This is a genomic window from Bradyrhizobium sp. Tv2a-2 (assembly GCF_000472425.1).
Taxonomy (GTDB): domain Bacteria; phylum Pseudomonadota; class Alphaproteobacteria; order Rhizobiales; family Xanthobacteraceae; genus Bradyrhizobium.
Genome location: NZ_AXAI01000033.1, coordinates 1 through 54,101, shown reverse-complemented (window position 1 = coordinate 54,101; position 54,101 = coordinate 1). Strand labels below are relative to the sequence as shown.

The following is a 54,101-nucleotide window of genomic DNA, read 5'->3' as shown; positions in this document are numbered from 1 at the left end:
GATCGATTGCCGAAGGTCGAATACGACAGCCACGAGATCGTGCGCCGTGTCTCCACGACCAAAGCCTATGTCAGCTTCAAGGGACGTCTTTGGAAAGTCCCGCAGGCTTTCCGCGGTGAGCGCCTTGCCATTCGCCCATTGGCAAACGGTGCGCAATACGGGGTCTTCTTTGCCGCACACCAAGTCGCTATCATCGACTTGGCGAGCGGAAAAAGTGTCGGCTATGTCCCCGAACACCCGTCGGTCATGTCCCCGGGCTGAACACCTGACCAAACGATCCAGTATTCCAGAGACGCCGGAGTCGTCGCTGGTGAGCCTCCGGAATACTCGACGCACCGCATATGCGGCGCATCGAGGCCGAGGTGACGATCACCTCAACGGCATCCATCGAAACAGGTGTGCGACGCTCTGGCGGCGAAGCGCGATCAACCGCAATGGGACGTGTCGCCCGAAGCCGCCGACCTCTGCTGGAGATGAACCAGCGCCCTTCGGCCCATATAGGTCAGCTCGCCCAGCGACGTCTTTCCGGCACGCGCGGCCAGGATCAGCTGCTCGGCGATGAACCTGCGGCTCTCATGGTCACCGCCGCTCGGCAGGACGGCGCAGACCTCGTCAAGCACAACGTCCATGTTGGCCTGGGTACGTTCGTCGAAGTCGCTCATGGCTTGTCCTCGAATGCCGCAAAGCTTACGCCCGGCGGCGTGATGCGTACAGAACTGATGCAGACTTGAAGTCCGAGCACGGTCCAGAAGTGAATACGGCTTCCGTCAGACCGCGATCGGCGACTTAGATGCACCGCGATTTGGCGGGGTATCAAAAGTGCCCCGGCTCCCAGACGTTTCATTCCAAAAATGTCCTGCGGTATCGGGAGCGGCGTGACCGCTCGCGGCCCGCGGCGACTTGCTGATTTCCGATAGCTCGAAATAAAGCAGCATGGCTTACATTCATCATCTCATGTTGAGCGCGCGGCCTTTTGGTGCGGCTTTTATAACCACCAGTGCTTATCGACGACATCACATGTCCGCCATTGCGACGCCTGATGTCTCGGATCAGCCGTCACTGCCGCAGAACCCGTAAGGCTACGGACCCCGATAAACCTAGGTATAGGTCCCGCATACCTTTCCATATCGGCCGCTTACCTCGGTACAATTGAGACATTAACCACGTGCACCTAACCTTTTGCGCAATTGAGCAAAGCTGATTGCAGGCAACAGACGTTCGCACGCCGCGCGATGGGATTTTGAAAGATCTGGCCCTGCTTCGATATCCAGCCCGAGAGGTGATTGCCTCAATGACGGTCTCTCCGAACATCGCGCTGTTCATCGACGGCGCCAATCTCTACGCCACGACCAAGACACTCGGCTTCGATGTCGATTACAAGCGCCTGCTGAAGGAATTCCAGACCCGCGGCAACCTGCTACGCGCGTTCTACTACACCGCGATCATCGAGGATCAGGAATATTCCTCGATCCGCCCCTTGGTCGACTGGCTCGACTACAATGGCTACACCGTCGTCACCAAGGCGACCAAGGAGTTCATTGACGCCAACGGCCGCCGCAAGGTGAAGGGCTCCATGGATGTCGAACTCGCGGTCGATGCCTTGGAGCTCGCCGAGCACATCGACCAGATGGTGCTGTTCTCCGGCGACGGCGATTTCCGCCCGGTGGTGGAAGCCGTCCAGCGCCGTGGCGTGCGCGTTACCGTCGTATCGACGATTTCCAGCCAGCCGCCGATGGTCGCCGACGAGCTGCGGCGCCAGGCGGATGTCTTCATCGATCTCGTGGAGTTGCGGCCCAAGGTCGCCCGCGAGCTGCCCGAGCGCATGGCCGCGCGCGAATCGCGCACGCAGGCGCCGCTGTAACCAGGCTGGCGGTGCTTCAGCTCTGCCATTCGGCAAGGTGAAGAAAGCGTACGGCTAGAGTGTTTTCGAGCGAAGTGGGGACCGGTTCGCGTGAAGAAAACGCGTCAAAACAAGAATCTAGAGCTCCGGTTCTGATTCAATCAGAACCGGAAATGCTCTAGCCGCGCGTGCGCAGCGCGGTGTCGAGGCACTCGATCAGGTGTGGTGCCGCGAAAGGCTTGGCGAGGAAGCCGACGGCGCCGGCCTTCATGGCGCGGGCGCGAACGCCCTCGTCTGGAAACGCCGTAATGAAAATGAACGGTGCCCGGTAGCCGCGCGCGCGCACGCTCGCAAGCAGATCGAGGCCGCTCATCGTCGCCATCTGCACGTCGGCGATCACGCAATTCGTCTCATCGAGATGGCTTGAGGCCAGGAACTCCTCGGCCGAGGCAAAGGTGTGAACGACATAGCCGCGCGACAGCAAAAAGTTATTGGTCGCGACGCGGACCGACGCGTCGTCGTCAATGACCGAGATGACCGAAGGCGCAGGCAAAACGACCCTCCTGGGGCGGGAAGGCGCCCTCACAAGCATGGTCGCCCAGGCAAAAAGTGGGCTCACGCGCCGTGATTGTAAAATCATACTTAGGTTTGTACGCCGGACGGGCGTTGCGGGCGGATGCCGAGCGCCTCGGTCATCCTGATCAGCTCGGCGAGCGACTTCGCGTGCATCTTCTTCATGATATGCCCGCGGTAGATCTTGACGGTGATTTCGGCAAGCCCGAGCTCGGCCGCGATCTGCTTGTTCATCAATCCAGATGCCACGAACGCCAGCACCTCGCGCTCCCGCGGACTCAGCGTCTCGAACAGGGCCTGCAGGCCTGACACGGTCTTCTCGACCTCGCGCCGTTTGCGGTCCCGCTCGATCGCGGTCCGCACGGCGTCGAGCAGGTCCTGGTCGCGGAACGGCTTGGTGAGAAAATCGACGGCCCCGCCCTTCATCGCGCGCACCGTCATCGGAATGTCGCCATGCCCGGTAATGAAGATGATGGGGATGTGAACGTTGGCCTTCGCAAGCTCGGCCTGCAGGTCGAGCCCGCTCAGTCCGGGCAGGCGGATGTCGAGCACCAGGCAGCTTGCGACCTCCGGAAGCCGCGTCTTCATCAGATCCGGCGCCGAGCCGAACGCCTCGACCTTGAGGCCGACCGACTCGAACAGATTAATGAGCGCCCGGCGCACGGAGATGTCGTCGTCGATGACAAAGACCATCGGCTCCGCGGCCGGCTGATCGCCTGCGTTGTTGGCCGGCTCCTTGTGGGCCGACGTATCACCGCCTGGTTTGGGCCGATCGTTCACGCCGCATCCTCTTGATGCAGCGGCAGCACGAATTGAAACGTCGCGCCGCCCTCCTCGTTGCGGACCACCGACAGGCGTCCCGCGTGCGCCTCCACGATCGAGCGGCAAATTGCAAGCCCCATGCCCAGGCCGCTGGACTTGGTGGTGAAGAACGGCGTGAAGATGCGCTCAGCATCGGCTTCGCAAATCCCGGTGCCGGTATCGGCTACCCTCAGATACACCCGGCCCAGATCATCCTGGCCGGAGCGGATCGCGAGCCGGCGCGGCCGCTCCTTGACGGATTGCATCGCTTCGATCCCATTCATGACGAGATTGATGATCACCTGCTGCAGCTGGACCCGGTCACCGTAGATGCTGGGCAGGCGAGGTGCCAGCTCCATCCGCAATGAAACCTCGTTTTTCGCAAGCTCGCGCTGCACCAGCGCCATCGCCTCCCGCACGAGCGCGTTGATGTCGAGCAACGCCTTCTCGGTATCGGTCTTGCTCGCCAGCGCCCGGACCCGCCGGATCACCTCGCTTGCGCGATTTGCGTCGTCGACGATCCATTCCACCGAGCGGCGCGCAGCGGCAAGATTGGGCGGGCTGCGGCCGAGCCAGCCCAGGCACGCCTCCGCATTGGCGATCACCGCCGCAAGCGGCTGATTGATCTCGTGCGCGATGGAGGCGGTCAGTTCGCCGAGCGTCGTGACCCGCGTCACATGCGCAAGCTCGGCCTGCGCCTTGCGCAGCGCCTGCTCGGCCTGGTCGGCGCGGATGACCGCGGTAAGGTCGGTCGAGACACCGCGATAGCCGAGGAACTTTCCGGTAGCATCGAAGAACGGTTTGCCGCTGGTCCGCACATAGATGGGCGCGCCCACGCTGCTCTGCGTTCGGTACACCAGATCGCGGAACGGAAGATGAGCGTCGAGGGTTGCGCGATGCTCGCGCCATTTCTCGGCTTCCGCATCGGTCGCGAGCTCCCAGCGCATCCGGCCGAGCACGCTGGCTGCCAGAACACCGGAGTTCCGCGTGTGTTCCGAGAGCTGCGTGACCCGATGGTCGGGGCCGGTTTCCCACAGCCAGTCGGAGGCCGTCTCGGCATAGTCGCGGAATCGCTGCTCGCTCTCACGCAGCGCAACCAGCGTCTGCTCGAGCTTCTCCCGGGCGACATATTGCTCGGTGACGTCCATATGCGTGCCGATGAGCTCGCAGACCTCGCCATCGGAATCCAGCACGGGATGCGTCAGCGAATGCACGCGCTTGACCGAGCCGTCCGGAAGAGCAATGCGGAAATCGAATTCGATCTCGCCGTCCTTCTGCTTCACGGCGCGGCGGATCACCTCGGTTTGCAGCTCGAGGTCCTCCGGCGGAATGCGATCCTGGATCGCTTGCGCCGGCACGTTTTCGTCCGGATCGAAACCGAACAGGCGGAAGAATTCGGCCGAGCGGTAGATGAAGTCGCGGCGGCGCACATCCCATGCCCAGCTCGAGGTATGGCTCAGGCGCTGCGCTTCGGCGAGATAGGCTTCGCTTCGGCGCAGCTTCTGCTCCGCTTCCTTGGCGACCGTGATATCGGTCACGGCGCCGACGAATTCGAGATGACCGGCTCCGTTGATTGCGGCGCGCGCCAGCGCGTGGACGTGCTTCACCTTCCCGTCCGGCAACAGCAGCCGGTATTCGTGCTCGAAATCGCTATGCTCCCGCGTGGCGCGCACGATCACAGCCCGCACGTCGGCGCGATCCTCGGGGTGCGTGCGCTCGACGACGAGCTTCGTGCTCGGCGGCGTCGCCGGATCGTAGGCGAATATCCGGAACGTCTCCCTCGACCAGTAGATTTCGCCGGTAGCGATATTCCAGCCGAAGCTGCCCGTCCGGCTCAGTTCCTGCGCCTGGGCAAGAAGGACCTCGCTCCGCTGCAGGGCACCCTCTGTCGCCTTGCGCTCGGTGATGTCTTCGCAGGCGATCAGCACGACCAGACGGCCGTCCGAGCGCCGCATGGCCTTGGCGTTCTCACGCACCCACAATAACGAGCCATCGGGCCTGATCTTCTGGATTTCCCATGTGTGAGATTGTCCGAGACTTTCCAGGCAGACGGCGAGGCACTTGCGAACGAGGTCGTGCTCGCCCGGCAGAAACACCCTGAGCACCGACTGACCGACGAGATCCTGGACCGTGTAGCCGAGTTGCGTGGCGCCGAAGGTGTTGACGTTCAGCACCAGGCCTTCGGCGTCGACCATGAAATACATGACCGGATTGTGCTCGAAAACCGCCCGCCATTGCTGATCGCTCTCCTGCAGGGCGATGTAACGGCGCTTGAAATCGGCTTCTGCCGCACGCGCGATCTCCCTTTCCCGGCGGACATGTCCGATCAGGCGCGCCGCAACCAGTGCCGTTAGGAAGAAGGCGGCCAGCACGAAGAGGTGGTGCGGGTTATCGACCGCGACGTGAAACACCGGCGGTGCAAAGAAATAGTCGAGGCCCGCCACCGCGAGCAGGGACAGCAGCACCGTCGCAACGAAGCTGCCCATCAGCGAAAGCAGGAGTAGCACGATAAGGCAGGCGAACGCGGCGGTAGCGAGGTCAGCATGCAAGCGGGCGAGAGTCAGGATCACCAGGGCCAGCGCAAGGCCGCCGAGAACGAGTTGCGCGGCCAAACCTCTGACGCCCATGGTCTGGTTTTGCTGCATGCTCAGACCGTTCCGGCCCACCCGCTCCAGATTAGAGCACTTGCGCAAAAAATCGGCAATTCGTTCAAAAGTGGTTGGAGACTGATCGGGATCCAACCAGCGCGTCGGCATGTCCGATGTTTTGCGTAGGTGCTTACCGCCGGTACCCGAGGGAATACAGAGCAGGTGCACAAACCTTGGTATAGGACTGCAAACCCTTTCGATATCTCCCGCTTACCTCCGTACAATTGAACCGACCTACGCAGCGCCGTAGCCTCATACGCGATCGGGAAGCGGCGTTGCAGGGTGGTTGCGCTTAGATCCTGCAGCAGCGTCCCGGGACGAAGGTCCGCCGGCCCATTCCGCCCGCGGCTTTGGGAGGCGGCACATGAGAGTAAAGCTCTGCGCCCGGTGCCCGTATACGCCGCGCGACCTGGCGCATCACTACGACCCCGAAGCCGCGCTCTATGCATGCGCGACGTGCGACGACGAGCAATATCCATGGGCGATCAGGTGGAAACGGACATGCTTGACAGAGATCGACAGCTCCAGCGCAGCCGCGCCAAGCGTTGCGCCATTTGCGACGGAAAATTCGGCCTTGTCCGCTATTATTGCTCGCGGACCCCGCTCTGTTCCAGAAAATGCGTCGACCACTTCAAGGCGCGGCGCGACAACGACACCAGATGGCTGTGGCGCGTTCGCGTCGCCTGACAACATCGGCGAACGCGATGCCGATCAATTCTCCCTGCCGCGGGCCTTCATCGATCGGGAGACGGTTTGCTGAACCAGCGGCGCAAACATTTGCTGCAGGATTGCCTGCTGGTGCTGATCGTGCTGCTCGTCGGGCTCATCTGCCTGCTTGCCATTCCCGCACCGGCGCAGGAGGCTTTCCTGCCCGCTGACGAGCCAGGCCACGCCGAACGGCACCATCCGCCGCAGGACCAGGCGCTGCACGAGAAATTCTATTCGACCTGGCGCATGCCCGACAATCCGGCTGTGAGCTGCTGCAACAATGCGGATTGCTACCCGACCGACATCGAATATGTCGACGGCCGGCTCTATGCGAAGCGCCGCGAGGACGGCAAGTTCATCCTCGTGCCGCCGCAGAAGGTGGAGCGGAACAGGGACAATCCCGACGGCAGAAACCATCTCTGCGCGCCGCCGCCCAGCCTCACCTCGCCATCCGATACGGTCTATTGCTTCGCCCTGGGAGGCGCGACATGAACTTCGTGCTGGTCAATGGCAGGACACCATTCCGCGAAAGTTTCTGTGGGCTTTGCTGCGAGCGAATAGGCCATGACGGCTATGTGCGGGACATTCGGACCCGATTCTGCTACTGCAATACCAATTGTTACCGATTTCACAGCGGCAGCGCCTCCCTTGTGATATTTGAGGAGTGCGCGAAAGCATCATGAACGGTGCTTCCGCCCATTGAAAGTGACTGGCTTCCGCCATGAAGTTCATATTGGTGAACCACAGGAGCCCGCTCCAGATCTCGGCCTGCACCGAATGTGCCCGACCGCTCGGCACGGGTTATCTGCGCGAAGTATCGTCGCAGCGGCAATATTGCGGCCATGATTGCTACTTGCGCTACCAGACCAATAGTCTGTTCATGCCCTGGTTGAGCGCTGAACACGGCGACCGCTTGCAAGCGGCGACCTGGTCGACGACGCCCTACGTCGCCTCCTGCGAGCTGATGACGACGTTCGCCGCCGCCACCTGCTGGTATGCGATCTCACTTTCCAAGGCGGCACTGCGCGTCAGCGAATTGATGGCGACGGAAAGCTTTGGGCCGTTCTCGGGCCGCGACTGACGACTTGCGCGCAGCGACCGCCCCGAACGCACGGGTCGCAGCGGCTGGGATCGATTGGCTACCCTTTTTACCCACCCACCGTCCCGTCGCAAAGTGTTAGGCTCGAGGCGTCGATGAGCCTTTCCCTCAGAGGGATACATGAGACGGCGCGATTTCATCACAGCACTTGGTACTGCACCTACGTGGCCACTCGCGGCCCGGGCGCAGCAACCGGCGAAGATGAAGCGGATCGCTTTCGTTCACTCGGCAGGCGACATCAACCGAATAAGCGTGAGGGGTCCGCCCTTTTACCGAGCTTTTTTCGAGGAGCTAAATCGCCTTGGCTACATCGAGGGCCACAACCTCGGGGTGGACCGGTACTCAGGTGAAGGGCGAACCGAACACTATGCCGAACTTGCCCGCGATGTCGTCAACACGCATCCCGACCTAATTTTAACGGTGGGCGCTCGTCTATCGTTGGATTTCAAAATGGCGACGACAACGATCCCGCTTGTGACGATGATCATCGATCCGATCGCCCTCGGACTTGTGGCAAGCATCGCACGGCCAGGCGGCAATATCACAGGCATTGCTATCGCTGGGGGATTGGAAATCATCGGAAAGCGTATCGGGCTGCTGGTCGAGGCGATGCCAAAACTGGCCAACGTCAGTTACCTAGGATCGCATCCGTTCTGGGAAGATCCACGAGGCGCGACAGTGCGCGAGGCAGCCAAACGGGCAGGCATTTCGTTGTCGCCGACTATGCTGAGCACTTTTGAAAAGGCAGAGTACCAACGCGTCTTTAGATCAATGGAACAAGATCGAGCGGACGCGTTCATGGTGTCTGATGAACCCGAGAACGCCATCAATCGTGAGATGATTGTCGAATTGGCCGCGAAACACCGAATTCCTGCAATGTATCCGTTCCGCGATTATGTTGAAGCCGGCGGACTGATGGCTTATTCGAGCGACCTAGCGGACACTTCTCGCCGCCTTGCCAACCTCGTCGATAAAATCCTTACAGGTGCCAATCCGGGGGATATTCCTTTCTATCAGCAGACCAAATTCGAGCTGGTCATCAATCTCAAGGTTGCGAAAGCGCTTGGCTTCGAGATGCCAGCGATGCTGCTCGCCCGTGCCGACGAGGTGATCGAGTGATGTCGCTTATTGGCCATCGCTGGCTGATGGGTCCCCGCTCGGAGATCAGCGTTCCGATCTCCGGAAATTTGCGCGCCAACAATGGTGCTGCGCTGCTTGCGGCGGGCGCCTTCATCGATTTTCTGGCCAACGAATTTGCGCCCGAGCCGCCCTGGGATCGCGGCCTCATTCAGGGCGCGCAATCAGGCCTTAGCCTTGCGCGACGTCAGCGTCTTCGTTTTCGCAGACGCTCTTGCGGCCTTGCCACCGGACCGCGGATCGGGCGCAGTTTTCGCAATCGTGGTCCGCGGCTTCGCGGCAGCGCTGAGGAGACCGGCGCTGTCTTCCTTCAGCGCATGTTCGACGCAACCTCGGATGTGCGAGACCATGATCGATTGCGCGCGCTTCCAGTCGCGGACAAGCGCGCTCTCCAGCAGAGCCTGATGCTCGCGCGACGCGATCTCGCCGCGAAACACCACGGCGATCATCTGATAGCGAAGGTAGCGATCATAGGCCGCGGCATGCGCGGCGAGAAGCACGTCCGACCCGCACGCCGAGATCAGGGAGTGGTGAAAGTCCCAGTCGCACTGCTTCCACAATTCCTGGTCCTGGCGATGCCCCTCCAGCATGCGTTTTTCCATGACCCCCAGCTTGTGGTGCGCGGAAACCACGCGGCCTTCCCAATCGAGATCACCCGCGATGAAAGACTGCTCCAGCGCATGATTCTCGAGCAGGAGGCGGAGCTCAGCAACCTGGCGGAAGTCCTCGGCCGATACCGGCGCCACCTCGAAGCCGCGCTGCCCCTCGGCCACGATCAACCCTTCTGCGCACATCCGGTTCAACAGCTCGCGCAGCGTCGGAATCGAAGTGCCATAGCTTTCGCTGACGCGCTCCAGCCTGAGCTTCTGGCCTGGAGCCAGAGCGCCGAATATGATGTCGGAGCGAATCCGGCGATATGCTGATTCTCCGATGGTCTCCGTGGTCTGGGCTTTCGTCAGCACGTTGGGCCTCTCATCAGGGCGAAATCTAGCATGTTTGAGACTACCCGCATCGCTCAATCCGACGGCATGGAAAAGTTGTCCAGCACGCCGGCGGCATCCATGGCCGCTCGCCAGGCGAAGACGATGGCCGGTCCGATCATCGTCCCCGGTCCCGGGTAGGTCCCCTTGAAGATCGAGGCGGCATCCGTGCCCACTGCGTAGAGGCCCTTGAGCACGCCATCGCCCGGCCGCAGAACGCGTCCGCGCGCGTCAGTCCGCAGGCCGGCGCTGCTTGCGAGATCCGTGGGCCAGACCGCGACTGCGCAATAGGGGCCGGGCCCCAATCGGCGCAGGCACGGATTGGGCCGGTTTGCGGGATCGCCGTTGAAGCGGTTGAGCTCGCTCGTTCCACGGCCGAACTCTTCATCGATTCCGGTTTCGGCGTAACGGTTATACCGCTCGATCGTATGCGTCAGCGCCTCGCCGTCCACGCCGATCTTCGCAGCCAGCTCAGCGATGCTGCGGCCCTCGTGGAGATAGCCGGCTTCGACGAAGCGGCTGAGGTCGCGCGTCCCTGGATGAACCAGGCCAATTCCATAGTCCCGGATGAATCTTCGGTCGCAGATGAGATAGGCCAGTACGCTGGCCGGCGAACGGTTCGATCGAAGCATGGCCTGCACGAAATCATGATAGGAATCGGCCTCGTTGACGAAACGCCGACCGCTTGCATCCACCGCCAGCAGTCCCGGCTTGGCGCGATCGAGCATGATGTGTGGAAATACCGAGAGATGACCGTCGCTCTGCGTCATGATCGAGCTCGGCATCCAGAGCGCCGGGCTCTCCAGCTCGCACTCGATCTCTGCGGATGCGCGTTCGCCGGCGAGGATGCCGTCGCCGGTGTTCGATTCGGGGCTAAGCGAATAACGGCGGGCGTTGTCCGGAAGAAGCCGCTCACGCAGCTCATTGCTCCAGCCTATCCCGCCGGTCGCCAGCACGACGCCCTTTCTTGCGCGCAACGCGAGTTCGCCGGTCGGCGTGGTCAGGACGGCTCCAACAATTTCGTCTCCCACCGTAACCAGGTCCTTCAGGGCGGTCCGATAGCGAATATCGACGGCGCGTTGTCGCAAGTCATGGAGCAGTCGTCCGACCAAGGCATTGCCCATGATCAGGCGGGTCCCGCGCGCATAGCTGAGCCGGTCCCGCGCTTGCCTGGCCAGCAGGCCGAATGCATGCCTGAAGTTGCCCCACGACCGGAACGGCGCGAGCAGTGCGGGAATATCAGTCTTGCCGACCATCATGCCGCCGAGCACCATGAATTCGCGCCGTGGCGGCCGCACACGGTCGAAGTCGGGACCAAGCAGCCTGCCGTCGAACGGAACTGCGGCAAGCGCGCGACCGCCTTTCGCAGCGCCCGGGAGATTCCGGTAGTCCGGATGGACAGGCGGCGGCGCGAACACCACGCTGGTCCTTTGTTCGAGATAGTCGAGAACGGCCGGCCCCGAGGCAAGATAGGCCGATAGCCGATCATCGAATGCGGGCTCGCGCAGCACGCCGGCGAGGTAGCTTTTCGCCGCTTCGATCGTATCAGCAACGCCTGCCGCTTCGCTTTGACGGCTGCCGGGAATCCAGACCGAGCCCGCCGACGTTGCCGTTGTTCCACCGACCGTGTCGGATTTCTCACACAGGATGACCCGCAATCCTTCAAGTGCGGCGACGAGCGCGGCCGTCATGCCGGCAGCACCGGCGCCGACGACAAGCAGGTCCGTCTCGCTGTCCCAGCGTCGATCGTCGGGTGCAGGCATCCGGTCTCGCTTCGCTGCGGTCTACAAAAACCCGATGGAAATCCAGGGCACGAACGCTACCAGCAGCAATCCGATGAGAAGCGCAACGAGGTAGCCGACGATCGGCTTCAATCCTTCGTCCGGATGCACCCTGCTGATCGCGCAGGCCCCCTCCCGGATTGGAATTGTTGATTGATGGTGTGCGATCAGGCCTTGCCGGCCTTCGCCAGATCGGCGAGCGCATCGATGGCGAGCACATAGCCTGTGGCGCCGAGCCCCGCGATTACGCCGGTGACGCCGTGTGACATCAGCGACTTCTGATACATGGGCTCGCGCTTGTGGATGTTGGTGATGTGGACCTCGACCTTCGGCCCATCGAACATCTTCAGCGCGTCAAGCAGCGGGATCGAATGAAACGAGAGTCCGGCGGGATTGATGGCGACGCCGATCTTGGTCCCGCGCGCCTCGTGCAGCCAGTCAATCAGGGTCGCCTCGGAGTTTGATTGGCGGAAGTCGATCTCAAGGCCGTGCTTCTTCCCCTGCTCCACACATCGCTTCCTGATGTCTTCGAGCGTGTCGCGCCCGTAGATCTCGGGCTCGCGCACGCCGAGCAGGTTCAGGTTGGGTCCATTGAGGACCAGGATCGTTCCCGCCATCCAAATCTCCTCCCGCCCTGCCAACGGGCCTGGGCTTTGTATGACGGATGTCTAAACATCATATAAATGCAAAATCAACAGATGATTGTTGGTCGAATTGCACGCTCTCGGGAGGAGGCTGACTGCGGGCGCCACAGGCAGTAAGAATCGGCTTCTGCCTCCCGCTTCTGGAAGTCCATTCATGAGTGAAGACCAGCACACCATCCACGGCGACGGCGTGACGGCGACCGTGCTCGCCCATGGCGCCGAATTGTGCTCCCTGAAGACCGCCGCAGGTCTGGAGTTTGTGTGGGGAGCGGGGCCCGCGTGGAAGCGCCATGCGCCGCTGTTGTTTCCGATCGTGGGCAAGCTGAAGAACGATACGCTGCACCATCGCGGCAAGTCCTATCCGATGACGCAGCATGGCTTTGCCAGAGACAGCAGATTCGAATGGCTCGACCGCGGGCGCTCCACGTGCCGGCTCGTCCTCACCGACAATGCGGAAAGCCGCACGCGCTATCCTTTCGCATTTCGTCTGACCGTGACCTACACGCTTGATGGCGCCGACCTCGACGTGTCCTTTGACATCGCCAATCCCGGCCGCGAGTTGCTGCCCGCATCGATCGGCGGGCACCCGGCCTTCAATTGGCCCTTGCTGCCGGGCGTGAGCAAAGAGAGCTATCGTCTCAGTTTCTCGCGGAACGAGCCGGCGCCGATCCGGCGGCTGAAAGACGGTTTGCTGCGCCCTCAGCCGGAGCCAAGCCCGATCCGAGGCGGCGAGCTTGCGCTGTCGGAAACGCTGTTCGACGACGACGCGATCATTCTCGACAAGCCCGCGAGCACATCCGTGCGTTACGCTGCTACCGAGGGGCCGTCGCTCGAAATTTCCTGGAACGCATTCCGGGAACTCGGTATCTGGTCGAAACCCGGTGGCGCACCGTTTCTTTGCATCGAGCCGTGGCGCGGGTTTGCCAGCCCGCAAGGATTCGACGGCGAGTTTGCCGGCAAGCCCGGCCTCATGCACATCAAGCCGGGCGAGACCGAGCGGTTGAGTTATCGGATCAGCGTTCGCTGATCACGCCATCGCCGGCACGCGGTCGAGCGCGAATTCGGACTGAACATGTCCGACGAGGATGCGTGGTCCAACGAGAGCTCCCGCTCAAGCAGTCAATGCACAAGTTGGCTTGGCTGCTTCACGATGAGCGTGGGGCTGGCGGCGCCAATTTCCCGGCGAGCGAAATTGTCTCGTTTGCGCATCCAACCTCAATTCAATAGTTTGCGCGCGGTCGCAAAACCAAGAAAAAGAGGAAACCTGTCTTGTCAACTCAACGCAAATTCCTGATCGGCTCGCTTCTCGGCGTCGCGCTCGCTTCAATTGCCAATGGACCGGCCGAAGCCGCGGAGAACACCATCAAGCTCGGCAACACCGCTCCCTACAGTGGTCCGGCTTCGGCATATGGCACGGTCGCCAAAGCGGAAGCAGCGTACTTCCAAATGATCAACGACCAGGGCGGCATCAACGGTCGCAAGATCGATTTCCAGAGTCTGGACGATGCGTATTCGCCACCGAAGACGGTCGAGCAGACCCGCAGGCTCGTCGAACAGGATGAAGTGCTGGCGCTGTTCAGCTCGGTCGGCACGGCCCCCAACATCGCAGTTCAAAAATATCTCAACATCAAGCACGTCCCGCAGCTTTTCGTGTCGTCAGGGGCGACACGGTGGAATGATCCAAAGCAGTTTCCTTGGACCGTCGGCTTCAATCCGACCTACGAGCTCGAGGGGCGCCTTTACGCGCAATTCGTACTAAAGACCAAGCCGAATGCGAAGATCGCGGTGATCACGCCGAACGAGGATGCGGGCAAGGATTACTTGAAGGGATTCAAGGCCGGCCTCGGCGAGCATATCGACCAGCTCGTCTCCGAGACCACCTATCTCACCTCCGATCCGACGATCGATTCCCAGATGGTGACGATGCGCGAGTCGGGCGCCGACGTCTTCTTTGCCGAGGCCACGCCCAAATTCGCTGCGCAGGCCCTGAGAAAAGCTGGCAGCATGGGCTGGAAGCCGTTGATCATCCTGCCGTCGGTTTCGAACTCGGTCTCCGCTGTGCTCGAGCCTGCCGGCTTGGAAAACTCGGCCGGCGTGGTGACCGGGCTTTACCTGAAGGATCCGAACGATGCCCGCTGGGCCAACGATCCCGCGTTGAAGGACTGGCAGGCATGGATGACGAAGTATCAACCGAACGCCAACCCCGGCGATCTGTTCAATGTACAGGGCTATACGGTGGCGCAGCTGATGGTCGAAGTGTTGAAAAATTGCAAAGACGATCTCGGTCGGGAGAACATCCTCAAACAGGCGACGAACCTGAACGGGCTGGAATTGCCAATGCTGCTTCCGGGCATCAAGGCCTATACCGAGCCTGGCAACGTTACGCCGATCCGGCAAATCCAGATGGCGAGATTTGACGGAAAATCGTGGGCTCTATTCGGCGACGTGCTCGGCGAAAAATAACCGACATCGCACCAGACAAATCTTTGAGATGCCGGCATGGGTATCTGGTTTCCCGCTTGGGCCCGGACCGATCATGCAAAATGACCGGGGCCGCCGGTCATTTTGCCCGGACAAGGGCGTGCACGAAGTCCGTATAGAGCTTGCCGAACTCCCCAGAAAGGTCGCACAGCGCCACATTCGCCACGTCTCGGATCAGATCGACGCGAACTCGAGCCTCCAAGTCCACTTAACTGAAAAGCCAGCCGGACCATTTCTCACTTCCCCGCATCGTCTCCCCCAGTCAAATCGTCATCCTAGAGAATCACAATACGAGATGCTTCGCTACCTACCTCTTCAACACCCTGCTAACGGGCAGGTCCCAGTTTTCGGAGAGCCAAATTTTTCTGTAAAGAGGCGGGCAGTGACGCCACATCGCCACGAAGCAGTCTATGAGACTGATCGCTCAGTTGACTTGCATTAGACTCGCTCACTACGGAGAGACGCTGTCGTGATGGAAGGCGTAAGACGGCGGTAACCCACATTGTTTGCTGACGCGTGTCTAGCAGCCGCAAATTGCTATGTCCTATATCCTTCAGTATCCCAGCAAGTTGTTGTGGATCTCGGATTGTTATGGCTCCGCTCAGGAGAGTATCACGCTGGTAACTCGATAAATCGGCCCAGTTTCGCACGGCGGTTCCTATGGCGGTGCTTCGAAGCCTCTCGTCCGGTATATTTACAGTAGCCCGTATCAAATCATCGCCTTCCCCTTCTTCGATGAACGGAAAGTCTCGACCAAGCCGTATATGCGACACCGCAAATGTCGGGTTGGTTGGATCAAGTCTTCCCTCGCTTTTAAGCCTACCCATCGTTCTGTTTGCTGATTGGGCGTGCGCCAGCGTCGCGCTGAGAGTTGCGTCATTTTGCACGATCTCACGATGACGCTGGCTCGTCTCACTGAAGCGCCGCATGTCTTGGGGCCGCATGTCCCTCATAGTCTGTTGTAAAAGCTCTGTAGGCAAATCGCTGATACCCCGATGCGGCGGCGTCGCCTCAGGTCCGAGCTGTCCGAATGTGGAGGCAAATGCTCGCTCGTCAGTCGATGAGCCAACATGCGTTTCGGTCCTCTGGGAAGCCTCGGTGGCGAGATCTGCCGGCCGAAGAGGTGGAATATTTGACATGTTGGCCTCTCATTGCGATGGGACGCATGATCGTGCCGCGATCGAACGCTCCACAAGCCGAAAATGGTTTCATTTGTAAAATAAGATCCACTTGTGTGTATCTGTGAACGCATGATCCTGCGTCCGTTTGACGGTGCGCTTATGGCAACGTCCAAAGAACTCCCTTTCATCGTAAAGCGCCTTATCGTCCGGCGGCTTGCGGAGTTTGACACGCCGTCGCAGGTGGTGAAAGCAGGAAGGAAGAGTTCAGCCTCGAGGTGACCCACCAGCGGGCCCACTTCGATAACGCGACGTCGAAGAATGGCGTTGCGATGAGCGACGAATTCAAGGCGCTGTTCGCCAAGACCCGAGAGAAGTTCCTGAAGGATCTCGACGCCACCCCGATCGCGAACAAGGCGGTACGGTTGCGCCGGCTCGATCGCATGGCGACGCGAACTCCAGCCTCCATCCTGATCCTAGAGAATCACGATACGAAATGCTTCGCCACCGACTTCCTCAACACTCCTGCTAGACTGTTGCATCGCAGCGGCGGCATGGAAGGCGGTGGCTATCGCCGATAGGCCCTCGGCCGGAATCGCTTGGTCCACGGCTTGCGCTCTCGCAAAAATGCGGCAGCGCGTAAGCTCTTGCCGCGGACGCTGCGATCGGTTTTCCTCGCGCGATGGCGTTAGAAGGAGTCGAGGCGTGACCGGACCAAACGGTGCACCAGCATCATCCGACAGATCCTGGCCGGTGTTCAGCTCGCTGCGCGGCTACCAGTTCGGCCATCTGCCCGGCGACCTGATCGCCGGCCTCACGCTGGCAGCGATCGCGATCCCGGAGCAGATGGCGACGTCCCGGCTCGGGGGCTTCCCGCCGCAGCTCGGCTTTCTCGCCTTCGTTGCGGGATCGCTCGGCTTTGCGCTGCTCGGCGGCAACCGCTTCCTGTCCTGCGGCGCCGACTCCACCATTACACCGATCTTTGCCGGCGGACTGGCGCTGCTTGCCGCCGCCGGCTCGCCCGAGTACCAGCCGCTGGCGATCGCGCTTTCGTTTCTGGTCGGCCTGCTCCTGATTCTGAGCGGCCTGTTCCGCCTCGGCGGCATTGCCAATCTGTTGTCGACCCCGGTGATGGTCGGCTTTCTCGCCGGCATCGCCGTACACATCCTGGTCTCGCAAATGCCCGTGGTGCTTGGCGTGGCCACGCCTGCCGGGCCGATGCTGCAGAGGATGTGGGAGCTTGGCCGGCATGCGGGTGAGGCCAACGCATACACGGTTGCAATCGGGCTTGGCGTACTGGCGGTGGTCGCGGGCTTGGAAAAGGTGAGCGCCAGGCTTCCGGGCGCGCTGATCGGGCTGGTCGGAGCAACCCTTGCGGTGATCGCAGCCAATCTGGAAGGCAAGGGCGTCAGCGTGGTCGGCAGCGTGCCGGCGACCTTGCCTTCGCCGACAGTGCCAAATATCGGCGCCGAACAATGGGCGAAGCTCATCCCGGTGAGCCTGCTGATCGCCATTGTGGTGATGGTGCAGACCGCCGCCGTCACCCGCTCGTTCCCGTCCGAGCCGGGAAAGCCTGCCGACGTCGACCGTGATTTCCTGGGCGTCGGCGCCGGGAGCCTGGTTGCCGGCCTGTTCGGCGCCTTTCCCGTCGATGCCAGCCCGCCGCGCACCGGCATCGTCGTGGAGACCGGCGGCAAAACGCAGGCGGCAGGTCTTGCCGCCGCAGCCATCGTGATGGCGCTGTCGGCGTTCGGCGGAACACTGCTCAAGCACGTGCCCGACGCTGCACTCGCCGGCGTCCTGCTGTTCGTGGCCTTGCGCATCATCCGCTTCCACCAGATCGCGATGGTGTTTCGGCAATCGCTGCCGGAATTTTCCCTGATCCTCGCGACCGCGGCAGCAATCATCGTGCTGCCGATCGAGGAAGGCGTCGCGATCGGCATCGTGCTGTCGCTCCTGCACGGCATCTGGAGCACGACGCGCGCCCGCCTTGTGATGTTCGAACGCGTGCCGGGAACCACGATCTGGTGGCCGGCGCATCCGCACATCTCCGGCGAGCGGGATCCCGGCGTGCTCGTGGTCGGTCTGCAGGCGCCGCTCTTCTTCCTCAATGCCTCGAGTTTCCGCGCCGACCTGTTGCAGATGCTGCAGAAGAAAAAGCCGCAACTGCTCGTGATCGAGGCCGCCTCAACGCCTGAAATCGACTTCACCGCCGCGCAGCTCCTGCTCGAGCTGTTCACGCAATGCCGCGACCAGGGCATCAATGTCGCGGTGGCCCGCCTGGAATCGCTGCGTGCTCAGGCCGCCTTCGAGCGCTTCGGACTCTACGGTGTCCTGGCGCGGGACCACGTCTTCCACAGCGTCGACGAAGCCGTGCGCGCACTTTCGGGCCCATCGACGCGCTATTCGTGATGCTCCGGTCTGCGGGATATCAGGACGTTCGCCGAGGTCCGATGGCCTCGAACTGTGCCCTCTGCTCGTCGCTCAACGTTGTGTAAAAGCCGTCAAGCGCCGGGCGCACGAGCTTCACAGCCTGCAGCATGGTGTCGAGGCGCGCGGTAGCCGCCGCAAGCCTTGCCGGCGGCGTAAGCGGATCATTCGGCTGGCATGCGGTCTTCAGCATGTCGGCAGCCTTGGCGCTCGCGTCCTGCAGGCCCCCGAGTGCACCCCGCTGGGCGTCGGAGGGACGTACCCTCGCCTCGATCTCGCCCTCGGGCCATTGGAACGCGGCCGGCTGCGTGCTGCCACAGTCCTGCGTCAGCGACGCCCGCGACGCGCGCGCCTTGCGCTGCTCCTCCGCCAGCGCATTGAACCGCTCCTTCTGCTCGTCATTGAGCATGCCGTAGAACTTATCGAGCGGCGGGCGCACCATGCCGACCGCCGAGATCATCGCCTCGACGCGCTGCTGCATGGCGGCAAGCCGGCCCGGCGCCGTGGACGCGACCTGCGTCGGGCATGAGGCACGGATCGCCTGCGCTGCCTGGACCGAGGCGTTGGCGAGTTCATCGAGGGCCGCGCGCTGCGCGTCGTCGGGCTCGATAGCCTGCTGGATCTGCTCGATCGGAAGGCTCGCGATCTCGCGGCTGTCGTCGCCGCAGAACTGCGCGACCGAAGGCACCCGCTCATAACGCCTGCCACGCGACGGCTGCGCCATGTAGCCGGCGAGATCGCCATAGCCGTACGGCGCGAAGATGCCTGCATAGATGTCGGGATAGCCGTAATCCCAGAAGCCGATCCCGTCACCCCAGATCGTGTAGTCATAGATGTCGAAATAGGCGAAAGGCCAGAACAGCGGGCCGATCCAGCCATAGAACCCGTTGCCATGCTGCCACCAGCCATTGCCGAAGGAACCACCATGCCATCCCGCAAGCGCCGCTGCCGCTACGATCTGGCCGCGCGCGAGGGGACTGCTGAGGAAGCGCCCGCCGCGCAAGGCGCCGGCATGGGCAAACGACGTCATCGCGCCGCGGACATGTCCGGGCCGGATCGCGGCGTTGTGCATTTGACTGAAATGCGCGCCGCCATGACCGGCGAAGGACCGGCCGCCATGTGCGAATCCGTGCGCAAATCCGTGAGAGGCTGCGAAATGCGCGCCGCCGTGATGGCCGCCACCGAAATGAGCGCCGCCGAAATGGCCCCCGCCAAAATGTCCGCCCCCAAAATGGCCTCCACCAAAATGGCCGCCACCAAAATGCCCGCCGCCGAAATGGCCGCCGCCCCCATGGCCGCCGCCGCCGTGGCCTCCACCGCCACCGCCACCGCCGTGACCTCCGCCACCGCCCCGCGCGAGCGCTGCGCCGGACAAGGCGATGGCGAGAGCCAGCACGGCCATTACGAAGCGGGATTTCGACATCACAATTCCTCCGAGCGAGGCTACGCCGTCCGCTTTGGCCCGATCGCCTCGAACTGCGCCTTCTGCTCGTCGCTCAGCGTAGCATAGAGATCTTCCAGCGCCTCACCCACCGGCTTTACCGCCTCCAGCCACGCATCCAGCCGCCTGGCCACGGCGGCAAGGCGCGCGGGTGGCGTGAGCGCGTCGTCATCCTCGCATGCCTGAAGCAGCGTCCCGGCGGCCGCAGCGCTGGCGTCCTGCAGCACGCCGAGCGTGGCGCGCTGGCTTTCGGTCGGGTGCAGCCTCTCCTCGATTTCGCCGCCCGGCCATTGCAATGCGGTCGCCTGGCCCATCTCGGATTGGCTCATGCCCATCTGCCCCATCCGCAATTGCCCGATGTCAGGACATTTCGCAGACGCCTTGGCGGATCTGGAATCGGAGGTCCTGCGCCGCGCGTCGGCGAGCCCGTTGAGCCGTGCCTTCTGCGTATCGTTGAGTTGGTCATAGAGCTTGCCGAGCAGCGGCTGCACCGTGAGCACGGCCTGTCTCATCGCCTCGATTCGCGCCTGCATCGCTTGCAGGCGCTCCGGAGCGCCTGCGGGCGCCTGGGTCGGACACGCGGCGCGAATGGTCTCGCTGGCCTGGAGCGATGCAGCGGCAAGTTCGTCCAGCGCGGCGCGTTGAGCGTCGTTCGGATGAATCACCTGCCTGATCTGGTCGATGGCGGCGCGCGCGGCCGGGTCCCTCGCCTCACCACAGAACAGCTGCAGCGACAGCACCCGGTGATGTCGCCGCGGCAGCGGCAACGGTCCGAGATAGGTCGCCAGATCCTGCTGGTCGTAGGGCGCGAAGATTCCGGCATAGATGTCGCCATAGCCATAGGCCCAGAAGCCGGTGCCATCGCCGAAGATGGTGTAGGCGGACATGTCGTCGAAGGCGAACGGCCAGAACAGCGGTCCGACCCATCCATATCCGCCGTCGTCATGTCGCCACCAGCCATTGGCACTGCGGCCGCCATGCCAGCCCGCAAGCGCGGCAGCCGCGACGGTCTGGCCACGTCCGAGCGACGGGGAGGACGTCTCGTTGCGCGTGATATCCGGGTTGCCGATATGACTGCGCATGACGAAGGAACGATGCCCCGCATGGAGCGGCAGCAAGCGGCCGACCGCGTATCTCACGATACCGATCGGACCAAACCCTCTGCCGAAAGCCGCTGATGGCAGCAGCGCTACCAGGATGGCAACTGTTATCGCAATGCGGGACCTCGACATTGCATCCTCCCCCGGCGCCCTCGTGGCGCCAGCCCCCTCCACAAGGCCAATCACCTCTTGCAAGATGACGCCCGAAGGAACCAAAAGTTCCCCCGGTGAGGGTCAGTCGAGCGAAGAAGGAGCGCCTTGCTCGCCAACCCTCATGCCGCCGGGACGATCTTCCCCGGATTGAAAATGTTCTGCGGATCGAGCGCGCGTTTCAGCGCGCGCATGGCGTCCAGCGCCTCTGCGCCAAGCTCGGCCTTCAGATATTTCTGCTTGCCCTGGCCGATGCCGTGCTCGCCGGTGCAGGTGCCGTCCATCGCCTGCGCCCGCTCGACGAGGCGATGCATGAACTCCTCGCCGCGCGCCATTTCGTCCGCATCGTTGACGTCGCACAGCAGCGAGCAGTGGAAATTGCCGTCGCCGACATGGCCGACGATCGGCGACATCAAATTGAGGCGCTCGAGATCGTCCTCGGTCTCGCCGACGCAATCGGCAAGGCGCGAGATCGGCACGCAGACGTCGGTTGCGACCACGCCGGCGCCCGGCCGCAGGGCCTTCACCGACCAGTAAGCGTCGTGCCGCGCCTGCCAGAGCTTGGTGCGGTCCTCGGGCTTGGTGGTCCACGTGAAATCACCGCCGCCGCATTCTATCGCGATCTCACCGAAATTTCTGGACTGCTCTGCGACGTCGGCCGCGGTGCCGTGGAATTCCAGAAGCAGCAGCGGCGTCTCCGGCAGCGTCAGCTTGGAATAGGCGTTGCAGCATTTGACCTGCGCGGTGTTGAGCAATTCGATGCGCGCCACCGGAATACCGGTCTGGATGGCGAGGATCACCGCCTGGCAGGCGCCGCGCACGGTCTCGAACGAACAGGCGGCGGCCGCAATCGTCTCGGGAATGCCGCGCAGCTTCAGGGTGATCTCGGAGATGATGCCGAGCGTGCCCTCCGCACCGATGAAGAGATGCGTGAGGTCGTAGCCGGCGGAGGATTTCTTCGCCCGTGTGCCGGTCGTGATGATCTCGCCGTCGCCACGCACCACTTTCAGCGCCAGCACATTGTCGCGCATGGTGCCGTAGCGCACCGCGTTGGTGCCCGAGGCGCGCGTGGACGCCATGCCGCCGAGCGAAGCGTCCGCGCCGGGATCGATCGGGAAGAACAGGCCCTGGTCGCGCAGATACTCGTTCAGCGCCTTGCGGGTGACACCGGGCTCTATCACGCAGTCAAGGTCCTCGGCATGTACCGCGAGCACCTTGTTCATGTCGCGCAAATCGATGCAGACGCCGCCGGCCGGGGCATTCACCTGACCCTCCAGCGAGGTTCCGGTGCCGAAAGCGATCACCGGCACGCCGTTTTTCGCGCAGATCCGCACCACGTCCTGGATGTCGGCGGTCTCCTGCGCCATCACGACGGCATCGGGCGGCTGGTTCTGCAGCCAGGTCGTGGTGTGGCCATGCTGCTCGCGCACGGCCAAAGAGGTAACGAGGCGGTTACCGAAGCGGGCGGCAAGTTGTTCCAACGTGCTTGCCAGCGCCTTGGGCTCCGGCCGCTTCAAATTCTCGGCGATGGTGATATTCAACTTATCCTCCCGACGGAGCGAAGACCGTGGCAAAGGATAAAAACGGGGTCAAGAGCACGATGACAGGCACGATTACCTCTGAAGACACGCTGCTCCGCCCCGTCCCGTTTCTGTCCTCGGTGATGCAGGTCGAGCCGCAATGGATCGACTACAACGGCCATCTCAACATGGCCTATTACAACGTGATGTTTGATCGCGCCATCGATGAATTATGGCTCAAGCTCGGGATCGGGCCGGCCTATATGAAGGAGCGCCACGGCTCGACCTTTACCGCCGAATGCCATGTCCGTTACTTGCGGGAAATCCACCAGGGCGATCCGGTGCAGATCGCGATCATCCTGGTCGCGGCCGACGAGAAGCGGTTGCATACTTTCGAGGAGCTGCGCCATGCCGGCGAAGGCTGGCTGTCGGCGACCTCGGAGAACATGACCATGCACATCGACATGGCCGCGCGAAAGGTCGCGCCGTTCCCGCCCGACATCCGCAACCGCATCAGGGCGGTGGCGGACGCCCACGCCGGCATTCCGCGGCCGAACGGGATGGGGCGCAAGGTCGGGATGCCGGTGAAGCCGGGCTAAACTCTTCTGCCGCGTGAGACGTGAACCACGGCCGAGACCAGGAACAGTACGATCGCGATGAAGAAGATGATCTTGGCGATTTCGATCGAGGCGCCGGCGATACCGCCGAAGCCGAGCAGACCGGAAATCAGCGCGATGACAAGGAAAGTGACGACCCAGCCTAGCATGGTAGGGATCTCCGAATTGGTTTGGACGACCGCCGCTCGCGCGCGGCCACGACTGTCAAACCAATCCGTTTTCGAAACGCTGGTTCCGTAGCCTGAGACGACGATAATTCGCAGCCAAGCGGGAACAAATCGCCGTCGGAGCCCCAATACGGCCTGCCGCCGCCCGCTGCAAAACCACTGAAACCACTGTAAAACCGGGGCCACTGCCCCTATATGACCGACATTCCTGCTAAGAAGGCTCAACTTTACCGCCCTGCGGTGCCAACGTGGGGCTAAAGCGATTCGCGATGACCGAGCCGAGCAAGCTGAACTATTCGCCCGTTCCCGACCACACACCCGCGGCCGGCGGCATTGCCGCGCGGGCGCGCGCGTCGTCGGCGCCGCGCTATCTCGACGGCCTCAATCCCGAGCAGCGCGACGCGGTGGAGACGCTGGACGGGCCGGTGCTGGTGCTGGCCGGCGCCGGCACGGGCAAGACGCGGGTGCTGACCACGCGCATCGCGCATATCCTGAGCCAGGGGCGCGCACGTCCCGGCGAAATCCTCTCGGTGACCTTCACCAACAAGGCCGCGCGCGAGATGAAGCTGCGCCTCGGCCAGATGCTGGGCCAGGCCGTGGAAGGCATGCCCTGGCTCGGCACTTTTCACTCCATCGGCGGCCGTATCCTGCGCGGTCATGCCGAGATGGCGCAGCTGAAATCCAATTTCACCGTGCTCGACGTCGACGACCAGATCCGGCTGTTGAAGCAGCTGCTGCAGGCCGAGGACATCGACGACAAGCGATGGCCCGCGCGCATGCTCGCAGGCCTCATCGACGGCTGGAAGAACCGCGGTTTGATGCCGGGCCAGGTGCCCTCGGGCGAAGCCGCGATGTTCGCCAACGGCAAGGGCGGCAAGCTCTATGCGACCTACCAAGAGCGGCTGAAGATCCTCAACGCCGCCGATTTCGGCGATCTGTTGCTGGAGAACATCCGCATCTTCCGCGAGCACCCCGACGTGCTCCGGCAATATCAGGGCCGCTTCAAGTTCATCCTGGTCGACGAATATCAGGACACCAACGTCGCGCAGTATCTGTGGCTGCGTCTCTTGTCGCAGGCGCCAGCTTCTTCCAAGGCTGCCGTCATTCCGGGGCGCGTCGAAGACGTGAACTCCGATGTGCTCTCGCACATCCAAGAATCTCGAGATTCCGGGTCTGCGCCTTCAGCGCATCCCGGAATGACGGAGATGACGTCAGCCAGCCCCCTCAAGAACATCTGCTGCGTCGGCGACGACGATCAATCGATCTATGGCTGGCGCGGCGCCGAGGTCGACAACATCCTGCGCTTCGATCACGATTTTCCGGGCGCGAAAGTCATTCGCCTGGAGCGCAATTACCGCTCGACAGGGCATATCCTCGCCGCGGCCTCCTATCTCATCGCGCATAATGAGGGCCGGCTCGGCAAGACGCTGCGCACCGAGGATGACGACGGTGAGAAGGTCACGGTGACCGGCGCGTGGGATTCGGAAGAGGAAGCGCGCGGCATCGGCGAAGAGATCGAGGATATCCAGCGCAAGGGCGACAGGCTCAACCAGGTCGCGATCCTGGTGCGCGCCTCCTACCAGATGCGCGAGTTCGAGGACCGTTTCGTGACCCTTGGGCTGCCCTATCGCGTGATCGGCGGCCCTCGCTTCTATGAGCGCGCCGAGATCCGCGACGCGCTGGCCTATTTGCGCGTGGTCAATTCGCCGGCCGACGATCTCGCCTTCGAGCGCATCGTCAACGTGCCCAAACGGGGCCTGGGCGACGCCACGGTGCAGCTGCTGCACGACCATGCCCGCAAGCGCCGCATTCCCTTGTTCGAGGCGGCGCGCGCAGTGGTCGAGACCGATGAGCTCAAGCCGAAGGCGCGCGGCTCGCTGCGCGATCTGGTCCAGCAATTCGACCGCTGGCGCGCGCAAAGCGAGGTCGCCTCGCACACCGAGCTTGCCGAGGTCGTGCTGGACGAGAGCGGCTATACCGACATGTGGCAGAAGGACCGCTCGGCGGATGCCGCCGGACGGCTGGAGAATCTCAAAGAGCTGGTGCGCTCGATGGAGGAGTTCGAGAACCTCCAGGGCTTCCTCGAGCACATTGCGCTGGTGATGGACCGCGAGGACGGCGCGGAAGAGGATGCGGTGTCGCTGATGACGCTGCACTCCGCCAAGGGCCTGGAGTTCGACAATGTGTTCCTGCCGGGCTGGGAGGAAGGCCTGTTCCCGAGCCAGCGTACCCTCGACGAGCAGGGCCGCGCGGGGCTTGAGGAAGAGCGCCGGCTGGCCCATGTCGGACTGACGCGCGCACGGCGGCGTGCCAAAATCTATTTCGCCACCAACCGCCGCATTCACGGCACCTGGACGACAACGATCCCCTCGCGTTTCCTGGACGAATTGCCGGCGGCGAGCGTCGAGATCACGGAATCCAAGGGCGGCTCGGGCTGGGGCGGCGCCGGCGGCTACGGCCCTTCGCGCTTCGACAATGTCGAGTCTTTCGGCTCGAGCTATTCGACGCCGGGCTGGCAGCGTGCGCAGCAGCGGCGCGGCGGCCAAGGTGGTCGTCAAGGCGGTTTCGACGAGGAACAGTCGCCCTTCTCTTCGCGCGGCAGCTTTGGCGGCGGCTTTTCCCGCAACCGACGCGGCCCCCTCACCATCGAGGGTGAGCTGGTCGCAAAGTCCACCGGCACGGCGTCGGAGTTCGCGCTTGACGACCGCGTGTTCCACCAGAAGTTCGGTTACGGCCATGTGGTGAAGATCGATGGCAACAAGCTCACCATCGCCTTCGACAAGGCCGGCGAGAAGAAGGTGGTGGACAGTTTTGTCGAGCGGGCGTGAGGACAGCCCACCTGTCCCGTCTCTTTAAATTAGAGTCAAAGAGGATATCGGAACTCCTGTAGAGTTCGACGAAATTTCGGTTTCGCCGTCGCTTCTTGACGAGTCTCTTTTGCGGAAATGGCGAGTCATCGCCTTTATGACTACACGCCCCTAGTCTAGCGGGATGATTCCGGCATGCCGCGGGTCAGCTCTGCCAAGGCCCGGCGAAGGCCGTGGAGCTGATCGACGAGATGCAGAATGACGTCGATGCCCTCGTCGTTGACGCCAAAATCGCCTTTGAGATCCCGGATAAAATGTGCGCGCGCGACGTCCTTGTCCGAGAAGCTCATTTCGGTCGTGGTCTCAGTCGGGATCAGCCAGTGCTGCTCGATCCAAAACTCCAGCGTCTTAACATCGAGATCCGCATTGGTCAGGAACTGCTGTCTGGTCATAGTCATGATGCGCCGTCCTCACGCGGATTAAATGCTTTTCTGCCCCACCTGGAAACGAAGTCCTCGAGTTCGGGATCCGGCCCCTTGGGCAAGACTACCTTGAGCCTCACAAACTCATCGCCATGACCGCCTTCGCGCCGGGGAGCACCTTTTCCCCTCAGACGCATTGTCGTGCCGGTATTGGAGCCCTTCGGGACCGTCATGGTCACTGCGCCGGTCGGCGTCGGCACGCGAATTTTCGTGCCGAGCACCGCTTCGGATAGCGAGATCGGCAGTTCCAGGGAGATGTCGTCACCTTCGCGCGTGAAGCGCGGGTCGGGCATGACTTCCACTTCGATCAAAGCATCCCCGTGACCACCTGTCCCGCTGCCGGGCGCTCCCTTTCCGCGCAAACGCAGGATCTGTCCGTCCAACAGACCGGGCGGAATCGTCACGTCGAGAGCGCTGCCGTCCGGCAGCGTCAGATGCTTGTTCGCACCCGTGATCGAGTCTCCAAAGTCAATTGGCAGGCGGTAGTGAAGATCGTGACCTCGCCGGTTAGCGCGCGCCCTCTCGTTGCGGCGCAGGAGCTCGGCGAACGCATCGTCCGAATCCATGAAATCGGCGTAACCCGAGTTGTCCGCATAGGGATGCCCCTCATCCGACGTGGCGAAATCACGATAGAATTTATGCTGCGGCCGTTCGGCGCCGGTCTCGTCGATCTCTCCATCGTCGAAGCGTTTGCGCTTCTCGGCATCGCCCAATAGACCGTAGGCCCCCGCGACCTGCTTGAACTTCTCCTCGGCGGCCTTATCGCCCGGATTGAGATCCGGGTGCAGCTTCTTCGCCAGCTTGCGGTATGCCTTCTGAATATCGGCCGAGGAAGCCGTGGGAGGGACGCCTAGAACCTCGTACGGATTTGTCACGACCTACTCCGCCTGGATTGTGGATCCGTTGGCCGCGAGCGAGCAATGACCGATCGCCGCGCAAATTCCGACCAAATTCGTTTATACAAAATGGGGGAGTGACGACCAAGCTACCAGGATCAGGTCGGCGAATGCAAAGTGAGCAGCGAGCTCTACGTCAATTCCTCGAGCCGACCGCAGCGCTCCGTTTATTATCGAGATAAATCTCGCATTTCCTGCATAAGTCGCTCCCATCGAGATTCGTCACTCTCCTGATGTATGGCTTCCGCGAGTGGCTCGGAGAATGCCACCGCTACCGAAGAAAGTGCTTCTCGAGCCGGCTCGGAAACGGGCGCAGCCTCAAGCGAATGCGGGACCGCCCCCTCGCCCCTGAGCGCGGCCCAGAAACAGGCCAGGCCGATCTCCGCCAGTTTCCACCGTGAGACGGGTATGGTGATTTTTGCCTCTCGATCCATCGCGCAAAGAACGCCGTTGACGTACACAATCACCTTGTCAGGACCGGCGCGCCTCTCTCGTGTGGACGCGTCGTAAAACTGAACATCCGACCGGTTGCGATAGATAAATCTGGCTTCCATGACCCGATCTCCATGCGACATTCGGCAGATGGGAAAGGTCGAAAAGGGAACGTGTTCGGCTTGACCCGCCTTTCCCGACTTGGATTTTACTACCCTCCGCCTCAAGCAGATGTGGCTCCCGGGCCACGGATACCCCTGAATCTTGCAATCAGAATATGCGACAAACACCGCTTCTGGCCTTAGCGCCAGAACTCTTCGAACGATCCGGCGCCAGTCTGTCCAGCGTTCCGTGTGCTGGATGTTCTGTTGCCGGGACACAATGTAATCGAGTCGGCTTTTGACCTTCAAGGCGCGTGGGTCAGGCCGAATGTCCGCTTTGCACGCCCAGAAGCGGCCCTCCCCGCCAAGTCGCATTTGACCCTGGCTGTGTTAAGGCTCAAAAGGTCAACGACGACGCGATACGGGCGAGCCGACGACCAATCCGAGCCTACGTGGGAGGAAGCATGAACGATTGGCTACACAATCTCCCTTTGTCGTGGATGGTCCTGGTGGTCTTCGGCTTCACCTATGTGGTTGCCGCCGCAATCTATGCTGCGGTCGCCACGATGGCCGTGGGAAGGCTTGCAAAATCATTCAAGTTGGTCTCGCCCGGCATGCTTTCGCCGCTCGGCGTTATCTTCGGCCTGTTCGTCGCCTTCACCGCGGCTCAGGTCTGGAGCGACAATGATCACGCCACGGCGTCGGTGAGCCGTGAGGCGAGCGCTTTGCGATCGATCCTGGTGCTCAGCGCAAATTTTCCGGACGAGCCCGGGACACGGCTGCAAAGTCTCGTCCGCGACTATGTACAGGAGGCCGCGACGGTGGAATGGCCCATGATGGCGCACCAAACCGCGACGCTCCACACGACGCCGCGTCCGCTCGTAGAAGCCCTGCAGCTCGTTCTCTCGCTGCCGACGACCTCGTCGGGCCAGCAGGCGGCCCAGCACGAGATCACGAACGTCATCGAGACCGCACTCGATGCACGACGGCAACGCATCATCGTGAGCCTTGCGCACGTCAGTTTGGTCAAATGGGTCTGCGTCTATCTGCAGGGGGCCTGCTTGCTGCTGGCAATCGCCATGGTTCATAGCGATGACGGGGTGGCTTCCCTGGTCGCGCTCGCATTGTTCGCGACGGGCGTTGCCAGCTCGGCGCTACTCATCGCGGCCTACGACCGGCCGTTCGTCGGACAACTTGCAGTGAGCCCCGAACCCTTGCTGCAAATCGTCTCGAATCCCGCGCCGCCCAAATAAGAACAGCGGACAGTGTCTGCATGGACCACGCCATGCTTGGCCGAGGCGATGAGCCGCACTGCGTTCTCGCGCCGATGAGATGATCGAATAATGGCCTGACGTCTCAGGCGGCGGCTAAGGGATGTCGGCTATTCCGCCGCAGTTGTGTACGTCAAGTTCAGCAAATTCGATCATGGGGTCCGGCTGAGCCGTCCCCTCGGAGCCGCCGTCAGGTGGTAAGCAGACATCAGGCAGCCGCGCCGAAATCGACTTGAGGCTTGCGTGTCATCCCACCATTTGGCCCCGCGAGCTGCACGCATTGGGACATACGGTGCGACTGACGCCTCTGGCCTGCCGCCAGCGCGCAAGATTGCGTTTGCAACGAAAAAAAACGACGGTTGAGACGGCGGCGTAACCTTGCCCGGTGATAGTTGAGTTCTAAGGCGGCTCGAAGCAAAGCCGAAACATGGTAGGTGGTCCATGAGTGTCTCAAGACGGAAGACAAGACGGAAGAAATGGGTCGGCCTTTTTTCGGCGATTGTCCTGCCTTGCTTGTTTCTCTCCTCGAGGGTCGTCTCGGCAGACCCTGTGCTCGACATCGCGATCGGTGGGCAGACCCGCCAATTTGGGCGAGACGAGCTTCTGCGCCGGCCAGATGTGGCCCAGGTGGTAGTTCCGAGCGATGTTGCGTACGGAAGGGCCATGAGCTACCGCGCAGTCCCTTTGGCCGCGCTTCTCGTTGGGCTCAATCCTCCAGCGGACACTGTGATCGAAGCGATCGCGCTCGACGGGTTTGCCGCGCAATTGCCGTTCGATCTTCTCACCAATACGGATCCTGCCAAGGCCGTCGCCTGGCTTGCCGTCGAGCCCGTTGATACGCCCTGGCCTCGGCTTCCAAGTAAGACCTTTAGCGCCGGCCCGTTCTATGTCGTTTGGACCGGGCTGTCAGCGGCGACGATCCGCAGCGAGCAATGGCCGTACCAATTGAAGAGGCTCGAGAGCCAACCGTCGCCGGTGGCACGCTGGCCAGCGCTCGATGTCGATCCTGCATTGCCCGCAACGGATCCGAATCGCGCTGGGCTGGCGCTTTTCGTGACGCAATGCCTGCCTTGTCATACCCTCAACGGTGCCGGTGCAAGCGCCGTCGGGCCTGACCTAAACCGGCCGATGAATCCAACCCAGTATATGACGCGGGATGGACTACACGCCCTCATTCGCAATCCTAAATCGGTTCGCACTTGGCCTGCCCAACAAATGGACGGCTTTACGCCCGACCAGATGAGCGACCGGGAGATTGATCTGATCATCGGTTATCTCACGCACATGGCGGCACGGCGCAAAGACAACCCGTGAATCGCTCCGACGGGTTTCTCAGATTAGAGCACACGCCGCCAAGGCAATCATAGATCAGAACTGATCGCGGCTTCGAAGAGATTTCCTCAAGAGCAGCCCGCGCGTCGGCGTTGTATAACACCGATAACGACGGTGCCCATCTCAATCGGTGGAATATCCAACGCAGACGCGTACGACCAGCGACCGCGCAGACACGGCGTATCAGGAAGACTGGAAACTTCAACGTTCCGATCGTCTTTACACTTAGACGAAATGCTTACAGTGGTAGCGCTTTGTCGGCGCAACATTTCGACGACGCCATTCTCCAGATGGATACCGCGCGCCGCCAAGCGTCCTAACATGCGGTGATCTCGTTGGCTAATTCTGCGATTTTGCGTTGAACGGCCGCCACTCCGACAAAACAGTCACCTTTCCTGCATTAAGAGCGCTAGACGTCGCGCCAACTCTGCCCGACGGAAGGGTTTACCGATGACCGGAAACTCATCAGTTGCACCATACCGCATCAATACACATTCTGCGTTACCTGAAGTAAGCAGAACCTTGATACCGCTGCAATTACGCTTGGCTTCGCGAGCAAGCTCAAGTCCGGTAATGCCCTGCGGCATTACGACATCGCTGAACAGGAGATCAAATTCCTTGCCGCTTTTAAGTAGCTGGATGGCGTCAACCCCATTGCGCGCAGAAACGACCTGATAGCCAAGCTCAGCTAACATAACCGACGTGACGCTCAGGACATCTTCGTCGTCATCGACAACAAGGACACGACCTGTCCCTCTTGGCGCGTTTTTAGGCTGTTCCGCTGCGGTCTCTGGGATCGCCACCTCAGTTGATCTGGGCAAGTAAAGACTAACAGTCGTTCCTACTCCGAGTGCGCTCTCGATGGTGACGGCACCGCCGGATTGCTGGACAAATCCGTAGACCATGCTGAGGCCGAGCCCGGTCCCCTTCCCGACCTCCTTCGTGGTGAAGAACGGCTCGAACACTCGATCTACGATCTCGGGTGCCATGCCGCATCCTATGTCTTTGACGGAAAGCCGGACGTATGATCCTGGCACAGCACCCGCGATAGCATTTTCGTCCAAAATCACGTTTTGCGCCTCAATCTCCAGCTCACCTCCATCCGGCATAGCGTCGCGCCCATTTAGAACCAGATTGAGAAGAGCGGTCTCCAACTGGGCTTTATCGACGTAGCATGGCCATAGCTGATCATCGGAGATGAACTCGATCACATATCCTTCTCCGATTGCGCGATGGATGAGCCCCTGAAAGTCTCGAAAGAAAGCGTTCGCATACACTTGCCTTGGGCTCAGCTTTTGCCGGCGAGAAAAGGCCAGAAGTTGCGCGATCAGGCTCATGCCCCGATCGGTGGCTTTCGATGCGGCAACCACGGGTCCCCGGATCTGATCGTTGTCGCCGGCGCAGTCCCCGATGAATTCGAGATTTCCAGAGATTACCAAAAGTAAATTGTTAAAGTCGTGGGCAACTCCTCCCGTCAGCCGACCGATGGCCTCCATCTTTTTGCTTTGATGAAGTTGTTCCTCGATCAGGCGACGAGCCTCCACGGCGTCTCTATGGCCCGTAATGTCCCGGAGGAAGAGTACGAGGCCCTCGCATGAAGGAGATGCACTGATCTCATACCACACATTCTGGCCGGCACAGAATCTTTCGAAAGAGGCGCAGTTCTGCGACGAGATCGTCTCGCCCAGCCAAGTGAAAATGTCACTGTCTACGAGTTCGGGAAGAGCGTCCCCTATCTTCATCCCAACGATGTCGCGTCCTCCACAAAACCGCTCCCTGGTCCGTTGGTTCAAATAGGTAACGGACCAATTGGGATCGACGATGAGGACGCAGTCGGTCGTACTTTCAAATATCGTCGTGATCCTAGCACTCGCTTGCTCGGCTTTTTCTTTGGCTTTGTATAGTTCGCGCTCCCGCTCCGCGAGCGCATCGGCCATGGAATTCAGCGCCTCGGCGACGGCGGCAACTTCAGAGTGCTCATCGATGACCTGTGCACGGCGCGTATAGTCTCCAAGTCGCCATTGGTTGGCGGTATCCACCAACTGCGCCAACGGTCGATGGCTAAAGCGACGTGCACTCAACCGCGTCAGCATCAGCACAAGCGATGCCCCCAACAGACTCAGGGATACCCCATGACATACTCCCCCCTTCTGGATATCGCTGAACGCTTGCGCCTTGTCGAGGCCGGCTGTGACGAAAATCCCCCCTGCATCGTTCGGCCGACGAGAATAACCTACAATCCGGTCGACCCCATCAAGGTCGCGCGCTGCCGTCGTTCCTGGATAGCTCGCAAGCAAATATTGGTCGCTCGGCATCGTCCCGCCCACAAAGCGATCATTTGCGGACAATTCCGAGAGCGCGATAAGAACCTGATGAACGCCATCGACGATCCGCTGTTGTTCGGCGGCGGCGCGCTGCGCCAAGCTGAGCGCCTGACGGTGTGCCTCGACTTGGCGTGAACGACGAAAATCAAACTCATTGTGGGATTGAATAGCGATTGCTGGCAGAAGAGCGACCGCGACCAGCAGGAAAAGACGCGACAACAAGGTCACTGATGGCTTTCCAGATAGACTTTCAGTCGAGGCAAGCCGCCATGACTGCGCCCATCGAGTGCCGCGATTACATCCGATTGAGACCACTCACTGCTTTCTTTGTGTATTTTGCTAATGTTCATGCCATTCTTCAACCACTGTCTTCTCTAACCTCGTTTCGGTACTCGGCCCGAACAGACATGCGTTCGCTTCGTTTCAGTTTGATGTCCGTATCGATGACATTGTTACAACACCAACACCATGTCTTCGCCTTCAACGCGAAGGAGGATGCCCCATGGCGTGCGGTCAAACGTCGAACGGGCGATCGTTGAGTACGAACAATCCTGCCGGTCGAAGCCAATCCTAGGTTCAATTCGAGATGGTCGGCGTGCCGTAGGCGGAACGCTCGAAAATTTGCGCCTTGGAGTTGCTAATCGGCTCTCGCTCGTCGGAGAGCGGAAGAGTATCTCGTGATGCAACCGATTATTATTACTATATGGCTTGCAGCTCTACGATCCTGCGTCGCAGCGCTCGCCGGAGGTTGTCGTAAGACGAAGCCAGCTGGCGACACCTTGGATGCAGATCCGATCGCCGGTAAGTTGCAGCGCACCGCCTGCCAGGTCACGCCATCTTGCATGGCCGAGATACACAGAGACCCAGTCTCTGATGTCGCCTTGAAGCCGGAGATCAACCGAAAACCCCGGATCCTTAACGCATACGTCAGCACCAGACGTTTCGAGCACCAACCACATGACCCGGAATTTTGTCCGACTCGACGGTACGCCGGAGAATTCGAAACGGAGCACGATCCGACGTGTCGGTAGCGCGGCCAGATCGACGCGTTTGCGCAATCCCCACATCAGCAAAGTCGGATCGAGATCCGACGGCTCGATCCGGTCCCAAGAGTGGATCAAGCCCCACTGACCGAGTGCGTTCACCACGCAACGGAACCCCTCGCCAGCCGGTGTCAGATGATATTCCTGACCGCCTCCCGGGCGCGAGCGACGCTCAATAATGTCCTGCTTCTCCAGCTCACGCAGCCGCGAGACAAGAACGGCGCGCGAAATTAATGGCAGTCCGCGTTGAATGTCATTGAAAGAATGCGCGCCGGACATCAACTCGCGCAATATCAGCGGCGTCCAGCGCGTAGCAAAAATCTCGGACGCCTTTGCGACCGGACAGAATTGACCATAGCCATCCGACATTCCGGCGATCTAGCTATGCCGCACCACAATTGCCAGTATCATATGTAGCCCTCATCGCTCTGAAAATCCGACTTCTCATTTTCAGGTCTGTCAATTGGCCTGAATATAGAAAGCCGCCCACCGAACGGTTGCACCACTACCGATGAGCAACGCTATCACCTGGTTGTGCGCTCGATCGGATGCAGATCGTGCGCGCCGCACCATTTGCATCGAAGTCCCCCCAAACGATAGGACTTAGCGGAGATAAAGGCCGGAGGCTTCGACGCGAACGCTTCAACTCAGGCTCTTTTCAACGGCCACATCTACATTCGCGATCAGGTCGCGGCTGGCGTGAGGCAGAGACGCCAAGATCGCATGCCTCAGCCGACCTGCGAGTCCGCTGGCTCGCGTTGAATGCAAGTACGAAAAACGGACTTGGCATCGAAACGCGTCCCGTCAATGTTGGCGCCACGCTGCTAACTCAGCAGCTTTATCCTCAGGTCGTCTCACATTACGGCGCAGACATTGCACGGAGTTCATCGCAATGACAGATTACGTCCTAGTCCACGGAGCATGGCATGGTAGTTGGTGTTGGGCTCGCGTTCGTCCCCTGCTGACGTCCAAAATGCACCGGGTGTTCACTCCAACGCTGACCGGTCTCGGGGAGCGCTCACATCTCCTCAGTCCCCAGATCAACCTCGACACTCACATCGCAGACGTCACCAACCTCATGATTTGGGAAGACCTCCGCGAGGTTGTCTTGGTCGGACACTCGTACGGCGGTGTCATCGCGCGCCATGTCGCCGACCAGATGGCGGACCGAATTCGCTCACTTGTCTATCTCGACGCCTTCGTGCCTGACAATGGCAAGTCTCTTCTTGATTACGTTCCCGACAACGGCGAGAGCGTCCGGAAGCAGGCTGCCGCCGATGGCGATGGCTGGAAGGTTCCAGCGCCCCCTTCATGGTCTTTTGCCGTCAACGCAGCGGATGCGGACTGGGTGGATCGACAGTGCACGATGCATCCCTTGTCCACATTTGAAGCGTCGGCACGGATCAGCGGGGCCTGCGACAAAATTCCATCTATAGGATACGTGCTGGCGCGTGGCTTCGACGGTCCGTTCGCGCAGTTTTACTCAGCGGCCGAAGCGCGCGGCTGGTGGAAGGCCGAATTTCCCTGCGGGCATGACATCATGCTGGACATGCCAACTGAGCTGACGACCTTGCTGCTAGAGCGAAGTTAGCGAGCCGTATCGCAATCGAACGGGCTGACCTTTCTGCCAGTTACCAGCCGAAGAAGATTCCGAAGCGCGATTGTTTCGATGATCATCGCAACAAGAGCCGTAGCGATCCGGGAAAAGGGGCAGCAGTGAGCAAATGTGCTGACCCCACCTCCTACGTGGATGTTTCCAGCGTAATACAGTAGGCCTCGTGCGAGTAGCATTGGTTCGGTACTTACTCTGAAGGCTGAGACTATCCGTCGTTCGTCTCCGCGAGTTCGCGGGCAGGCGTGTTCAACGCGAGGAGGGTAACTTCATGCACGAAAACCAGGACGAGCACTTGATCGCGGAGCAATTCGCTGCGCGTGTCGAGGCCAATCAAACGGCCCTAAGAGAGGCGCTCAAGCCAGCGTACGACTTTATCGTTTGCGGATCCGGATCATCTGGCTCGGTCGTCGCGCGACGTCTTGCCGAAGATCCGACTGTGAGCGTGCTGCTGCTGGAGGCGGGCGGGACGGATGCCTTGCCACGAATCCAGGAGGCTTCTCGCTGGCGGGAGAACGGACGCACCGAGCAGGATTGGGCCTTTCAGACCAGGCCCAACCCCCACCTGAATGGCCGATCGATGCCGTGGACGATGGGCAAGGTGCTGGGAGGCAGCTCGAGCATCAATGCAATGGCATGGGCTAGGGGGCATAAAAACGACTGGGATAATTTTGCTGAGGAAGCCAGTGATGATGGCTGGTCGTACCAGAATGTACTCGACATCTTTCGTGACATCGAGGACTGGCAGGGCAGCCCCGATCCCAAATGGCGTGGCTCCGGTGGCCTGCTGGGCATCTATCCTTTAGCTCCCAGCCGGCTTAGCGCCGCGCTGTTTGACGGCGCACAAGCGCTCGGCATTCCTTGTTTTGCCAATCAGAACGGGCAGATGATGGAAGCGAGCGGCGGCGCAGCGCTCGGTGAGTACCTAATCAAGAACGGGAAACGACTGTCGATCTTTCGTAACTACACTTATCCATATATGATCCGACCGAACCTTACCGTCCTTACCCATACGTTAGTGACACGAATCGTTGTGAAGCGCGCGCGGGCCGTAGGCGTAGAGGTTGCCTACGAAGGGGGCTTGCGAACGTTTGAAGCTGGCCATGAGTTGATCCTGTCGCTGGGCGCAATCCACACCCCCAAGATCTTAATGCAGTCTGGTGTCGGTGATGCTGACGAGCTGTGCAAATTTGGTATCGATGTCGTCCAGCATCTTCCCGGTGTCGGGCGCAATCTTCAGGACCATTTCCTGATTCGAGCCTGCGTATGGGAAGGTGTTTCCGAGAGCCGACGCGAGGGACGCAATCCGACCGCGGGGGTTTTCTTTTGGAAGAGCGATAGGACACTTATCACCCCCGATCTACAATGCCTGGTCGTTGACAACTTGTTTCCAGGCCCTGCCACGAGCCGCCTCGATACCACTCGCTCCTACTGGTCGATAGCACCAGGACTTGTCCGCCCCATGAGCCGTGGCCGAATTCATCTCACCGGTCCCGAACCGAGCGATCCGGTGGATATCGATGCGAACATTCTCAGCGAACCAGCCGACATCAGGGCGGCGACGCGCGCCGTGCAGCTATGTCGAGAGCTTGGAAATTCCGATGCATTCCGAGAGTTCACTACGCAGGAAGTCATGCCCGGCGAATGCACGGACGACGAACTGGAAAGCTTCGTGCGCGACTCGGCCGTCTCATTCCATCATTATGCGGGCACGGCCAGGATGGGACGGGGAGAGATGTCTGTTGTAGACGGGTCGCTCAAGGTTAACGGCATCGAAGGCCTGCGGATCGCCGATGGTTCGATCATGCCCAACGTCACGACCGGAAATACGATGGCGCCTTGCGTGGTTATCGGCGAACGAGCGGCCGCGATGATCCGTAAGAGCCATGGGCTATAGAGGGCTCAGAAGTGCCTATTATCCCCATGAGCTCAGCCGGCAGTCGAATATCTTCCATCATCGGAGCAATGTTGTGTCGAACTACGCACATGCCACCATCGCGATCCTTACGATTGTGTCGAGCCTTTTGAACAATCGCCATGCGGACGCTGTTGAAAGCAACCCTGACTACACCGCTCTAAATAGAGCAGTGCGTGATGGCAGGGATGTTCATATGCTGATCGACTTCTCCGGGTGTCAGCTCCACGGCACCAACAACTCGGGTCCGCCCGTCAAGGGGAGCATGCGTTTCGACGGCTACATGATCCAAGCGGACGAGACCATCGCCTTTGCGACAACGCATTTTACGCTGAGATCCGACAAGTCGCCGGTTACAGAGTTCTTGTCCTTCCGTGTGCACACAGACGGAAAGATGGATGCCCGCACGGTCATTCTCAATGCTTCGACTTTTGCGATTCTTCAGGATACCGCTTTTGATTGCAAGATTGGCAAGGGAGCTACCTTCAACTGGTGACGACGGAAACGCGCCCGGTCGTCCTGCGGACTTATCGATGGAATTCCATCACGTATAGTCCGCCATTGTAGTCAGTACTATAAATCACACCCGACGCATCAACGAAGACATCCGCCGATTGTATGACCTTCGGCCGACCGGGACGGGTATCGACCAATCCGGCCGGCGCGGGAGGGACCAACGCACCGACTTCGCGAGGCGCATACCGGTCGCGGATATCGAAGACCCGTACCCCCGCATTCTGATAAGTTGCGAAGATGAGCTCGGAACTAACGAAACTGCCTGGTCGATTTTCATGCAGATTATGCGGGCCGAAATGTCCCGGCTTGGCCTTGTAGTCGATGTCTGAAGGCGACTTGAAGGTCGAAATACTTACCGGGTTGGACGGCTCGCGGATGTCGAACAGCCATATCAGCTTCTCGCCATCCTCCTGGTGATCGAGCACGGCCTCATCGAGCACGACGAGCAGATCTCGGTCGGGCAAAGGCAAGCAGTTATGCGTACCGCCGCCAAACGGCGGCGACCAATTCCTGTGAGCGATTAGCTTGGGCTCGGCGCGGTCCTTTACGTCTAGGATCACCATTCCGGCGTCGCGCCAGGCGAGATAGGCCGTGTCGCGATGAACAATTGGATGATGCAGTCCCTGCCTTCGCGAGGGATCGGTAACGGCGGCCTCGCCCGCAGCGGCATTCATGCCGGGCAGCCAATAGCGTCCCACCTCCTTCGGCCGGGTGGGATCGTTCATATCAATCGTTATGAAGATATAATCGGTAAAGCCGTCGATTAGCGCTGACGCATAGGCCCAGCGCCCACCAGTGTACCATAGCCTGTGGATGCCGCCGCCTTCGATCGGCATGAACCCGATCTCCCGAGGCGCCTCACCCCGCGAGATGTCGTAGACGGAAAGTCCTGCCCGCCAATCGCGCGCCCGCTTTCCCACGTCGGCAGTACCAACCTTCCGCCCGAGTTCCCCCTTGTAATACGCCTTCTCGTCCTGAAACTCGGGAGCGGCAAACATATCCTTGGCATTGATGACGAGGAGCAGATCGTCCTGCGTCTGAAGATGAATGTTCCAGGTGTTGGGAGCGGCAGCAACATACTGCACCGCCCTTGGCCGCACGGGATCCCTCACATCTACGACGCTGAATCCCTTCGAGAACATGTGGCCGATATACGCGAAGCCACGGTGCACCATGAGCTGGACGCCGTCCGGACGGCCGCTTAGATCGCTGTGCCCGATGAGCCGGATGTTATGCGCCAATTCGGGAACCGGAAGATCTTGAGTTCTCATGAGTACCGAAGCTCCTAGGCTGAACGCAAAAATGCGGACGACGCCGTATGCTTGAGGATGCCGGGGATGCTGTGGAATTCGCGCCAATGCGCATCATCGGCCCGGGTTCCTGGCGAGGCGTGATCCAGCATATACTCTCCCAGACACCTCCCCTGCGCGACGGCCTTGCCGGCGATCGGCAGGCGCTCGCGCTCAAACCGCGCGAGGCCCGCGAGAAGGTCCGGTGCGCTCGCGATCGAGTCCGCGAGGACTTCAGCATCGGTGCCCGCCTTGGCGATGCCCATGCCGACGTGCGGCCGCGCTACCGCCGCAGCGTCACCGATCAGCACGACGCGGCCGTAGGCCATGCGATCGACGAGAAGGTCGTAAATGGGCGTGAAGAACGGTTTGCTGACGCGCGAGAGGATTTCCAACATCGGCGGCGGTAGGAAATCTCGGGCGTCTTTCCTGAGACGCGCGATGACATCGCTACGGACCTTCGGCGGCGGGATGGAGACGGCATGATGCACGCCCTGCTCGTCCACCAGCATGTCGTCCAATTCGGCTCGGGCCACGGCCCGATACCAGACCCAATTCCACCGCCGATGACCAGGACGGAGGTCGTTGTTCGGTCCTGCGATCGGATAGCCTATGTTCTTATTCTGGGGTGGGAGAAAGAACGCAAACTTCTCGAAAACCGCCTCGTGCGCTTCCCTTGAAATCAATCCCTCGTCGGCGAGACCGCGCCAGACCACATAGCCCGCATAGATCGGCTGAATCTCCGGAGCGAACATATTGCGCACGACCGAACGGAAGCCGTCGGCGCCGACGAGAAGGTCGCCGGTCACGCGTTCGCCATTCTCGAATATCGCCGTCACCGATTCGGGGTCCTGCTCGATGGCTTTCAGGCTGTAGCCGAGATGATGCGTGCCCCGCGGGATCGTGGCCCGCATGATCTGATGCAGCCGGTCCCACGAGGTAACGATCTGCTCGTAGGGCAACCGTTCGATCACATTGCCGTCGGAATCGAGGGCGACGCGCTCATGAACGGTAACGCCGAGGTCGTCGAGCTCCGCTCCGCTCCGCTCGAGCGACTGTATAAGATCGGGATGGGTCACGATCCCTGCGCCGCGCCCCCTGAGCTCGACGTCGCTACGCTCGTAGACGTCGGTCTGCCAGCCGGCCTTGCGCAGGAGCGATGCCGCGAAAAGACCCGACATGGAGCCGCCGATCACGATCGCGCGGCGCGGAGATAAAGAATCATTTGTCCTCGTCATGGCAAAGCTCCTCTCAGTCTTTCCGCATCTTGGAGAAATCGTACAGGCTCATCAGGATGACCCCAAGCAGAGGCGGTCCCACCACCACCAGAAGCGAAGAGGTCGACCATCCGGCGCTTTCCACGAGTTTGCCGAAGAGCCAGCCGGCGAACGGTCCCGGAATGTAGAATGCGGCCAGAGCTACGGCTCCCGCGTATCCGATCTGGCTCGGATCCACGCTCCGCTGCACAACCGACATAAACCGCGTGAACAGGAAGCCACTCATTGTCAGACCGAAGATCAACGACAAAAGAAGGTGAAGCCTGAACTGCGGGATGCCGTCGAACAGGACATAGCCGGCGCTCGCCATCAGTAGCAATCCGCCAACGATGCTCCTATTGCTCATCTTGTCGCCTAGCCAGCCGCCGACGACACCGAGCATTGCTCCGATGCCATACATCCCAAGCGCGGCGCCGGCATCGACGACCGAGAAGCCAAGGGCGGTGTGGGCGTAGGTCGCATAGAGCGCCGAGTACGAAAAGAACGAGAAGCCAACGAGCCCGAATGATACCGAGCTCAGTATCAAATTGCGCGTCCAGATTGACCCGGTCGCCTCGTTAATTTCCCTGACAGCCGACGGCTTCTGGCCAGCGTCGGTGAATTCGAGGGGAATGACGATCGCGGCGACGACGGCTACGAAAATGCCCACCATCCCGTACACGTAGAACGAGGCTGACCAGGAATTTGTCCAGCTTTCGAGCCGTGTGCCGAGAACCGGTCCCAGGAAAGCGCCCAAACCGAAGAATGTCTGCATCGCGCCCATGGCGGCGCCACGCCGCGCGCCGAAGTAGGCACCCATGCAAGCGAAGACGGCGCCTACTTGAAGCGCTTCGCCGACCCCGGTAAGGGCACGCAAGACGGTCAAGCTCACGAAACCGGTGGCGAACGGCGTCAGCAGAGTAAACAGCGAATAGCAGACGAGACCTCCCAGCAGAACGTATCGGCGTCCGAACTTGGCCATGAACCAGCCACTGAGCGCCGCGAAGATCGCCACGTTGACGGTGAAGACGGTGCTCACAAATCCCGCTTCCGGAAGCGTGAGACCGTAGTCCGTGCGAATGCTTCCCAGCAACGCCGGAAAGACCTGCCGATCCATCGCGTTGAACATGTATGAAACGCCCAGCAGTAGAACCAGGCCAACCGCCTTGCGCATACTGGATGGTCTCACGTCGGATTCCATCATCGACGGAGATATGGCGTCGTCCGTAATCATCATTTCGTTTCCTCCAGATTTTTATGCTTCCTGTTCTTATTCTTCGACAGGCACCTCGAATTTCAGCGAGGCTAGTCGCTTCAGAAGGTCGGCTTGGGCCGACTGGCTCAGCGGCACAAGTGGCGGCCGCACGATCTTCCAGGCTTGACGGCCACTGAAATGCGCCAAGGCGCTTTTCATTGCCGGGATCAGTTCGAATGATTGGAAGGTCCGCCGTACTTCATCAACCTGAGCCTGCAGCGGCTGCGTTTCGTGGCTCGGCCGACCATGGCTGAGTGCGCGGAAGAGGCCGCTGATTGCGGCCGGGTTGACGTTCACCGTAGCGCTGATGCAGCCGGCGCCCCCGATCGACATCGCCTCCGACAGGAAGACTTCGCTCGCGGGAAAGACATCGAACCCATCCGCGGCAAAATTCTCGATCATCGCCTTCGAATTGGCCCAGTCTCCGGAGGAGTCTTTCGCCCCCGCTATCACGCGCGGATACCGCTTGAGAAGCCGCTCGATCAGCGCCAGCGTGATCGGCACCTGGGTCAGCTGCGGAATGTGGTACAAATAGATCGCAAGGTTAGGCTCTGCGATGTCGTCGATCGATTGGGCGAAGTACGAGAAGACACCCTCCTCGGAGACGTTCTTGAAGTAGAAGGGCGGCAGCATAAGGACCCCTGCAGCGCCATTTTGCACCGCGTGCCTCGTGAGACGGACCGCGTCCTTGACGGAGCAGGCGCCCGTCCCGGGCATTAGCTTGTCGGCGGGAATCCCGGCGTCCAGCAGCTGATCGGTCAGACGGATCCGCTCGTCGACGCTGAGCGAAGCAGCCTCCGAGTTGGTGCCAAAGATCGCCAACCCGGCGCCGTTGTCGAGAAGCCATCGGCAATGAGCGAGAAACGCCGGAAAGTCAGGCTCTCGATTCCCATCGAACGGAGTGAGCACAGGCGCCAGAGCGCCACTTATCCTGTTCCATCGCCTCGACACGTATTCCTCTTTCATCTTCGTTCAGACGACATTTTCGATATTACGCGGCTCGGCGCTCTTGCCTTGCCGCAGACGTGCGACCGCATCTCTCCGCGGAAGCCCCAAGGCCAGAACCTGAGCCAAGTGCATGGCTGTTCGCCCGGTGACGTGCTTGACCTGTTCTCGACAGCTGAAGCCGTTCGTGAGGATCACCGTCCCGGCGGGCTGCTTGCGAACCTCGGGCGCGAGAACCAATTCGGCGACGTCACGCGAGAGCTCGACATGGTTTGGATTGAACCCGAAGGAGCCGGCCATTCCGCAGCAGCCGCTGTCGAGCCAAATCGTACGCGCACCGGCTCTTTCGAGCATCGCGGCGTCGCCTCGATTGCCGAACAGCGATTTCTGGTGGCAATGCGTGTGAACGAGCACATCGACGTCCAGCGACGGCGGATCGTAGTTGTGCGCAAGGAGAAAGTCCCCCAAGAGAAGGACGCTGCGCGATATCCGCTGGGCTAGGGGATCGTCCGGAAAGAGCTTATTCAGCTCATCCTTGAACACCGATAAGCAGCCTGGCTCCAGCCCCACGATGCCGACAGGACCCTCCCCGTCCAATTTCAGCATCGGGGCGAGGACGTCGACGACCTCTCGCAGCCTGGCCTTCGCGAGCTCCAGATACCCGAAATCGTATAACGGACGCCCGCAGCAAAGCCGGCGCTTCGGAAGGATCGGCTCGAAGCCGGCGTCCCGAAGAACCGCGACGGCGGCTTCAGCCACTTCCGGCTGGAAGTTGTCGCAGAACGTGTCGAGCCACAGGATGACCGGCGCTTTTCCGCGGCCCCCGGCCGATGGATTCGCCACGAACGAGTGGCGAAAGCCGGTCTTGGCGAATTTCGGAAGATGTCGTTCGGGCGCGACGCCGGCCAGCCATTTCGAGACGGACGAAAATAGCGGCGCCGTCGTCATGAAGTTTACGAGACGCGGCATCCTTGCCGCGAGCGATGCCCAATCGCCGATGCGGCCCATGAACCATGCCTGACGCGGCCGCGATCTATGCTTGTAGTAGTGGGACAGGAACTCCGCTTTGTACGACGCCATGTCGGTGTGCGTCGGGCAGTCGCTGCGGCAGCCCTTGCAACTGAGGCAGGTGTCCAGCGCCTCCTTGACCGCGTTGCTCTTCCAGCCGTCTGCGACGACGTTACCCTGCAGCATTTCCCACAGCAGCCTGGCGCGACCGCGCGTTGAGTATCGCTCTTCGCCGGTGGCCCGGAAGCTCGGGCACATGGTCCCCCCCTTCGCCGCCCGGCACTTCCCCATGCCTACGCAGCGCTCGACCGCACGCTGGAAGCCGGCGCCTTCCTGGCTTCGGAACGTCATATGCGTCGCGACCGGGACAACTTTATAGTCCGGACCGGCGCGCAGATTCTCGTCAACCCGGTATGGATCGACGACCTTGCCGGGATTCAGGAGGCCGTCAGGATTCCATATCCGCTTGAACTGGCGCATGGCGTCGACCAGTTCATCGCCGAACATGATCGGAAGGAATTCGCCCTTCGCTTGCCCGTCGCCGTGCTCGCCTGACAGGGACCCGCCGAACGCAACGACGAGTTCCGAGGCCTCGCGGACGAATCTCCGATACTTCCCGACCCCTTGATTTGAGCGAAGATCGAACGTGATCCGCGCGTGAACGCAGCCGTCGCCGAAATGGCCGAACAGGGACGTGCGGTATCCGTACCGGGTCACAAGCGCATCGAAGGCGCGAAGATAGTCGCCCAACCGGTGCGGATCGACGGCGGCGTCCTCCCAACCGACCTGCGGATCCGGGACATTTGGATCGATCGATAACTGCGTGGCTGAAGCCCCGTTCTCCCGTATCGACCAGATGCGTTGCTGCATGGCCCGATCCGTCACGATTTTCGTGCTCGGTCGCGGACCCTTCGGCCTGCCACGGAAGTACGCGGCCGCCCTCTCCGCCTGCGCCTTAGCCTGGCCTTCCGTGTCCGCCCCGAACTCGAGGACGACCCAGGCATCTCCGGATGGCAAAAGGTCAATCTCAGCCTGGGCGAGGTTGCGCGCCTGCAGGCCCCGAATGATCATCCGGTCGAGACCTTCGATAGCGATCGGGCCGAAGCGCTCGTAATCCGGGACCGCGTCCGCAGCGACGTAGATGTCGTCGAAGCCGAGGACGAGCAGAACCCGGTGAGGCGGACTGATGATGAGATCGACGGAGGCCTTGAGGACGAGTGCGCAAGTGCCTTCGGTCCCGACGAGCGCGCGTGCCAGATTGAACCCATTCTCCGGAAGAAGCTGATCGAGATTGAAGCCGGACACACGCCGTTTGATCGACGGGAAGCGCTTCCTGATGTGGTGGGCGTATCGATCCCGCAGTTCCCTGAGATCGCTATAGATCTGCCCCTTGCGTCCTCCGGCAAGGATGATCGCTTCGATCTCGTCCTCGGTCGTCGGCCCTACCCAGAACCGTTCTCCGTCATAGGTCATGACCTCGAGAGCGCGGACGTTCTCCAGCGTCTTGCCTGCCATTACCGAATGCGCGCCGCAGGAATTATTGCCAATCATTCCACCGACGGTGCAGCGGCTGTGTGTGGAAGGATCGGGTGCAAACGTCAGGCCGTAACGCTCGGCGGCTGAACGTAGCGAGTCGCAGACGACGCCGGGCTCCACGAGCGCGCTCTTCGACCTCGGATCGATTTCGAGAATGCGATTGCAGGATGCCGACAGATCGAAGACCACAGCCTCGTTGACGGTCTGCCCACTCATCGACGTGCCCGCGCCGCGGACGAGCAACGGCACTTTGTTTTCGTGACATATGGCAACACCCTTCACGAATTCGTCTACCGACCGCGGCACCACGACACCGATCGGCACCTGCCGATAGTTGGAGGCATCTGACGCGTAGACGGCCTTGTGTGCGGTATCGAAACGAACCGCCGGACCGAGCGCCGCGGCGAGCGTCTCCCGAAGCGACCGCCGATCGCCACTCATGCGTTGCCTCGGAGTCGCATCAGGAATTCGCCGAGCGCCGCCCCGACCTCATGCGGACGATCTTCGGGAACGTAGTGCTTGGCTTCCACGGTAACCACCGTCTGGTTGGGCCACTTCAGACAGTGCTCGCGGGCCGCTCCCGCCGTTCCGTGCCCCTGCGAAGCGTTTATGAATAGCTTAGGCAGGTGCCTGCTGGATCCCATCCAATCGCTGTAGCGCTGGACCGCCTCGCTCATGTCGGCCGGCTCGCCATCGAAGGGAATGTCGCGAGGCAACACCAGCGTCGGCAATCGCGACTCCGGCGTGCCGAACGGCGCGGCGTAGACCGCCTTCTCTTCGGCGCTCAGGCTCCGCATGACACCATATTCGAACAACATCCTATCGACGAAGAAGTTGTCCCGCAGCACGAGGTCTTCTCCCTCGGGACCACGCAGGCGCTTGAATATCTGCTGACGCTCTGCGGGCATATCGGTCCATTGGCGGGGACGGACCATCGCTTCCATGTAGACGATTCCGGAAACGCCATCGGGATAGCGAAACGTCCGATTGAACCCAAGCGCAGCGCCCCAATCCTGAACCACGAGCACGACATTCTTGGTCAACCCCAGCTTCTCGAACCACGCGTCGAGATAGGCGACATGATCGAAGAAGCGATATGCGCGGCGGGGCGATTTCCCGGATCGGCCGAACCCGATAAGATCCGGCGCCAGCACTCGTCCGAAGGGAACCGCGTACGGAATGACGTTGCGCCACATGTATGACGACGTCGGATTTCCGTGAAGAAACACGATCGGATCACCCTGCCCGATATCAACAAAGGCCATCTCGGCATCGAGTACGGACAACCGCTTCATGTCGTACGGGAATGACGCACTTATCTGTCGATGCTGCACCGCACTGCTTCGATCAAACATCAGCTCCTCCCTAGGATCGTGAGCACTCTTTCCTTACCGTCAGCTTCGAACGGTCTTTGCCTAGCGTCGCCTTGACTCTCTGCGGACTCAAACGCAAAGTTTTCCGGTTGAGCATGAGCTTTATGAATGCATCCACGCCGCCTCACCCCCTCAATGTCGTTGCTGGTCTCCTTCGAAGCGGCCGCGCGGCATCTGAGCTTCACGCGCGCAGCGGACGAATTGTCGCTTACGCAAAGCGCGGTAAGTAGGCAGGTGGCCTCGCTCGAGGCCCTTCTCGAAGTCACCCTCTTCCGTCGCGAAGGCCGACATATCGTGCTCACCGAAGTTGGCGCCATGTATCAGCGTGAACTCATGGGAGCCCTGCAGCGCATTCGTAGCGCCTCGCTGCAAGCCATGGCGTTCCGCACCGGACAGGGATCGCTGCATCTTGCGGCTCTCCCGACGTTCGCGGGCAAATGGCTGATGCCACGACTGAAGGATTTCTACGGAAGACATCCGGGCATAGTCGTCCACATCCATTCGCGGATCGGGCATTTTAATCTCGAACTCGCCGGAATGGACGCGGTAATCGGGGTCGGAGACGGACACTGGGCCGGGCTGACCTCTCACCTTTTGATGCAGGAAGAGCTTCTCCCGGTCGTCAGCCCGGCGCTCGCAGAATCCCAGCCCATCGCGACGCCGGCCGACCTTGCGCGCCACCTGCTGCTCGTTGTCACCGGGCGACCATTGGTCTGGCGGCAGTGGTTTCATAAGCACAACCTTCCGGATGCAGCAATGCGACTCGGCCCTCAGTTCGAGCTGACGTCGCATCTGGTTCAAGCTGTAACGGCCGGCCTCGGCGTCGGACTTGTTCCGAGCTGCCTGATCGAAGACGAACTGCGCGCTGGCTCCCTGAAGCTCGCGATCGCCCTCCCCTTGCAGACCGGCCTGAGCTATTACTTCTTCGTTTCCCCTTTGAAAGCGGACCTACCGCACATTTCCGCGTTCAAGTCTTGGCTTATGGACGCGAGGGCTAACGTTCTCGCCTGAGGACCCGCGGCGGTTCGAGATCGCCGTGAGTCCCCTCAGATATTAGCTTGAAAGCTCCGCAGCTACTCATTCCCATATAGAATAAGTGTTATTGCTTGGCACACAGTCCGCCTTCAAGGTGGTGCGCTCGCCTGGGCATTCCCGTGGCTGTCACTTCACCGTCCTTGAACGCGGCGGTCAGCCCGATCTTCGGCACAAGCCCAAAAGGCCGACCGAGAAGATCATCTATTGGCTCAGAATCCCTCGAACGGTCCGTTGGACCTTTGCAAAAGCACTGGCCTCTATTTGTCTCACCCGTTCGGCCGAAACGCACAGTTCGCGTCCGAGCTCTTCGAGCGTCGTCGGAGGCTCGTTGAGGCGGCGAGCCTCGAACACCAATCTTTCACGCTTCGGCAAATCGACCAGTGCAGCATGAAGCGCTCTTCTCCGCTGCGTGATCTCATCATGCTCCGCAACGTGAGCTTCAGCGTTTGCTGACTCATCAGCAAACCTCGCCTCCCATTCGATCGCATGCTGGCCATCATCGGTCGCGAGCGCATTTAGGGATACATCGCCCGACAATCGGCAATCCATCTCTATGACGTCTCGAAGACGCACCATTACCCTTCGAGCGACTTCCTGAGCCATCTCTGGCGAACCCCGGACTGTATCCGTGCCGAGATTATTCATTTCGCGCCTAAGGCAAAAGAATAGCTTCCTTTGCGCCGCCGTCGTTCCAATCCTGACCATGGACCAGGAGCTGAGAATGTATTCGTGAATGGTGGCTCTTATCCACCAGAGCGCGTAAGTGGAAAATCTCGATCCGCGATTCGGCTCAAATCGCGAGGCCGCGATAACGAGGCCGAGATTGGCCTCTGCGATAAGATCGGCCAGCGGGAAGCCGTAGCGGAGATAGCGGCGCGCCAGTTTGGCGGCGAGTCTGAGATGGCTCGTGACGAGCGCCTCCGCTGCCTGCCTGTCTCGATTCTCCTGCCAGAGCCGGGCGAGGTCTTGCTCCTCCTTTTGCTCAAGCAAGCCGTATCGTTTAATCTTCGAAATGTATTCCTCTCCATAACCCAGCCCCTTGCCGCGGGTAACCCCGCGAGGTCGATTGAAGGTCACGGCAGAAACGTGGTCTTGCATGTTGGAAACCTACATTTCGGGTTGTCCTTTATGAGCGTTCGCGATGTTGGCGTGCTCAGAGTCCTTGGACGCCATCGCATTCGACACTCATTCGGCTGCGCTTAACGGCTCTCTCACGGCCTATCTCATTGCATCATTATGCCGGACAAGACTGAGCTTGGCTCGCTAAGCCTTGTTAAGGTTCGCAAAATCGCCATGATATGTAGATCCATCAAAAACCCCGAACACTGCGCCATGCTTCGCTCCTGTCACACTGTCAGTTGATACTTACTCGGCTATCCCTGCACGATGGTCGTTGGCGTCTCGCGTGTACTTAAAGAGGGCCACCGCTGGCATCGAGGACACCGACATTGAGCGCGCAAGCAAAGATGCCCGGTTTCCGACGCCTTGACCTGTTGTTTGAAGTAAAACGGTGAAAAGCGCCGACCGCGTCGCCTCTCTTGAATGCCGCGATTTGGTGACTGAAGTCCGCTGCGGTCCACTCGTACTTTTCAGCGCGCTGGGAGCCGGGAGCCGCAGTGGACGGCGCCCTCGTCAACAGCCGCGACAGATGATGAGCTTGCGATCCAGCTCTGCGTCCAACGGCTCTTGCCGGCGGTCATATGCCGAAGAAACGCCCTCTTGAGGAACGTCCATAGCCCTCGGTTGCCGGTGACCCGTCGGCGCAAGCCACGGCAAGTGTGAGGTCAGAACCGCCGGGCTATTCCTATCCGACGCCATTGCAGGCGAGAATGAGCCTAGCAGGACAACGCCTACCGCAACGACACCGGTAATTTGGGCTAAACGCTTCAGGACTGAGCTTGAGCACATGGCGACCTCCTTCAAGGTTAGAGCTCCAAATGAGCTATTACTTTGTGAGGATCATCCTATTCACGACGCAGAGATACTGAATGCCGCCAAGGCTCGAAATAATGCTCGTCCGCCTCATCCCCCGCGCAGGTCTTCCGCCACATCCGGCTGCGCTCGCTAGCATGATGGCGTTCGCCCCCCCGCATCCGACAGCGTTCCCACGAGAACGACGAGCGGACCAGCTAGTCGCGCCCGGCGTTTCATTTCTCTTCAGGACGACAAGCAAAGTTGGACACATCAGCGAACCAGGCCCGGGGGGACGAAAGCGAACGCTGATACTCGAGAGGCACTACGGCAACTTCATCGCCTCCGCTAACGTCGATGGCAACTTCGACAAGCGTGGCCTACCCGATCCGCTCGTGCTCGCTTTCTATTTCACTGCGCACAGCAACCTGATTGTGCAACTGATCATTTTACGAAATCGATACGACATCTGAGCATTGAAAGCACCGATCGCGTCCTCAGAGCCATACCAGATCTGATCTGTCCGTCGTCGCCTAATATTAGACCACTCAATTTCCGCAGATACTGGGCTGCGACTGGGCGCCGTCCAAGGCAGGATGGCTTCTTCTGGAGTTCGCTCCGTTCGCGAGCCCTTGCGAGTGTAGCATACGGCCATTGCTGATCGCGATCTCACGCGGTGTTCGCCCTCAGCCACGCTGCGATGTTGGCAGCAGCAGCGTCGCCGTAGAATATGCGATGAGGCGACATCATTCTTTCCTATGCAGAATGAGCGAGGCTCGCAGATTTTGAACGTCGTTCTGCGCGGTTATGCTGAGCGACACGAATGGCGTCCTGTTTCAGGAGATAGAACGAGACGGCAAGCAACACGACGTCCTTCATCAGGAACGGCACGTTGCCGGTCATTGCCGGGAAGCCGGCCCCTGGATCCCAGCCATCGGGCATGAAGGGGATGATCGTGACGGTCGCGATGAAGGTTGCGGTCGAGCCGGCAGCACCGAGAACACCGAGCCGCTTATCCCAGAACCCTGCAAGCAGCAGGGCACCGAACGTCCATTCGGAAACCCCGAGAAACCAGCTCGCACCTTGGTGGCCAAGCACCGGATACAACCACCAAATCAGCGGACCGTTGCTGATAAATGGAACCAGCCGTTCGGCCTCATAAGGCCACCATTTTTGATATCCGAAGAACAAAAACATGATCACCATCGACGCTCGAACCAGATGGTAGTCGAGGTCCTCCATAAGCAAACCGGATCGACGCAGGACCACAATGAGCAGATTAATGCCGGCGTTGAGGATCGCGTTCATTGTCGTAACTCCTTATATCGGACGCCAAGGCCGCGTCATGCAAGACGCTGGAAGGTCGCAGATTCGGATCGTGCCCCCGCCGCGAGGCGGGGGCCACCTTCGACGCTGATCAGGCCGCGGGCTTAAGCTTTCCGGGCGGTGTCCACTCGGCGCCCTTCATGAACGCATCGTTCGGCGTATCGGCAAGATGGTTGGTGTAGTTCGAGATAAGTTTTGTCGCGGCGAGCACGAGCACGTCTAGCACCGCCTGATTGTCGTAACCTGCCGCCTTGAAGGCGGCGACGTCGGCCTGGCTAACGACACCACGCCCTCTCGTGATTTTGGCGGCGAATTGGCGCAATGCCTCAAGCCTCGCATCACCGATCGGGCCGCCTGTGCGGATGGCGGAAATGACCTCGGGCTCGACCTTCGCCACGCGAGACAGATTGGTGTGGCCCGCCATACAATAGGGACACTCGTTCTCATAGATAATTGCGAGATAGGCTATGTTGCGTTCCTGCGGTGTGAAACACGTCCTCTCAGCGATGTCCCACAGCATACCGTAGGCTTCGAGTGCTGCCGGGCTCTGAGCGAGGACGCGGTGCAGGTTAGGCACGAAGCCCCAAGCCTTTTGGACCCCATTCAGAATCTCGACGGAGCCAGACGGCGCGGTTGAGGTATCGTGAAGTACAAAGCCATTGATCATTTATCTTCTCCTCTTTTTGGATTTCAGAGCGACAGTTATGTTGTTGCGATCATCCGCTCCTCGACTGCAGCAAAGGCAGCGGAGCGTCGTCTTCCATCACCGATCGGGACTCGCGCGGGCGGAGACGCCTTGCGATCCATCAGGGGCTGCACGGGCTTCCAGCAGGCGTCCCCGGTATCAATAGTTCTAGTGAACCCAACCTCGCGCAGCTTGATCATGCTCACGGGAGTCCGATGCCCATGCTTCGGTAAGCAGGCTCCACGATCGAGTTCACCACTCTCCCTCGAGAGTTTCTGTTGGTCACATACGGAGCGGACGGCAGACCTCGCGGTTTCGTGGCCACCAACGCGCGCCAGGCTGGCGGCTGTGCGGGCGCCACGCCCGCGCCGAGCTTTACCCTCGCTTCCGCCAACGTAATCAGTCTGCCTATCTCTCGCATACGCTCTCAGCAAATGGCTAAGCCCCAACGCAACGCGACTGTGGACCGGCTTCGCCTCGAAGGCGAGTTAAACGGTCTAAGAGAATGTTAATCGTGGAGAGACACGGGCCTAGAAAGCACCTCATAGAAAGACGAGATGAACTGCGCTCAGTGACTGCTACCGTCGTTGAGCGCTGATTGAGCAAGACATCGATCAATGATGGAATTTCTGAATGGGAGACCGACCGACAGTTGTATAGAATTACGGTCGAGATCGGCATTTGAGGCGCACACCGCCGCACTGCCACTCATTTTCTCCGCTTCCGAGCGCCAGGCTCGGATGCATGCCGTAAAAAATTGTAAATCTTGGTGTTTCGTCTACTTCTCGGGACTCACATCCGGCGCGTATTGGCCAGAGCCCGATCGGTCCATCATCGCGGCCAGCGATCACATCGCCATCGCCCACATCGGCACAAGTAGCGACGCTTGCAACCAAACCTGGCCCGAGAACACCCCCCAGTTGACGGACCAATGCACGGGTACCGTGGCGCCACACATGAACTGGTTGAGATGTTTCTCGCTAAAATCATTTTCGACGCGAGGGTGGCGGTGCTGGACGTAGCTCCCGACAATCTACGCGGCCGGCGGCTAGATGCCTGCTTCCCCGGACCGAAAGATATCCTGGGCCGACGGATCTTGCATCTTGCGCCACCGAGCCGGCGTGACGCCCGTGTGACTCTTGAAAGCGCGCTGGAACGCCGCTTCGGATTGATACCCCACCTCCTCGGCGACGGCGCCAGTCGAAAGGGACGACTTCCTCAACTCGTTCGCAGCCAGCGTCATGCGAATGTCGGTCAGAAGATCACTGGCAGATCGCCCGAGCCGCTCCTGGAACTGCCGCGCGAGCGTGGCCCGCGACATGTTGCACAAACGCGCGAGGTCTGGCAGCGACCATGCACGCGCAGGCTCATTGAACAGCGCGGCCACCGCCGGCGCCAGGCGCGGATGACCCGCGAGCGCAAGGAGCCCACGCGGCACGGCCTCGGACTCGCTTGCGAGCCGCAGCACAAGAGCGAACATCGCGGTCGACAGCGCATTCAGCATCGCCCGACCGCCCAGCTGATTGTCCGCCGACTCACTGCGCATCAGCGACACGAGTCCCGCGAGTTGCGCATCAGTACCCGTTTGTCCGCAGCTGGCGCCGGTATGCACGACAAGACGTGGGGGCAGATAGTTGCGCAACAGGCGATCGTGCGGCGGCGCAATGGCAAAGTGGCCGCAGAGCAGGTCGAGCCGCTCGCCCTTTCCGGCATTCTCGCTGATCACAAGATTGAGGTGCTGGTGGTTCTGCGCGCGCTTCGCTCGCGCACCGCTGCCGTCGTGCATGATATGGCGGGGATTCCGTGATAGCAGAAGAATGTCGCCGGTCTTAAGCTGTAGTGGCTTGCCGCCGGACGGATCTTCCAGCACGGCCGAGCCACCGACCACCGCGTGATAAGGGATTTCGTTCGCCTCACCTGGCCCTTGATCGATTCGCCACGGCGCGCCATAAGAGCAGCGCAGGTCGAGCCGCCCGCGCACCGGCATCATCTCGAATAGGCGACTGAGCCAATCCATATAAGCCCTCGCACGATTTTTTCCTGATATGAGCAACCATATACGGGAGCCGTTCACACATTGAAAGTCTCGTTGTCGCTCACCACTCAACACGTAGTCTTGAATTGGTCGGGCGCAAAACGAGGTTCTTGATTCCAGCATTGCGCCGATTATCGCGCTCTGCTCCGGTTCGTCTCCGCCTCCGTCGACGATCTCCACTCTGACCACATCAAGAGCGAGAACCTGCTGCCCTGCTCTTCTTTCCTCCGCGCCTGTAACGCGCAAACGGCGCCGCGGGCGTCGGGTGTTGGACGGAAACGGAAAGATCATGTGCGGTGCAATCGGTGAGCCCGGCAGGGGCCCTGTTCGACTCCATCAGCTGAATGCAGCCCAGGACAGTTTGAGACGATTGAGCATGCCTTTGAGACTGACGAAAATTAAATGTCTCGGAGCGCGCCCGTACAGTCGCCATGCAATCACTGCTCAACCCTGTCAAGGAGTGTCACCATGTCCCGTCTTT

Annotated in this window: 42 protein-coding genes and 2 pseudogenes; 18 read left to right on the top strand and 26 right to left on the bottom strand. The window is 60.7% G+C overall.

The annotated features are described in order from the left end of the window. A pseudogene (locus tag A3AI_RS44345) lies at positions 1-261 on the top strand (IS481 family transposase); the annotation flags it as partial. Between the two features lie 164 nt (positions 262-425). Here the strand turns inward: A3AI_RS44345 and A3AI_RS44340 are convergent. Next, on the bottom strand, positions 426-662 hold the full coding sequence (locus tag A3AI_RS44340; RefSeq protein WP_024520473.1) for a hypothetical protein: 237 nt from the start codon (positions 660-662) through the stop codon (positions 426-428). Positions 663-1,291: 629 nt separating this feature from the next. Here A3AI_RS44340 and A3AI_RS0137685 point away from each other — a divergent pair. Beyond that, positions 1,292-1,861 (top strand): LabA-like NYN domain-containing protein, encoded by a 570-nt coding sequence (locus A3AI_RS0137685; RefSeq protein ID WP_024520472.1) that lies wholly within the window; start codon positions 1,292-1,294, stop codon positions 1,859-1,861. Between the two features lie 157 nt (positions 1,862-2,018). Here A3AI_RS0137685 and A3AI_RS0137680 read toward each other — a convergent pair whose 3' ends face one another. The 3 genes from A3AI_RS0137680 to A3AI_RS0137670 all read right to left on the bottom strand — a co-directional run bounded on the left by A3AI_RS0137680 (position 2,019) and on the right by A3AI_RS0137670 (position 5,859). Beyond that, entirely contained in the window at positions 2,019-2,393 is a 375-nt protein-coding gene (locus A3AI_RS0137680; protein WP_024520471.1) for a response regulator transcription factor, read from the bottom strand. Between the two features lie 89 nt (positions 2,394-2,482). Beyond that, on the bottom strand, positions 2,483-3,106 hold the full coding sequence (locus tag A3AI_RS0137675) for a response regulator transcription factor (protein ID WP_051382699.1): 624 nt from the start codon (positions 3,104-3,106) through the stop codon (positions 2,483-2,485). Positions 3,107-3,189: 83 nt separating this feature from the next. Continuing rightward, positions 3,190-5,859, bottom strand: coding sequence for a PAS domain S-box protein (locus tag A3AI_RS0137670; protein WP_245287041.1), 2,670 nt, complete (start codon positions 5,857-5,859; stop codon positions 3,190-3,192). Positions 5,860-6,226: 367 nt separating this feature from the next. Between A3AI_RS0137670 and A3AI_RS48395 the strand changes: the two genes are divergently transcribed. From A3AI_RS48395 to A3AI_RS45625, 4 genes are all read left to right on the top strand, one after another. Then, positions 6,227-6,622, top strand: a complete 396-nt coding sequence (locus tag A3AI_RS48395) for a hypothetical protein (protein WP_156928125.1) — start codon at positions 6,227-6,229, stop codon at positions 6,620-6,622. Continuing rightward, positions 6,616-7,062 carry a hypothetical protein gene (locus A3AI_RS0137660; protein ID WP_024520467.1) on the top strand — a complete coding sequence of 149 codons (447 nt, stop codon included), beginning with the start codon at positions 6,616-6,618 and terminating at the stop codon, positions 7,060-7,062. The genes A3AI_RS48395 and A3AI_RS0137660 overlap by 7 nt, the downstream gene beginning before the upstream one ends. 229 nt (positions 7,063-7,291) lie before the next feature. Continuing rightward, on the top strand, positions 7,292-7,651 hold the full coding sequence (locus tag A3AI_RS0137650) for a hypothetical protein (RefSeq protein ID WP_024520465.1): 360 nt from the start codon (positions 7,292-7,294) through the stop codon (positions 7,649-7,651). 138 nt (positions 7,652-7,789) lie between these two features. Then, positions 7,790-8,788 (top strand): ABC transporter substrate-binding protein, encoded by a 999-nt coding sequence (locus A3AI_RS45625; RefSeq protein ID WP_084801175.1) that lies wholly within the window; start codon positions 7,790-7,792, stop codon positions 8,786-8,788. A gap of 182 nt (positions 8,789-8,970) precedes the next feature. Here A3AI_RS45625 and A3AI_RS0137640 read toward each other — a convergent pair whose 3' ends face one another. The 3 genes from A3AI_RS0137640 to A3AI_RS0137625 form a co-directional block, all read right to left on the bottom strand. Continuing rightward, positions 8,971-9,765 (bottom strand): GntR family transcriptional regulator, encoded by a 795-nt coding sequence (locus A3AI_RS0137640; RefSeq protein ID WP_036051203.1) that lies wholly within the window; start codon positions 9,763-9,765, stop codon positions 8,971-8,973. Positions 9,766-9,821: 56 nt separating this feature from the next. Continuing rightward, complete coding sequence (locus tag A3AI_RS0137635; RefSeq protein WP_024520462.1) at positions 9,822-11,549, bottom strand: FAD-dependent oxidoreductase; 1,728 nt, start codon at positions 11,547-11,549, stop codon at positions 9,822-9,824. Positions 11,550-11,734: 185 nt separating this feature from the next. Continuing rightward, a complete protein-coding gene (locus tag A3AI_RS0137625; protein WP_024520461.1) occupies positions 11,735-12,184 on the bottom strand; it encodes a type II 3-dehydroquinate dehydratase in 450 nt (149 codons plus the stop codon). A 181-nt stretch (positions 12,185-12,365) separates the two neighbouring features. Here A3AI_RS0137625 and A3AI_RS0137620 point away from each other — a divergent pair, with 181 nt between their 5' ends. The 4 genes and pseudogenes from A3AI_RS0137620 to A3AI_RS0137595 all read left to right on the top strand — a co-directional run bounded on the left by A3AI_RS0137620 (position 12,366) and on the right by A3AI_RS0137595 (position 18,222). Beyond that, on the top strand, positions 12,366-13,238 hold the full coding sequence (locus A3AI_RS0137620; RefSeq protein ID WP_024520460.1) for an aldose 1-epimerase family protein: 873 nt from the start codon (positions 12,366-12,368) through the stop codon (positions 13,236-13,238). A 242-nt stretch (positions 13,239-13,480) separates the two neighbouring features. Next, complete coding sequence (locus A3AI_RS0137615) at positions 13,481-14,674, top strand: ABC transporter substrate-binding protein (RefSeq protein WP_024520459.1); 1,194 nt, start codon at positions 13,481-13,483, stop codon at positions 14,672-14,674. Between the two features lie 1,396 nt (positions 14,675-16,070). Further along, positions 16,071-16,391, top strand: a pseudogene (locus A3AI_RS45620) (DUF2280 domain-containing protein); the annotation flags it as partial. Between the two features lie 124 nt (positions 16,392-16,515). Then, complete coding sequence (locus A3AI_RS0137595) at positions 16,516-18,222, top strand: SulP family inorganic anion transporter (RefSeq protein WP_024520457.1); 1,707 nt, start codon at positions 16,516-16,518, stop codon at positions 18,220-18,222. A gap of 19 nt (positions 18,223-18,241) precedes the next feature. Here A3AI_RS0137595 and A3AI_RS0137590 read toward each other — a convergent pair whose 3' ends face one another. The 3 genes from A3AI_RS0137590 to A3AI_RS0137580 form a co-directional block, all read right to left on the bottom strand. Further along, the gene (locus A3AI_RS0137590; protein ID WP_024520456.1) at positions 18,242-19,663 is read right to left on the bottom strand and encodes a Spy/CpxP family protein refolding chaperone; all 1,422 of its coding nucleotides are present in this window, start codon (positions 19,661-19,663) and stop codon (positions 18,242-18,244) included. 20 nt (positions 19,664-19,683) lie between these two features. After that, positions 19,684-20,913, bottom strand: a complete 1,230-nt coding sequence (locus A3AI_RS0137585; protein WP_036051176.1) for a Spy/CpxP family protein refolding chaperone — start codon at positions 20,911-20,913, stop codon at positions 19,684-19,686. A gap of 140 nt (positions 20,914-21,053) precedes the next feature. Further along, entirely contained in the window at positions 21,054-22,472 is a 1,419-nt protein-coding gene (locus tag A3AI_RS0137580; protein WP_024520454.1) for an FAD-binding oxidoreductase, read from the bottom strand. Positions 22,473-22,531: 59 nt separating this feature from the next. Between A3AI_RS0137580 and A3AI_RS0137575 the strand changes: the two genes are divergently transcribed. Next, positions 22,532-23,050: a thioesterase family protein gene (locus tag A3AI_RS0137575; protein ID WP_036051173.1), complete on the top strand. Its 519-nt coding sequence runs from the start codon at positions 22,532-22,534 to the stop codon at positions 23,048-23,050. Here the strand turns inward: A3AI_RS0137575 and A3AI_RS46800 are convergent. After that, positions 23,047-23,217: a DUF1328 domain-containing protein gene (locus A3AI_RS46800; protein WP_024520452.1), complete on the bottom strand. Its 171-nt coding sequence runs from the start codon at positions 23,215-23,217 to the stop codon at positions 23,047-23,049. The two genes, A3AI_RS0137575 and A3AI_RS46800, sit on opposite strands and share 4 nt — an antisense overlap. Before the next feature lie 287 nt (positions 23,218-23,504). On the opposite strand from A3AI_RS46800, the gene A3AI_RS0137565 reads away from it, so the two are divergent. Then, a complete protein-coding gene (locus A3AI_RS0137565) occupies positions 23,505-26,063 on the top strand; it encodes an ATP-dependent helicase (protein ID WP_024520451.1) in 2,559 nt (852 codons plus the stop codon). 155 nt (positions 26,064-26,218) lie between these two features. Here A3AI_RS0137565 and A3AI_RS0137560 read toward each other — a convergent pair whose 3' ends face one another. From A3AI_RS0137560 to A3AI_RS44325, 3 genes are all read right to left on the bottom strand, one after another. Continuing rightward, complete coding sequence (locus A3AI_RS0137560) at positions 26,219-26,500, bottom strand: chaperone modulator CbpM (RefSeq protein WP_502685788.1); 282 nt, start codon at positions 26,498-26,500, stop codon at positions 26,219-26,221. Beyond that, entirely contained in the window at positions 26,497-27,399 is a 903-nt protein-coding gene (locus A3AI_RS0137555; protein WP_024520449.1) for a DnaJ C-terminal domain-containing protein, read from the bottom strand. Before A3AI_RS0137555 ends, A3AI_RS0137560 begins: the two co-directional genes overlap by 4 nt. 191 nt (positions 27,400-27,590) lie before the next feature. Continuing rightward, positions 27,591-27,974 (bottom strand): hypothetical protein, encoded by a 384-nt coding sequence (locus tag A3AI_RS44325; protein WP_036051169.1) that lies wholly within the window; start codon positions 27,972-27,974, stop codon positions 27,591-27,593. A gap of 443 nt (positions 27,975-28,417) precedes the next feature. Between A3AI_RS44325 and A3AI_RS0137545 the strand changes: the two genes are divergently transcribed. Next, the gene (locus tag A3AI_RS0137545) at positions 28,418-29,206 is read left to right on the top strand and encodes a bestrophin-like domain (RefSeq protein ID WP_024520447.1); all 789 of its coding nucleotides are present in this window, start codon (positions 28,418-28,420) and stop codon (positions 29,204-29,206) included. Positions 29,207-29,887: 681 nt separating this feature from the next. After that, positions 29,888-30,538, top strand: a complete 651-nt coding sequence (locus A3AI_RS0137540) for a c-type cytochrome (protein ID WP_198030334.1) — start codon at positions 29,888-29,890, stop codon at positions 30,536-30,538. A 404-nt stretch (positions 30,539-30,942) separates the two neighbouring features. Here A3AI_RS0137540 and A3AI_RS0137535 read toward each other — a convergent pair whose 3' ends face one another. Then, positions 30,943-33,108: an ATP-binding protein gene (locus A3AI_RS0137535; protein WP_024520445.1), complete on the bottom strand. Its 2,166-nt coding sequence runs from the start codon at positions 33,106-33,108 to the stop codon at positions 30,943-30,945. A gap of 488 nt (positions 33,109-33,596) precedes the next feature. Then, complete coding sequence (locus tag A3AI_RS0137530; RefSeq protein ID WP_024520444.1) at positions 33,597-34,292, bottom strand: winged helix-turn-helix transcriptional regulator; 696 nt, start codon at positions 34,290-34,292, stop codon at positions 33,597-33,599. 523 nt (positions 34,293-34,815) lie between these two features. On the opposite strand from A3AI_RS0137530, the gene A3AI_RS0137525 reads away from it, so the two are divergent. The 3 genes from A3AI_RS0137525 (at position 34,816) to A3AI_RS46795 (ending at position 37,946) form a co-directional block, all read left to right on the top strand. Further along, positions 34,816-35,514 (top strand): alpha/beta hydrolase, encoded by a 699-nt coding sequence (locus A3AI_RS0137525; protein WP_024520443.1) that lies wholly within the window; start codon positions 34,816-34,818, stop codon positions 35,512-35,514. Positions 35,515-35,806: 292 nt separating this feature from the next. Further along, the gene (locus A3AI_RS0137520) at positions 35,807-37,432 is read left to right on the top strand and encodes a GMC family oxidoreductase (protein ID WP_024520442.1); all 1,626 of its coding nucleotides are present in this window, start codon (positions 35,807-35,809) and stop codon (positions 37,430-37,432) included. A gap of 73 nt (positions 37,433-37,505) precedes the next feature. Beyond that, positions 37,506-37,946 (top strand): VirK family protein, encoded by a 441-nt coding sequence (locus A3AI_RS46795; protein ID WP_198030332.1) that lies wholly within the window; start codon positions 37,506-37,508, stop codon positions 37,944-37,946. Between the two features lie 31 nt (positions 37,947-37,977). Here the strand turns inward: A3AI_RS46795 and A3AI_RS0137510 are convergent, their stop codons facing one another. Genes A3AI_RS0137510 through A3AI_RS0137485 form a run of 6 tightly spaced genes read right to left on the bottom strand, consistent with a single transcriptional unit; the run spans position 37,978 to position 46,610 of the window. After that, a complete protein-coding gene (locus tag A3AI_RS0137510) occupies positions 37,978-39,237 on the bottom strand; it encodes an LVIVD repeat-containing protein (RefSeq protein WP_024520440.1) in 1,260 nt (419 codons plus the stop codon). Between the two features lie 14 nt (positions 39,238-39,251). Further along, positions 39,252-40,493 (bottom strand): FAD binding domain-containing protein, encoded by a 1,242-nt coding sequence (locus A3AI_RS0137505; RefSeq protein ID WP_024520439.1) that lies wholly within the window; start codon positions 40,491-40,493, stop codon positions 39,252-39,254. Positions 40,494-40,506: 13 nt separating this feature from the next. Beyond that, positions 40,507-41,748 (bottom strand): MFS transporter, encoded by a 1,242-nt coding sequence (locus tag A3AI_RS0137500; RefSeq protein ID WP_084801172.1) that lies wholly within the window; start codon positions 41,746-41,748, stop codon positions 40,507-40,509. 33 nt (positions 41,749-41,781) lie between these two features. After that, on the bottom strand, positions 41,782-42,732 hold the full coding sequence (locus tag A3AI_RS0137495) for a dihydrodipicolinate synthase family protein (RefSeq protein WP_024520437.1): 951 nt from the start codon (positions 42,730-42,732) through the stop codon (positions 41,782-41,784). Between the two features lie 6 nt (positions 42,733-42,738). Further along, on the bottom strand, positions 42,739-45,696 hold the full coding sequence (locus A3AI_RS0137490) for an FAD-binding and (Fe-S)-binding domain-containing protein (protein WP_024520436.1): 2,958 nt from the start codon (positions 45,694-45,696) through the stop codon (positions 42,739-42,741). Beyond that, positions 45,693-46,610 carry a haloalkane dehalogenase gene (locus A3AI_RS0137485; protein WP_084801171.1) on the bottom strand — a complete coding sequence of 306 codons (918 nt, stop codon included), beginning with the start codon at positions 46,608-46,610 and terminating at the stop codon, positions 45,693-45,695. Before A3AI_RS0137485 ends, A3AI_RS0137490 begins: the two co-directional genes overlap by 4 nt. A gap of 126 nt (positions 46,611-46,736) precedes the next feature. Between A3AI_RS0137485 and A3AI_RS0137480 the strand changes: the two genes are divergently transcribed. Beyond that, positions 46,737-47,639: a LysR substrate-binding domain-containing protein gene (locus A3AI_RS0137480; protein ID WP_024520434.1), complete on the top strand. Its 903-nt coding sequence runs from the start codon at positions 46,737-46,739 to the stop codon at positions 47,637-47,639. 225 nt (positions 47,640-47,864) lie between these two features. Here the strand turns inward: A3AI_RS0137480 and A3AI_RS0137475 are convergent, their stop codons facing one another. The 4 genes from A3AI_RS0137475 to A3AI_RS0137455 form a co-directional block, all read right to left on the bottom strand. Then, positions 47,865-48,761 carry an RNA polymerase factor sigma-32 gene (locus A3AI_RS0137475; protein WP_024520433.1) on the bottom strand — a complete coding sequence of 299 codons (897 nt, stop codon included), beginning with the start codon at positions 48,759-48,761 and terminating at the stop codon, positions 47,865-47,867. Between the two features lie 1,569 nt (positions 48,762-50,330). Further along, positions 50,331-50,882 (bottom strand): YkgB family protein, encoded by a 552-nt coding sequence (locus A3AI_RS0137465; protein WP_084801170.1) that lies wholly within the window; start codon positions 50,880-50,882, stop codon positions 50,331-50,333. Positions 50,883-50,991: 109 nt separating this feature from the next. Continuing rightward, positions 50,992-51,567, bottom strand: coding sequence for a carboxymuconolactone decarboxylase family protein (locus tag A3AI_RS0137460; protein ID WP_051382680.1), 576 nt, complete (start codon positions 51,565-51,567; stop codon positions 50,992-50,994). Between the two features lie 1,066 nt (positions 51,568-52,633). Continuing rightward, positions 52,634-53,602 carry an AraC family transcriptional regulator gene (locus tag A3AI_RS0137455; protein WP_024520429.1) on the bottom strand — a complete coding sequence of 323 codons (969 nt, stop codon included), beginning with the start codon at positions 53,600-53,602 and terminating at the stop codon, positions 52,634-52,636. Positions 53,603-54,101: the final 499 nt, after the last annotated feature.

Excerpts from the sequence above, each read along its gene's own strand:
- A3AI_RS44340 (WP_024520473.1), bottom strand. The coding sequence starts at position 662 with ATGAGCGACTTCGACGAACGTACCCAGGCCAACATGGACGTTGTGCTT.
- A3AI_RS0137685 (WP_024520472.1), top strand. The coding sequence starts at position 1,292 with ATGACGGTCTCTCCGAACATCGCGCTGTTCATCGACGGCGCCAATCTC.
- A3AI_RS0137675 (WP_051382699.1), bottom strand. The coding sequence starts at position 3,106 with ATGGTCTTTGTCATCGACGACGACATCTCCGTGCGCCGGGCGCTCATT.
- A3AI_RS0137670 (WP_245287041.1), bottom strand. The coding sequence starts at position 5,859 with ATGCAGCAAAACCAGACCATGGGCGTCAGAGGTTTGGCCGCGCAACTC.
- A3AI_RS48395 (WP_156928125.1), top strand. The coding sequence starts at position 6,227 with ATGAGAGTAAAGCTCTGCGCCCGGTGCCCGTATACGCCGCGCGACCTG.
- A3AI_RS0137650 (WP_024520465.1), top strand. The coding sequence starts at position 7,292 with ATGAAGTTCATATTGGTGAACCACAGGAGCCCGCTCCAGATCTCGGCC.
- A3AI_RS45625 (WP_084801175.1), top strand. The coding sequence starts at position 7,790 with ATGAGACGGCGCGATTTCATCACAGCACTTGGTACTGCACCTACGTGG.
- A3AI_RS0137635 (WP_024520462.1), bottom strand. The coding sequence starts at position 11,549 with ATGCCTGCACCCGACGATCGACGCTGGGACAGCGAGACGGACCTGCTT.
- A3AI_RS0137625 (WP_024520461.1), bottom strand. The coding sequence starts at position 12,184 with ATGGCGGGAACGATCCTGGTCCTCAATGGACCCAACCTGAACCTGCTC.
- A3AI_RS0137620 (WP_024520460.1), top strand. The coding sequence starts at position 12,366 with ATGAGTGAAGACCAGCACACCATCCACGGCGACGGCGTGACGGCGACC.
- A3AI_RS0137590 (WP_024520456.1), bottom strand. The coding sequence starts at position 19,663 with ATGTCGAAATCCCGCTTCGTAATGGCCGTGCTGGCTCTCGCCATCGCC.
- A3AI_RS0137585 (WP_036051176.1), bottom strand. The coding sequence starts at position 20,913 with ATGTCGAGGTCCCGCATTGCGATAACAGTTGCCATCCTGGTAGCGCTG.
- A3AI_RS0137575 (WP_036051173.1), top strand. The coding sequence starts at position 22,532 with ATGACAGGCACGATTACCTCTGAAGACACGCTGCTCCGCCCCGTCCCG.
- A3AI_RS46800 (WP_024520452.1), bottom strand. The coding sequence starts at position 23,217 with ATGCTAGGCTGGGTCGTCACTTTCCTTGTCATCGCGCTGATTTCCGGT.
- A3AI_RS0137565 (WP_024520451.1), top strand. The coding sequence starts at position 23,505 with ATGACCGAGCCGAGCAAGCTGAACTATTCGCCCGTTCCCGACCACACA.
- A3AI_RS0137560 (WP_502685788.1), bottom strand. The coding sequence starts at position 26,500 with ATGACTATGACCAGACAGCAGTTCCTGACCAATGCGGATCTCGATGTT.
- A3AI_RS44325 (WP_036051169.1), bottom strand. The coding sequence starts at position 27,974 with ATGGAAGCCAGATTTATCTATCGCAACCGGTCGGATGTTCAGTTTTAC.
- A3AI_RS0137545 (WP_024520447.1), top strand. The coding sequence starts at position 28,418 with ATGAACGATTGGCTACACAATCTCCCTTTGTCGTGGATGGTCCTGGTG.
- A3AI_RS0137540 (WP_198030334.1), top strand. The coding sequence starts at position 29,888 with ATGAGCTACCGCGCAGTCCCTTTGGCCGCGCTTCTCGTTGGGCTCAAT.
- A3AI_RS0137530 (WP_024520444.1), bottom strand. The coding sequence starts at position 34,292 with ATGTCGGATGGCTATGGTCAATTCTGTCCGGTCGCAAAGGCGTCCGAG.
- A3AI_RS0137525 (WP_024520443.1), top strand. The coding sequence starts at position 34,816 with ATGACAGATTACGTCCTAGTCCACGGAGCATGGCATGGTAGTTGGTGT.
- A3AI_RS0137520 (WP_024520442.1), top strand. The coding sequence starts at position 35,807 with ATGCACGAAAACCAGGACGAGCACTTGATCGCGGAGCAATTCGCTGCG.
- A3AI_RS0137510 (WP_024520440.1), bottom strand. The coding sequence starts at position 39,237 with ATGAGAACTCAAGATCTTCCGGTTCCCGAATTGGCGCATAACATCCGG.
- A3AI_RS0137505 (WP_024520439.1), bottom strand. The coding sequence starts at position 40,493 with ATGACGAGGACAAATGATTCTTTATCTCCGCGCCGCGCGATCGTGATC.
- A3AI_RS0137500 (WP_084801172.1), bottom strand. The coding sequence starts at position 41,748 with ATGATGATTACGGACGACGCCATATCTCCGTCGATGATGGAATCCGAC.
- A3AI_RS0137495 (WP_024520437.1), bottom strand. The coding sequence starts at position 42,732 with ATGAAAGAGGAATACGTGTCGAGGCGATGGAACAGGATAAGTGGCGCT.
- A3AI_RS0137490 (WP_024520436.1), bottom strand. The coding sequence starts at position 45,696 with ATGAGTGGCGATCGGCGGTCGCTTCGGGAGACGCTCGCCGCGGCGCTC.
- A3AI_RS0137485 (WP_084801171.1), bottom strand. The coding sequence starts at position 46,610 with ATGTTTGATCGAAGCAGTGCGGTGCAGCATCGACAGATAAGTGCGTCA.
- A3AI_RS0137480 (WP_024520434.1), top strand. The coding sequence starts at position 46,737 with ATGCATCCACGCCGCCTCACCCCCTCAATGTCGTTGCTGGTCTCCTTC.
- A3AI_RS0137475 (WP_024520433.1), bottom strand. The coding sequence starts at position 48,761 with ATGCAAGACCACGTTTCTGCCGTGACCTTCAATCGACCTCGCGGGGTT.
- A3AI_RS0137465 (WP_084801170.1), bottom strand. The coding sequence starts at position 50,882 with ATGAACGCGATCCTCAACGCCGGCATTAATCTGCTCATTGTGGTCCTG.
- A3AI_RS0137460 (WP_051382680.1), bottom strand. The coding sequence starts at position 51,567 with ATGATCAATGGCTTTGTACTTCACGATACCTCAACCGCGCCGTCTGGC.
- A3AI_RS0137455 (WP_024520429.1), bottom strand. The coding sequence starts at position 53,602 with ATGGATTGGCTCAGTCGCCTATTCGAGATGATGCCGGTGCGCGGGCGG.